Origin of the sequence: Chitinophaga sp. (assembly GCF_035761305.1) — a bacterium.
Lineage (GTDB): Bacteria > Bacteroidota > Bacteroidia > Chitinophagales > Chitinophagaceae > Chitinophaga.
The window spans coordinates 1-50,214 of the sequence record NZ_DASTRI010000029.1 but is presented as its reverse complement, the minus strand read 5'-3'; the positions used below and the strand labels follow the sequence as shown (position 1 = coordinate 50,214).

The following is a 50,214-nucleotide window of genomic DNA, read 5'->3' as shown; positions in this document are numbered from 1 at the left end:
GAGTTTTTCGTTATCTGCATAGCGTTGCAGGGTTCTTTCGGAAATGTGCAGCACGCGCGCTATTTCTGAAAGGGAAAACGACAGCTGCTGGCCCAGGTTCATGAGAGCCTTTTTAATAATGCCATCACGGGAAAGCTGGATGTACTCAAAATACCCGCGGCCGGCGCCATAAGGTATGGCCGCTTCCTGTACCACCATTAAAGTTTGCTCTGGTAATTGATACTCTGTGTGTTTATGCGGTTTCATACTACCACGTCATTTGTCACAAATTTACGGCTTTTTGTCGGTTAAAAAAATTTTTATCCTCAAAATACCCAATTTTCCGCATATAGCTGATTTCCAGCAAAATAACATCGTATTCGCAGGTAACCCTGCCCTCCAGGATATAAAAACCGCTTTTCTGCAGCGGGTATTGCCGGAAGCTTTCAGGAAAATGCACCGTGTCCAGGAATGCCTGTTCCCGGTCTAAAAAAGTACCAAAGCACATGGGCGCGCCCTGGGCGGTATTAATATGTTTGGCGCATACCAGGTAGCCGAGCGCACGTACCTGCCGGCCCACTTTCCCGGCCATTTCCCGTACCGTTACATAGGGGCTTTGGTCATGCTCCAGTATGCTGAACGGGGAACACAGCGGAAATCCCAGCAGGGTTATTTGGTCAAAAGCATCTTCATGGGCATGGTAGGCCAGCTGGGGCAGCTTGCAGTCAGGCGCGGGCTCGCGGAACAGCGGCAGCACATGGTCTGCATGCGGGTCTTTATTCCTGGTAAGCAGGCTGCTTTTCCACAGCAGCTCTTTTTTCGTATAACCGGTAAAGTTAAAAGCGCCTATGCGTATCAGTATATCCAGCTGTTCCGGCGGCGGCTGCATGCGTGCCGTAAAATCATCCAGGCTGGCATAGGGCCCGTATTGCTGCCGTTCTTCCAGCATGCGCTTTATCCATGCTTCTTCCAGCCCTTCTACATGAATAAACCCGGTATACACCTCTTTGCCCCGTATGCTGGTAGGGTAGCTGCTGTTATTAATGCAGGGCGGGTGAATGGTTACGCCGGTTTTCTGCAGCTCCCGGAAATACAGCTCGCGGTTATAAAAGCCCCCAAAATTATTGATCACAGCTACCATAAACTCCGCAGGGAAATAGGTTTTCAGGTACAGGCTCTGGTAGCTTTCCACGGCATAGGTGGCAGAATGGGCTTTGGAAAAAGAGAAGCTGGTAAAGCTGGCTATTTGCCGCCATAGCTCGCGGGTTACATCTTCCGGCCGGTTACGTTCCGCGCAATGGCGGAAAAACTGTTCCTTCAGCTGCAAAAAGGCGTCCTGTCCCCGGTACTTGCCCGCCATGCTGCGGCGGATAATATCGGCATCGGCCAGGTCCATGCCGGCGTAGGCATGTATCAGCTTTATCACATCCTCCTGGTACACCATAATGCCAAAGGTTTCGCTCAGCACCTCTTCAATAATAGGATGGAGATAGGTGACTTTATCCCTGTTCCTGAAATTCGCTACATACTGCCGCATCATGCCGGATTGGGCTACGCCCGGGCGTATAATGGAGCTGGCGGCTACCAGGGTCAGGTAATCATCACACTCCAGCTTTTTAAGCAGCTGCCGCATACCGGGCGACTCTATATAAAAGCAGCCGATTGTGTTCACGGTTCTCAGCTGCTTTTTTACATTTTCATCTGTTGTAAAGTCTTTTACAGCATGTATGTCTATGCTCACGCCTTTGTTGGCTTTGATAATATCCAGCGAGTCGCGTATGTGGCCCAGGCCCCGCTGGCTTAGTATATCAAATTTATACAGGCCAATGGCCTCTGCCTGCAGCATATCCATTTGTGCCGTGCAAAATCCTTTGGGAGGTAAATGGGTGGCGCAGTACTGGTGAATAGGCGCGTCGCTGATAAGGATGCCGCCTGCATGTATGCTCAGGTGATTGGGAAACGCCTTGCCTTCCTTGGTCATCAACCTGCAAAACGACAGTATCTGCTGTTGTATGCTGTCTTCATTCAGCTGAATATCAAACGGGTTGTCCAGTATGCGGTCTATTTCCTTTTCAGGCAGGCCGTACACTTTGCCCAGCTCGCGGATAATGGCATTTTCCTGGAAGGTAGCTACAGTGCCCAGCAATGCCGTATATTCATTACCGTGCGTTTCAAATACATGGCGGATCACATCATCACGGTCGCGCCAGGAAAAGTCAATGTCAAAGTCCGGCGGCGAGCTGCGGTAAGGGTTCAGGAAACGTTCAAAATACAGGTTCAGCGCAATAGGGTCTACATCGGTTATCCGCAGGCAGTAGGCAATAATGGAATTGGCGCCGCTGCCCCGTCCTACATAAAAATAACCTTTGCTTTGCGCATACCGGATAATGTCGTGGGTAATAAGAAAATAGGCATTGAAGTTTTGATGCGCTATAATATCCAGCTCTTTTTCAATGCGGAACTTTGCTTCGGCGTTATCAGGGCCGTAGCGGTCCAGCATACCCTGGTAGGCCAGCTCACGCAGCTTGTTGCGGTCGGCCGTTACGCTGCCATATAAATACTTTTTGTTGCGCGGCACTTTAAAATCAAAATGCAGCTCGCAGGCTTCCATTACATGCAGGGTGTTTTGTACAATGTGCGGGTACAACTCATAATGCGCCAGCAGGTCGGCCGGCGCCAGCCAGCATTCATCCTGCATAGCCACCGTGGCCGGTGGCAGCTGGCTGATGAGAATGTTCTGGTCCACTGCCCGCAGCACCCGGTGCAGCGCGTAATGCGCGGCGTCCTGGAAGGTAACAGAGTGCAGGATCACCAGTTTATTGCGATGCCGCAGGGTGTCTACCCTGAACAGCTTATTTACCTCCCGGGGGCGTATGCCCAGCAGCTCATGCGCGGCCAGCTGCTCCGGCGCACAGGCGCCCCACGCATAAATAACAAAGGTGCCGGGCAGCGCAGGCGCACGGTCGGGAAAAGGCGTTTCATTTTGCAGGTGTTCAGATAAAAAGCGGTTAATATGCAGCCAGCCCTGCATGTTGCGGGCCAGCAGAATGTATTTGAAGCTGTGCCCGTTCCGGCATTCCAGGCCTATAATGGGCTTAATATCCATGGCCTGGCATTCCTTTACAAAGGTCCATACATCGGCCGTCATATTAATGTTGGTAAGGGCCAGGGCGGTAATGCCCATATTGCGGGCCGTGCTTACCAGGTCTTTAGTGGTAATGGTGCCGTAACGCAGGCTGAAATAGGTTTTGCAGTTCAGGTACATGCGTCAGTATTTTGGGTAAGGCATTATATTCCGCGGGCGGGTATAGGCTTTTTGGCCGGGCGCCACCACGTTGGTGCCTTTCATTAAATATTGCCAGCCAAAGCGGTTCTTGATATGGTCAATGGCCTGGTACAGGGCAATCATTTCCTGCGTATCATCAAACAGGCTGATCTGGTAGTTGCCCTGCACCAGGTGGCTGAAACGGATGCCTACCAGGCGTACCAGCAGGCGCCGGTCGTACAGCCTGTGAAACAGCTCTTTCACTTTTTCCAGCAATATATGATCGCTGCAGGTGTAGGGAATAGTCATTTGCTTGGTAACGGTTTCAAAATCGGAGTAGCGGATCTTAACGGTTACGCAGCCGGTGAGCTTGTTCTGCTGCCGTAGCTCAAAAGCTATTTTTTCCGTCATGCGCACCAGCTCTGCATGCAAAAAGCGCATATCAATGGTATCGGCGCCAAAGGTGCTTTCTGTTGAAATAGATTTTTGTTCATGGTAAGGCACTACCGGCGACTCGTCAATGCCATTGGCCTTGTTCCACAGGGCAATGCCGTTTTTTCCCAACCAGGCTTCCAGCAGGGTTACCGGTATTTCGCTTAAGGTTTTTACATGCTCTACGCCGCGCCGGTGCAGCGCAGCAGCTGTTTCCTTGCCTACCATGGGCAGCTTTTCTACCGGCATGGGCGCCAGAAAGCTTTTTTCCTCACCAAAAAGCACCTGCCTTTTCCCGTTAGGCTTGGCTTCATTCGTGGCTACTTTAGATACCATTTTATTGGAGGCGAGCCCGAGCGATATAGGCAGGCAGGTTTCCCGCATAATTTTTTCCCGCAGCTCATGCGTCCATTGTACGGCGCCAAAGTATTTGTCCATCCCGGTAAGGTCCAGGTAAAATTCATCGATGGACGATTTTTCATATAACGGTGCGCTTTCGGCAATGATGTCGGTTACCGCCCGCGACATCTCGCTGTAACGTTCCATGTCGCCGCTGCGCACAATAGCATGGGGGCAAAGCTTTAAAGCTGTTTTCATAGGCATGGCGGAGTGTATGCCAAACTGCCTGGCTTCATAGCTGCAGGCAGCAACCACGGCCCGGTCGCTATGGCCGCCCACCAGCAGCGGTTTGCCTTTCAGGGAGCTGTCTTTCAGGCACTCTACCGATACAAAAAAGCAGTCCAGGTCAAAGTGCGCAATAGATCGTTGCTGTAAAGTGATCATATGCTTGTGCTTAATGGGAGCGAATGCTGAAGGCTTACCACTGAATGCCGGATGCACGCAATGCTCCTGCTGTTCATAAGTTTGAAATGTCCTGTCAGGTAAGTTCCGGCGCTGTGCCATGCACCGCATATAGCAATATGGCCTACGGCCGGCATTCAGCATTTAGTGTAAATGTACTAATAAATTTAGTAAAGCTAATTTTGTTAGCAATTTATTAACTAAACATATTTACCCCCTTAGCTGTATACTTATAAAACCAATTGCCATGCAAAAGCCGGATATTCCAAAAGAGCTGCTGATACTGCTGTTATTGCTGTTGCCCATGGCTTACCTGGGTATTGCCTGGAATACATTGCCTGCTGTTATTCCCACTAATTTTGATATAAACGGTGTGCCGCAGCGGATGGGCAATAAAGGCGACTTCCTGCTGCTCATGATCTTTTTGTTCCTGACCAACCTGATGCTATATTTTTTGTTCCGTTACCTGCCCGGTGAGGGAAGCCCTGAGGCTTTGCCGGAGCAAACCGGCCACGACCACCGGGCCTATTACCGCATCCGCTTTATGATTCATATTTACCTGGCCATATTTACCGGCATCATCATATTCATGGTAAGCCGGAGCCTGCCTTTTATTATGGAGCGGTGGACCTTTATTGGTGTAGGCTTACTGATAGCCTTGCTGGGCGCCTACCTGCGAAAGCTGCAGCCTAACTATTTTGTGGGAGTAAGAACCCCCTGGACCTTAAAAAGTCCCGAGATATGGAAGAAAACGCATGATATGGCTGGCCGCATGTGGCTGTGGACCGGGATCATTGTAATAGTGGCGGGCTTTTTTCTGCCGCTGGTAACCGGCGTGTTCGTGCTCATTTTTATTGGCGCTATACTGGCGGCCCTGCCCTATATTTATTCTTTTCGCCTGGATAATGAGGATAAGGGGTAACAGCACGAAAAAAAATGTGCAAATGAATATCCGCAAAGTTGTTGCGTTATTCATTTGCACACATGTATAGGCATTCAGTTTTATCAGAACCATCCTCTGCCCAGCTCAGTCCTGAAAGGCCACGGAATAAGGGCCAGTATCAGCAGCAGGGCAATACCGTAAAATATCAGCGCTAATTTATGTTGCCGGGCAGCTGTGCCGGCCTTCTTTACCTTGGAGCGTCCTATGTGCACCAGTATCAGCGCCAGCAGGGCCATGGTTGTATGCTCCACGGCAAAGAAGCGCAATACATTATCTTTCATGGCGGCCCCAAAATCAGCCCTGGCTGTTTGCATCAGCGGGCTGGTTACAAAGTACAGGATTAATCCTACCAGGAACTGCACATCCAGGCTGATAGAGAAAAACAGGCTGGCTTTGTTGTCGGCCGCAGTAAAAGGAGTTTTTCCGTTAACGCCTCTCAATGCGCGAACACAGGCCCAAATGCCGGTTAATAATACAACCCACCTGAGTAAGGAGTGAATAGTCAGCATCGTGTTATGCATAGCGCTTTCGTTTTTTTAAGTTGATTTTTTTGTCAGTGGCAAAAATAAGAGAGCCTTGAGAATATATCAGGAAATATATTTGGTAATTACAAAAATTAATTACTAAATTTGTTAGTAATCTACTAAATAATTTAGGGGTATGTCCATTGCATGTCAAAATCTGAAATTCCTGCGTAAGCAAAAGGGATGGACTCAACAGGAGTTTGCTGATAAATTGGGAATTAAACGTTCCCTGTTAGGAGCCTATGAAGAGGAACGGGCCGAGCCGCGTACCGAAGTGCTGGAGCTGGTGAGCGATATGTTCCGCGTATCTATTGATGACCTGCTGCGGCGGGACATTGGTTCGCAGAAAGAGAGCTTCCTGGAAAAGCGGCGACAGCAGAAGCTGGGCAATAACCGCCAGCACATAGAGTTTGTGCCGGTAAAGGCTGCCGCAGGCTACCTGGCTGGTTATAACGACGATGAGTTTATTGAAGAGCTGAATACCTTTACGCTGCCGATGCTGGGCGCCGGTAATTACCGCGCATTTGAAATAGCGGGCGATTCCATGTTGCCCACGCCGTCCGGCTCTGTAATTGTATGTCATAAGATAGACGGTTGGGATGACATCAAAAACAATGAAACCTATGTTGTAGTAACCAACCGCGAAGGCATTGTATACAAACGTGTGCTCAAGAGCAACCGCTCCAAAGGCAAAATTACCCTGGTATCTGATAATCCCCAGTTTGAGCCTTATTCTGTAGGTTTTGAAGATGTAATTGAGCTGTGGCAGTCTGATGCAGTGATCAGCAAAACCGGTCAGCAAAGCCGTTTAAGCGTAAACCATCTGGCAGATATGGTAAGCCATCTGCAGGACCAGGTAAGCATGCTGAAGAAGAAGATCAGGGATTAGCGTGATGGATTGGCAAACAAACAGCTTGTATAGCATGCGCGCGTTGAGTGCTGTAGCGCTGTTGCTGGCATTATTCAGGGGAAAGAAGGTGCCGTATCTGTTTGGGCGCGGGCGGCAAAGGGGATGATGATTGTTGTAGAAGACCAGGCAGGGATGGCTAGAGAAGGTAAATAGTGATAGCTATAGAAGCCGGATAATGGTTGCAGTTGCGGATGGAAAAGCTCTGGAAGCTGAATACTGATTGTAGCAGCTGGTGGTAAGCCATGGGAAGCGGAATAGCGAAGATTGCTGAAGGCCGGGGTAGTATGGCAGTGGAAGCAGGATGATCCGGTGACAGCAGGTGTACAGTAATGGTAAGATGCAGCAACCAGGAATAGCGATAGTTGTAATCGGAAATAGCGATAGTTATAGAATATGATAATAAAACGATGCTGATTAATAAATACCCGTTTGTTACCCCGCTTTTCTAAAACCAAGATCCATCATGCCGTCCGTTGTCTAGCGGAACGGCATTTTTTTAATAACAGGTATTTGGCAGGAACAGCGCGGATGCTTCAATTCCTCCTGTAAGGGCAAACAGCTCCGGCATTTATCTCAAAGAAATGCGGCCGCTAATCGTAAATCTCCGCAGCAGCTTTGAATGTGTTGCAATGCGCATTTACAATATCCCTGATGTTGGCGGAGTAGCCGCCGCCCATGGCCACTGCACAGGGAATACCATGCTTGTGTAAAAAAGAGAATACCATTTCGTCCCGCCGGCGGCAGCCTTCGGGTGTTACCTTTAGCCTGCCGAATTTATCAGTAGCCAGTATATCTACCCCCGACAGGTAAAATACCAGGTCGGGATGTACGCGGTTAATAAGCGTAGGCAATGCATTTTCCAGTAGTTGTAAATAAGTGCCGGTATCAGTACCATCCCGCAGGGGAATATCCCAGTCAGATGTTTCTTTATGAAAAGGATAATTGCCGGCGCCGTGCATGCTGAAGGTAAACACCGCTTCTTTCCCCGCGAATAGGGCAGCAGTGCCGTTACCCTGGTGCACATCCAGGTCAATGATCAGCACCTGTTTTACTTTTTGCTGCAGCAGCAGGTAGTTGGCCGCTATGGCAAAATCATTCAACAGGCAAAAGCCCTCTCCGCGGTCTGCAAAAGCATGATGGGTGCCGCCGGCCACATTCAACGCCACGCCTTGTTCCAATGCATGCAGCGCACAATCAATAGTGCCCTGGCAAATGGTGATCTCTCTTTGGGTAAGCGCCGGCGACTGTATAAAACCAATACGGCGCTGCTCCTTATCGCTCAGTGTTTGATCCCTGAGCCGGCGCCAGTAACCGGCATCGTGGGTAAGCAGTATGGTGGCTTCATCCAGCGGATCGGGTGAAAACAGGTGTGCCGGCGAGATCACGCCTTCCCGCAGCAGCTGCAATGGAATAAGCTCATATTTGTCCATAGGAAAGCGGTGGCCTTCCGGCAACGGGTGTACATATATGTGATCATAAGCGATGAGCATCGTGTGTAATGGTTATGGCGCCTGTAAGATGGCAGGCAGCGGCTAATCTACCGTTATTTTAAATATACTGTTGTTGGCAATGGCAAACACTACTTCATTTGTTTCAGGCGCCAGCGTGGCCAGGCCGGTAAAACGGCCGAAAGCAGGAAGTATGCCGCAGCTTTTACCAAAATAAAAACAGGGCAGGCGCAGGCGCTGCCGCCCGCCGCCGGCAAGGATTACGCCGGGATGCAGGTGGCCGGAGAAAACGTAAGGCCCGTTGGCTTCCGTGGTTTCACAAGGCTCATGTATAAAGTGGATATTGCGCAGGGTAAGCGTATCGTGCACGGTTATCTGTAGTGTAGTATACAGGTCGGCCGGCATAATATCATGATTACCTTTTACCAGCTCAAAGCGTATGTGGGGAAATTGCTGCCGCCATAGGCGGAAATATTGTACATCATTATTTTCACTGCTGTGAAACAGGTCGCCTACAACAATGATCTTTTCCGGATGATAGCGGGTGATCAGCTGCTGCAGCCGGAACAGGTCTTCCTGTATAAGACCCGCCGGTACGGCAATGCCGGCTTTACGGAAGTGGGCGGATTTACCCAGGTGCAGGTCGGAGAGAACCAGGGCTTTTTCTTCCTGCCAGTACAGTGCTTTGCCTGCTGATAAATGCCATGTTTGCTGCTGAAATTTAAATATCACTTCTTCCACCGGGCAAAGGTAGTTACAATTATTAATTACGAATTATCAATTACGAGTTGGGCGGTGCTGCCTATATGCGGGCTGCTGGGGAGAAAGAGGAAGCTTCAAATTAATGATGATTATTTTTTCGGTTTAATCTTTCAATGCGTAGTTGCATAAGTTGGTGTTGTACGTATGCGAGCTATAATTGCATTATTATTCCTGTTTATTTCCCCGCTTCCATTAATTCGTAATTAACTCAGCATTTTCCTGATCCGGTCTTCCAGCTTTTCGCTGGTCAGCTGCTCACGCAGGCTATCTACTTTAATGGGAAAGCAGAACGGCGTTAACCGCACCGGCTCAGTAATTACAATATCACTGTTATAAATTCGTTCCATGGCTTCGCGCAGGCGGGCTTCCTCCATCTGGTAAAAGAAAGCTTCATTAAAAGCCTGGCGCAACAGCAGGTTATGCGCATCATAATCTTTAAACACGTTGAACAGTAAAGAGGAGGAGGATTGCAAATGCCGGCTGGTTTTGTGTTTGCCGGGATAGCCCTGGAATACCAGGCCTGCTATTACTGCAATGTCGCGGAACTTGCGGCGGGCCATTTCCGTGGCGTTTACGCTGGCCGGCAAATCCACGCTAAGGTTTTCCGGGGAAAACAAGAAATGCACATTGCCTTCATCTACCGGCAGCGGCTGATCGCTCAGCAGCTCAAAGCCATAATCGTTCATGGCAATAGAAAACGTAATGGGCTGCAGCCGGCTGATGCGGTAAGCCAGCAAAGCAGCCATCACTTCATGTACCAAACGGCCTTCAAACGGGTATACGAAAAGGTGGTAGCCATCTTCTGTTTGTATCTTTTCTACCAGCAGCTGGGTGTCTGATGGAATGTGCGACAGCAGCTCCTGCAGGTCAAACAGCGGCTGCAGTATTTGCAGCTCCGGTTCTGTGGAGGCGCCGGAAAGCGCTTCGCTGAATGTGCGGCGCAATATTTTTCCCAGGTTGGCGGAGAGGGGCATGCGCCCGCCGCCCCAACTGGGCACAATAGCCCGCTTGGCTTTGGACTTGCGCACAAGCACTGTCATATCCTTGATCATTACAAATTCCAGTATGTAGCCGCCGGTGCTGAAGGTATCGCCCGGCTGCAGGCGGGCAACAAACCATTCTTCTATCATACCAATATAGCCGCCGCTCATGAACTTTACTTTCAGCATGGCATCGCTAACAATAACGCCTATGTGCAGGCGGTGGCGCATGGCTATCATACGGCTGCGGCAAATATACAGGCCGTCTTCCCGCTCCAGCTTGCGGAATTCGTCATAGCTCTGCAGCGCATCCCCGCCCGTGGTAAGGAAGGAAAGTATCCATTGCCAGTCGTCGTGCGTAAGATGGCTGTAGCAGAAGGTGCCGGTTACCTCTTCCCAAATTTCATCCGAGTAAAACCCGTCAGATACGCCCAGGGTCATCAGGTATTGCAGCAGCACATCATAGGCCAGCACTACGGGCAAGCGGCTTTCCACCAGCTCTTCGCCAATAGCAGCTTTCAGCGCGGCGGCTTCCACCAGCTCCAGGGAGTGCGTGGGCAAAAAGAATATTTTACTTACGGCGCCAGGCTGATGGCCGCTGCGGCCGGCCCTTTGCAGGAAACGGGCCACGCCTTTGGGGCTGCCTACCTGTATAACCGTGTCTACCGGCCGGAAATCTACTCCCAGGTCAAGGCTGGCGGTGCATACCACCGCTTTCAGCACGCCGCTGTGCAGCGACTCCTCTACCCAGGTGCGCAGCTCCATGTCAATAGAGCCATGGTGCAGGGCAATGGCGCCGGCCAGGTCGGGGCACTGGCGCAGTATTTCCTGGTACCATATTTCGGACTGGGAACGGGTGTTGGTAAATATAAGCGTGGTGCGGCTTTGCAATATAATAGGCAATGCTTTGGGCAGCATGCGCAGGCCCAGGTGTCCTGCCCAGGGATATTTTTCAATTTCATCGGGCAGCACGCTTTCCAGGGCAATCTCTTTTTTCAGGTGTGCGCGTATGATTACGGCATTTTCGTCCGGGATGCCCAGCAGCACTTCCAGCGCTTCGTCCAGGTTGCCGATAGTAGCGGAAATGCCCCATATTTTCAGGGGTGGTTTGCCGGCTTTACGTACAATGCCTTTGAGGCGGCTAAGCCCCAGCTCTACCATCACCCCGCGTTTGCTGCCCAGCAGCTCATGCCATTCGTCAACTACTACCGTGTGCAGGGTGGTGAACAAGCGGGCATAATCTTTCTGCGCCATCAGCACATGAATGCTTTCGGGCGTGATAATGAGTATTTCCGGCATCTGTTTTTTCTGCTGCTGCCGTGCGGCTGTGGAGGTATCGCCGTTACGGATGCCTACCTGCCAGGGTAAGTTCAGCTCCTGCAGCGCTTCTTCCATAGCCCGGCCAATATCTTTACCCAGTGCGCGCAAAGGGGTGATCCATAGCAGCTGCAGGCCGTTCTTTGTTTTTTGCTGGTATGTTTTGGGGTGACGGTTAATCCAGTCAATTACCACGCCCAGGAACAGGGCAAAGGTTTTTCCGTAACCGGTAGGGGCATTCACCAATCCTGATTTGCCTTGCTGATATGCTTCCCAGGCTTGCTCCTGGAAGGCGAAAGGTTGTAGCTCCTTTGCTGCCAGCCAGTCTTTGATCACTTTCCATCCTGCAGTCATGCGCATGAAATTAGCATAAATAGGCGAGAAAAATGGAGGCCGCACGCCATGCTCGCCCGGCCGGATGCTGATTGAATAATTTGTGATTACACGCCTTTGCTATAACCGTTTGAGCACCGGGGCCATACGAATACCACGGCGCTGCATACCCGGCATGCCGGTTGTTTATGTTATTTCCTGTAGTATTACGCCGGCTGCTGTTACCTGCAGGCGATGCATTACGCCGCATTTAAGCGCATAGTTGTTTTTCTGGTGCCCCACCGGGAAATTAAAGCAAACGGGATAGGAAAAGTCCTTTACTTTCTCCAGCACCATATCATAAATGCTGCTGCCAAATTCCTCACCCGGATCATCGGGCTTAATGCGGTTAAAGCCGCCGATAACCAGGCCGGCCAGGCTATCCAGCTTGTGGCTTCGCCGCAGGTTGCCCAACATACGGTCAAGGCTGTACAGGTATTCGCCGGCATCTTCCAGGAACAATATTTTACCAATGGTGTCTATTTCCGAGCTGGTGCCCGATATGCTTTGCAGCATGGAGAGGTTGCCGCCTACCAGCATGCCGGCAGCAGCGCCGGTGCGGTTACGGCTGTCTGCCGGCGCGGTGTATTGCATAGCCGTTCCTGTTAATGCCTGGCGTATAGAAAGGATGGTGTCCTGTACCGCTTTATCCGCAGCCTCCAGGTTGTCGGGAAAGCTGTTGCACATTTTGGCGTGCAGCGTGGCAATGCCGTAATGGCGGTTAATATGGCTGTGCAGCACCGTAATATCGCTGAAGCCAATGAGCCATTTGGGATGTGCGCAAAACTTTGAAAAGTTCAGCCCATCTACAATACGCGCGCAGCCGTAGCCGCCACGCCCGCACATAATGGCCTGTATATCCGTGGCATCCAGCATGGCCTGCAGGTCCTGCAGGCGTTCGGCATCGGTGCCGGCAAAAGTAAAATCGCGCTTGCCAACGGTATTGCCCGTGCGGATGTTAAAACCCCAGCTTTGTAAAGTACGTACAGCAGGCTGTATATCTGCCGCTGTAATGTAACCGGCCGGGCAGGTAATACCAATAGTGTCGCCTGGTTTTAAATACGGTGGTATCAGCGGGTAGGCAGGGGAGGGCGTAAACAATGCTGCCGCGCGTTTTAAATGGCCAAGTGCAGGAATGCCAATCCCGGTACTGATTATGGAGGATAGGAAATGCTTGCGGTTCATGAGGTTAATGTAGGCATTATTGGTCAAAAAAGCATTGGGCTGAACATTTTTAAGCGCAGCCCAATGCTGTATGTGAACCGCTGTTTGCTGTTTCAATAAAGCAGTGAAAATACGGAGCTGCAGCAACGTTGTTACGTGTTTACCGGCAGTATTTGCAGTTGAAGCTCAAGCAGAACCGCCTGCACCAGGGCTTTCCCCGTAAATCATGACTTTTCTTGTATAGCACCCCTTTTACTGCATGCTTCTTAATGACCAATGCTCGGTGTACCGGCCATCCCGTAAACGGATAATGTCTATAATGTGCATGGTAATCTGCTGGCCGGTGGCTGGTTTGCCCAGCAGCTCGCCTACCTGTTTGCCGATAATGGCTTTGCGGGTTACCACTGTATCGCCTTCTGCTACCTGGTCATAGATCTCTACCCGTATATCTGTTACAGCTACGTGCAGTATGTTCTTTATGAAGTTGAGCACACCTTCCCGGCCGCTGGGCTGGCCCACGCTGGCGGCAGTGTGGTTAATAAAATCCGGCGCTACAATTTCTTCAAAAGCTTGTACATCGCCTTTTTCAAGAAACGCTTTGTTGAAGCGGATCACTGCTGCTTTATTCTTTTCCAGTTGTGTTTGCATACTTGTATTTTTTAAAGCTATGTGCGACGGCTTTTCGGGGGCCGCCACAGAACCATTAAAGTGTGTGTATCTGCACCTTTGACTCCGTCATAACGGGGATGTACACACGTTTATGTTGAACGTCCAGGTGAAAATCGGCCGGACCGGCTATTACCGGCCAATCCAGTTTGGTGGCGGTTTTGCTGTTCAGGTCTATTTTTTCCAGGAAACCGGCGGGGTGGTCCAGCGCGCCCCAGTCAGATACCAGCAGGGTATGGCTGCCGGGCATTTCCAGGCCGTCAAAGGCGCCGTGTATGTCGCCTATTTTTTCATACACCGGTTTGCCCTGCTGCCAGGTGATCATGCCTATTTCCCCGCCCTGCACATTATCAAACAGGAAGTTGCAGGTGTACAGGCGTTTGGCTGCTTTGTCATAGTAAATACCGTTGGCGCCTTTAAGGCTGGCTACTTCAGTGAGGTTGCCGGTTTTTATATCTACTTCCAGTATTTTACCTGCATCGGTCAGGGAAACAAACAGGGTGTGATCATCTTTCACCGCCAGGTCGTTGGAGAAAGTAGTGTTGGCAGATGCAAGGCTGATCTCTGCTGCTTTTTTCCCGGTGGCCAGCTCAATGCCTACAATGCGGTCAAGGTCTGCCACATACAGTATGCCTTTTATAATGGCAGTGCCTTTGGGTGCATTCAGCTTTTCTGCAGTAATGCTGCGCGTGATCATTTTGCCGTTCAGTGTAAGCTTGCTGATAAAGCCGTCACCGTCTTTGGATGCAGGGTCCATGGCTTTGCCGATATTGGTGGCGTACAGGAAATGACCGTCTGAGTTCAGGCTTTCAGGGTGCGCCAGGCCGGTTTCTTCCTGGGCAAAAGCATGGAATGCCAGTACTGTGCAAGCCAGTAATGCGATTGCTGTTTTCATAAAATTTAAATTGTTTTTGAATGCAGGCGGCTGTTACCTTCCGCCATATATGCGCGCTGTTGTGTGTGATGGAAGGTGCGCCTGTTATTTGTAAATGTTCACTGCAAAGGTACCGGCAAAGTGGGGCCGGCTGGTAACGTTAAAAGCTCAAACAATTGCTTTTTTAGCTCGGTCGCTGTTAGGGGTAATGCCGTATTCCTGCTTAAAGATGCGGATAAAGTGGGGCACGTTCTCAAACCCGCATTCCATGGCTATTTCAGACACCTGCTTATCTGTATGCTGCAGCAGCACGCGTGCATGTGCCAGGCGCTGCTCATTGATCCATTTTTTGGGAGAGGAATTGTATAGCTGCTGGAAATCGCGTTTAAAGGAGGCCAGGCTGCGGCCGGAGAGTTTGGCCAGCTCCTCCAGCGAAAGCGGCTGAAATAAATGTGTTCTTACAATATAATCAATATCCAGCGGCTGCCCGAAAACAATGCTTTGCAGAAACGCCAGCACCTGCTGCCGGTGCGGGCCGGCCAGCAGCAGCAGTAGCAGCTCCTGCAGCTTTAGCTGTAAAATGGTGTCCAGCCCGTTTATGGTTTTACCAAAGTAGTCCAGGAACTGCATCTTAAAGCTATCCAGCAGCTCGTTGGAAGGTATTACCAGGTGAGAGGGTACGGGCGCTGCCTGCACAGTGGTGAGGTGATAAGTATGTAAGAATTTTTTCAGGAAATCATCGGTAAAGAACAGCAGCAGGGCCTCATACATCACGCCTTCCGGTATAAATTCCGACATGGTATAAATGCCGCGCTTCATCAGCATCAGATGCCCGGGATTGGCGGTATGGGTGTAATCTTCAAAATGCAGCAGCTTATGTCCCTGTATTACAAACAACAGCGTATGCTCGGTAATAAAGTTGGTTCTTTTATGTGCGGTGGCAGCCTGTTTAAACCTGGCAAAAGGCATGGTAGCCGATTGCAGAACGTGATCGTTTTTTTCTGTTGCTAAAGTGGGGAACCTGGAAAGCATGGTACAAAGTAACGTATTCTTACACAATTTTGTGGGTAGCCTTTATAACCGACATCACAAACACGCTTTCCATGTGTCCGATGTTATCCAGCTCGCCCAGCTTGTTCACATTAAATTCGTAATAGGCATTCATATCTTTCACCTGCACCTTCAGCATAAAATCAAACTGCCCGGAAATGTTCAGGCATTCCGTTACTTCAGGAAAACCCGTTACCTCTTTAATGAATTTGCCCCCGGCTTTTTTGCCGTGCTCTTTAAGGGATATATAGCATAGCACTGTAAGCCCTTTATCTATCTTACCCGGGTCCACAATAGCGGCATACTGGCGTATAACGCCGGCCTGCTCCATTTTGCGGATGCGTTCGTAAACAGGGGTGGTGCTAAGGTTCATGCGTGATGCAATGTCGCGGATGGTCATTTTTGCATCTTCCTGCAGCAGCTTCAGTATGCCCAGGTCCTTCTCGTCTAATACTATATCCGGTAGCTCCATTAGAATAATGTACGGTTTTAAGAATAGTAACCTGTACAATATACTAAATTATCTGTAATTGGCAGGGAAGCCAACGCCTTGCCCTTCAGCCCCGGTACTGCTGCAGGAGCTGCTGCAGATCGGCCAGGGTATTGATCTCGTCCGAGGTTTTATCTTTCCGCCAGCGGTGAATACGCGGAAAACGCAGCGCCACGCCGGATTTATGACGGTTGCTGGCGGCAATGCCTTCAAAGGCTATTTCAAAAACCAGTTCAGGCTGCACGGTTCTTACAGGCCCGAACTTTTCCAGCGAGTGCCTTTTTACCCAATGGTCCACTTCATTCATTTCCTTGTCTGTAAGGCCTGAATAGGCTTTGGTAAAGGGTACCAGCTTATCGCCGTCTTTTACGGCAAAAGTGTAATCAGAGTAAATGTCTGCACGCCGGCCATGACCTTTTTGTGCATACACCATTACGGCATCTATGGTAAAGGGATCTATTTTCCACTTCCACCAGTCGCCCCGCTTGCGGCCCACCTGGTAGGGCGAGCTGCGTTTTTTCAGCATCAGCCCTTCGCTGCCCATATCACGTGCCTGCCGGCGAAACGCAATCAGCCGCTCCCAGGTGTCAAAGGTAACAACGGGCGATAAACGCAAGGCAGGGTGGTTCACCTGCTCCACCACCTGCTCCAGCAGAATGCGGCGCTCCTGCAGGGGTTTTTCCCGTATGTCGTGTCCCTGCCACTCCAGCAGATCATAGGAAAGAAACACCACCGGGGCTTCCTGCAATTGCTTGCGGGTTACATTTTTGCGGCCAATGCGGGTTTGCAGGGTTTGAAAGGGCAGGGGAAAATCATTGGCATAGGTAAGTATCTCCCCGTCTATTACCGTGCCTTCCGGCAGGGCATTCAGCAGCGGTATGTATTCCGGGAATTTTTCGGTGATAAGGTCCTCCCCGCGCGACCATACAAACAGCTGCCCTTTGCGCTTGATCACCTGCCCCCGTATGCCGTCCCATTTCCATTCGGCTATCCATTCTTCCGGCCGGCCCAGGGCTGCAGGGTCGCCTTCCAGCGGGTAAGCCAGGTAAAACGGGTAGGGCTTGGAGGCGTCTGCGCTGGCATGTGTGTCTTGCAGCAGGGCTTCCAGGCTGGTTTGGCGCGGATCCCAGTTGCCGCTGATCATATGTGAAAGTGTGGCGGGCGGTATCTGGTAGGTTTGGGCCAGGGCGTTCACCATCATTTGCTGCGATACGCCTATACGAAAACCGCCGGTAATGAGCTTATTGAACACAAAGCGTTCGTCAGTACCCAGCTCCTGCCACGCCTGCAGGATAAATTGCTGCTTTTCTGCTTCCAGCGCTTTTTCCAGCCCGGCCAGCTGCTCCAGCCAGTAGTGCAGGGGATGGGTAGTGCGCTGCTGCCCGCTATCGGGCAACAATAACGCAATGGTTTCCGCCAGGTCGCCTACGGTATGATAGCACTCTTCAAACAGCCATTCCGGAATGTCAGCTTTTTGCAGGCACCATTGTTTCAGCTGGGTGCTGTTCACTGTGCGTTTGGGCCGCCTGCCGCTGAAAAGGGCCAGCACCCAGGGTTTGTCACGCGCATCGGCATGGGTAAAATAATAACGCAGCGCCTCCAGCTTCTCATTGGTTTTGGTGCTGTTGCTCACTATTTTTACCAGTTGGGTGAATTGCTGCATATGATTTTATAGCGCGCTGTTATTAATAATAATAATGATCCGCTTTCTTATACCATCTATTCCCGGAAAGCTTTAACAACAGCTTCCGGGAGAGCGGCCTTCAAAGGCAATTGTTGAACATTACTGCCGGCGGCAAATTGCCGGGCGCCGCTGTTACCTGATGTTAGCCTGCCTGTAAGGCGATACCAGGCTGCAAACAGTTTATTCCGCTGCATTTTCGTTTGCAGGCGGCTCGTTGCGGGTTGTTCCATTATCTGCCGCCGCTGCTGCCTGTGCGGCGGTATCGCCTTCCGGCGGGGCTTCTTCATCCTCACTCCCGAATTCGGTTTTTACAGCTGCTGCGGCAATGCCGTTTTCCTGTAAATACCGGGCAAAGGCGCTGCTGAAGCCATGGGTGGTAAATACTTTTTCTGCGCCCGTGGCTTTTACAGCCTGTAACAATCCCTGCCAGTCTGCATGGTCCGACAGGGCAAAGCCTGCATCTGCATTACGGCGGCGCATGGAGCCGCGCACCTGCATCCAGCCGCTGCAAATGCCCAGCGCGTATGGGTTAAACCGCCGCATCCACGGGCTGCCGGCAGCAGAAGGCGGCGCTATGATCACGCTGTTCTTCAGCGCGGCTTTAGGCGTGTCCGGCGTAATGCGCTGTACCGGCGGCAGGGGATAACCCTGCGCCAGCAATACCTGGTGCGGCACGTCAATGGCGCCGTGAGCCAGCAGCGGTACATCCAGCTCCCGCAGGTGGTATAAAAGCCGTTGCGCCTTGCCCAGGCTGTAAGCCAGCAACACGCTGCTTTTGCCGGCCTGCAGGTTTTCATATATCCATTTGCGTATGTTGGCAAATATAATGGCCTGCGGCTGCCAGTTGTAAATGGGCAGGCCAAATGTGCTTTCTGTAATAAACACCTGGCAGGGCAGGGGCTCGAACTGGCCGGAAAGACCGTCGTTCTCCAGTTTATAATCGCCGCTTACCACCCACACCTCATTGCCCTGCCGCACCTGCACCTGCGCGCTGCCTATAATATGGCCTGCAGGATGCAGTGACACGTGTACGCCGTTATAATAAATGGTTTCGCCATAGGCTACGCCCTGTACACTAATGTCTGCACCCAAACGCAGCCGCAGCAGCGGCACGCTTTCCAGGTGGCACAGGTAATGCCGGCTGCCCCAGCGCGCATGGTCGGAGTGGGCATGGGTAATCACAGCACGGGGTACGGGCTGCCACGGATCTATGTAAAAATCACCGGCAGGGCAATAAATACCTTTGTCTGTGAACTGGAGAACGGGGAGCATGCTATCGGGCTTTAAGCTTTTGGCTTAAGACAGGGCTCAAAAAAAATGCCGGAAGCTGACCTGGTCACTTCCGGCAACTGGCTAACGGCTAAAAGCCAATAGCTAAAAGCTGGTTAAAGGCTTGCATTCATTTTAATATCTGCGCTATCGCCTTTTTGTATAATGTAAATGTTTTTATTCTCAAAGTAGTCCGGCTGCTCTTCTCCTGCCTGCAGGTACACAGGCTCATAGTCAAAGTGCGTGAATACTTTTTTGCTGGTATCATTCACGGCAGCATTAAAGTAAACGCCTTTATCATTTAACAGCTTTACAAAGTAATAGGTAAGCTCAAAGCCTTTAAATGCCATATCAGACGGGCGCGCTTTGTACACCCGTTTAAAGTAGTCGGTGATATAGCGGCTGTATGCGTCTGTTTTGTCATTGAAATAAGGGGTGGAGTAATATACCTGCAGGCCTTGCAGCTCCGGTTCTTTGAACTTCATTACATCCCACGTGGGCATACCAAAAATATGCAGCGGGTAGTTGGGCGCCTGCACGCTCAGCTTTTGCAGGATAGCTTTGGCGCCCTGCTCGTCCAGCGCTGTAACAATGCAAATGTTCGGCCGGTCAACCAGCAGGTATTGCGACAGCTGTGCATCGGTGGTGGCATCACTCCATACCACATCGCGGATGCGGGATTTTTTGCTGCTTTGCATTTTGTCATAAGCAGCCGTAATATCGCTGGCAATGCGGTTCTCGATGGATGTATTGCGGTGCAGCAGCAGGATGTTCTTGGTGGCAAATGCTTCCTGTACATAGTTCTGCAGGGCTTCGCAGTGTGTTTTCAGCGTGCTGTTGGTGATCAGCAGGAAAGGGTTGTCGCTGATACCGCCGTCATTGGGATAGGTACCTGATACCAGGTTTATCTGCTTGCTCCTGGCAAAGTCGCTCAGCTCCCGCAGCTCGGGGTTGCTGATGGAGCCAATGATCAGGTCTGCCGCATCCATGGTGTGGTTGCTGATCAGCGTAGATACATTGCGGGATTTGCTGTCGTACACAATTACGTTCAGGTTATACCCCTGCAGCCGCAGGGTGTCCAGCGCCAGCTGCGCGCCTTCATAGAAATCAAGGCCGGGCAGCACATAGCGCGGCATGGTACGGCTGGATGGGTCCCAGGTAGCGGAAAAAGCGGAGTCCAGGTATAATGGTGCAAAAAAAGCGATATTATAGGAAGATCGTTTTACTTCGCGGGCAAAGGCCGGTACATTGAATGGCGCTTTCCCTTCCTTTATCACCTTTTCTTCTTCCTTTTGCTTTTCCTCTTTGGTGGTAGCTGGTTTGGAAGGAGTCATGGGTACTTCCGGCGTGCCGCTGGTTGTACTTTTCTTAAACAAAGAACAGGCCGACAGTAAAATGGCTAATGCGGTACCTGCTAACAGTTGTTTGGTAATGGTAGATAGGCTCATAGCGTTCGTTGAATTGCAAAAATCATTCCTGCCGTGGCGGAATGGTTACAACTTTTTATTCCCACTCAATCGTAGCGGGTGGTTTTGAACTAATATCGTATACAACGCGGTTGATACCTTTTACCCTGTTAATAATATCGTTCGACATTTTTGCCAGGAATTCGTAAGGCAGGTGCGCCCAGTCGGCGGTCATACCGTCGGTAGAGGTAACGGCGCGCAGGGCTACGGTAAATTCATAGGTGCGTTCGTCGCCCATTACGCCTACGCTTTGTACAGGCAGCAAAATGGTGCCGGCCTGCCAAACCTTGTCATATAGCCCTGCTTCGCGCAGGCCTTCTATATATATGGCGTCTGCTTCCTGCAGCATGGCTACTTTTTCCGGGGTTATTTCCCCCAGTATGCGAATGGCCAGGCCAGGCCCGGGGAATGGGTGGCGGCCCAGGAACAGCTCACTGATGCCTATTTCGCGGCCTACCCGGCGTACCTCATCCTTAAACAGGAAACGCAGTGGCTCTACCAGCGACATATGCATTTTTTCCGGCAGCCCGCCTACGTTGTGGTGCGATTTAATGGTAACAGAAGGGCCGTTTACAGATACGGACTCAATCACATCCGGGTAAATGGTGCCCTGGCCCAGGAAAGAAATATCGGTCAGTTGCGTAGCTTCCTGCTGAAACACGTCGATAAACAGGCGGCCAATGATCTTGCGTTTCTTTTCCGGGTCTGTTACGCCTTTCAGCTCGCCGTAGAACAGGTTACGGGCATTTACGCCCTTTACATTCAGCCCCATGTGTTTATAAGACTCCAGCACGGTTTCAAATTCATCTTTGCGCAGCAGGCCGTTATCTACAAATACGCAGAAAAGATTTTGCCCGATGGCTTTGTGTATCAGCTCTGCGGCCACGGTGCTGTCTACCCCGCCGCTAAGGGCCATTACCACTCTTTTGTTGCCTACCTGCTCTTGTATGCGGGCCACGGTTTCCTGTACAAAAGCGGCCGGGGTCCAGTCCTGGCTGCATTTGCAAATGTGCACCACAAAATTGCGCAGCAGCAGCTTGCCTTCCAGGGAGTGGGTCACCTCCGGGTGAAACTGCAGGCCCAGCATTGGGCAACGGTCGCCGGCAGTGCTTTTAAAAGCGGCCACCGGTATGTTTTCTGTACGCGCAATAATTTCAAATCCTTCGGGCATACGCACAATGGTATCGGAATGGCTCATCCATACCTGGCTTTTGCCGGATATATCGAATAATAAGGTTTCTTCTTTATTATCATGTTCCATGAAAGCGCGGCCATATTCCCGGATGGCGCTTTTGGCCACTTCCCCACCAAATACCTTGGCCATCATTTGTGCGCCGTAGCAAACCCCCAGCACAGGTACTTTGGCGGCCATGGCGGCTATATCTACTATGGGAGCGCCCGCATCGTTCACGGAAAAGGGGCTGCCGGATAAAATAATACCTTTAATGGAAGGATCCCACTGGATGGGCTGTAAGCAAGGTTTGATCTCACAGTAAACATTCAGCTCCCGGATGCTGCGTGCAATCAGCTGCGTGTACTGGGAACCAAAATCGAGAATAAGAATCTTTTCTGTCATGGTGGTGCAAAGATAACGGCCAAATCCTAATGAACAATTGATAACTTCCTATATGTTTTTCGGGCTGGTTTACTATCTTCATGCAAACATTTACCTATATGAAATCTAAACTGTATTTGCTGTTACTGTTTACCGCCCCCTTTTTTACAGCCAGTTGTGATGTTACAGGCCAGAACCGCGTAAAAGGCAGCGGCAATGTTTCCAAAGAGGAACGCGCCATTGGCGGGTTCAAAACCTTGTCTGTAAGAGGTAGCATGAATGTATACCTCACCCAGGGCCCTGTAAAATCCGCTGTAATTGAGGCCGACGACAATATTATTCCACTGGTGGAGCTGGAAAATAACGGCGGTGAGCTGATAGTGCGCACCCGCAGGAATACCTCTATCAATACCAACCATGAAATAAAAGTGTACCTGACCACACCGGATATTAACGACGTGAGCATGGCTGGCAGCGGCGATGTATACCTGGAGAATAAGATCAATAACCGCAACGAGCTGTCCGTAAGCGTTTCCGGCAGCGGCGATGTTAAAGGCCCGGTGAATGCCCCGCATGTAAAAGCCCGTATTTCCGGCAGCGGCGATATGATCCTGTCCGGCGAAACCAAAGACCTGGAAGTAGGCATTGCCGGCAGCGGCAATTTTAAAGGGGAAGACCTGCTTTCTGAAAATGTGGATGTTAATATCGCGGGCAGCGGTAATGCCAATGTACATGCCAGCATGCAGCTGGATGCTAAAATAGCGGGTTCCGGCAACGTGTACTACAAAGGCAGCCCGCAAATATCCTCTAAGGTAGTGGGTTCCGGCTCCGTAGTAAAACGTTAGCATTAACGGAAGCGGGTATACGAAAATGATCCTTTCTTTTTTATTCAGATAGATTTAACATTTCTTTTATCAGATTTTAACCACCTTCGCGGTTATTATAAGCAAACTTTTTCAAGTCCTTTAGCCTGGGTACTGTTGTAAACGCTTGCGTGTTACTCCAGTACCTGGCTGAGGCACAAGCAGGTTTGGCCCCTCCTTTCTTTTGCTTGCAGCCCCATTCATATTACCCCATCTGATAGTATACCAGTGTAACATATATTAAAAATTATCTCCTACTGTGATACTTTATTTGTATGTTTACAGTTTGTAGTTGAACTCCTTATTCCAGCTATGGCCAAACAAAAAATACTGATTGTATACTACACCCAAACCGGGCAGCTTAAACGTATTATTGACCGGGTTACCGGTCCGTTGCAGGCGCAGGCAGATATTGTGTATGAAGAAATAGTGCCGGTGCAGCCGTTCGTTTTTCCCTGGGATAAGCAAACGTTCTACGACACCATGCCGGAAACGGTGCTGGGCCGGCCCCGCGGCATACAGCCGCTGAAGGTGGACCCGGATGCGCATTTCGACCTGGTAATACTGGCCTACCAGCCCTGGTTCCTTTCTCCCTCACAGCCCACAGAGGCCTTCCTGCAAAGTGAAGGCGCCGCCCGTTTGCTGAAGGGTAAAAAGGTGCTTACGCTCATAGGCGCACGCAACATGTGGCTGAATGCACAGGAAAGGGTAAAAACACACCTGCACCGCATAGGCGCGCAGCTGGTAGGGAATATTGCCCTGGTAGATACTTCATCCAACCTTATTTCAGTAATAACAGTGCTGCGCTGGCAGTTCAAAGGCAAAAAAGAAGCAACCCGGTTTTTACCACCGGCCGGGGTACAGGAAAAAGAAATACAGGCGGCCGACCGTTTTGCCGCCCCTGTTGCACAAGCATTGGCGCAGGGCGCCTGGGAACAGCTGCACCCGCAGCTGCTGCAGCAGGCGGCCGTAACCCTGAAACCCAACCTGGTGGTGCTGGAGGACAGGGGCATCCGCGCTTTCCGCTACTGGTCAAAGTTCATCAGCGCCAAAGGGGGACCGGGCGCGCCGGAACGGCAGGGGCGCGTAAGCATGTACCGCGGGCTGCTGCTATTGGGCATTTTTGTGCTAACACCCATCACAAAAATCTCCTCAATGATTACTTTACTGGTAAAACGCAACCAGCTGCTGGAAGCGGTGGAATATTACAAGGGCATTGGCCTGCGTACGGGAAAATAGATTTTACGAAGATTGTCATGTAGTTTTGTGTTGAACAATTATATTTACACGCTCAACACGGCATGGTTATGGGATAATCCATGTGTTGCCCCGCATGGCGGGCTGGTATTTTAAAAGAGCTTTTTTTCAGATGAAGGACGTATTTATTACTAGGCTATCCAAATTTTTACCCAACGAGCCTGTTGGAAATGATGAAATGGAAAGTATACTGGGTATGGTTGATGGAAAGCCATCGCGTGCCAGGTCTATGATCTTGGGAAATAATAAGATTAAAACACGTTATTATTCCTTAGATAAAAACGGCAACAGTACACATACGAATGCAGAAATGACGGCAGCTGCCGTACAGGCGCTGTTTGACGATAAATTCCCGATTAGCCGTATGCAGCTGCTGGCCTGTGGTACTACATCTCCTGACCAGCTGCTGCCTAACCATGCCGCCATGGTGCACGGGCTGCTCAAATGCCAGCCCGTAGAGCTGATTGCCGCCACCGGCGCGTGCGCCGCAGGCATGCAGGCCTTTAAATACGCTTACATGTCGGTAAAATGCGGTAATACCAGCAACGGGGTAAGCACCGGGTCTGAAAAATTTTCAGCCTGGATGCTGGCCAAAAAATTTGAGCCGGAAACCGAGAACCTGAAACAGCTGAGTGAAAACCCGATCATTGCTTTTGAAAAGGATTTTCTGCGCTGGATGCTGTCAGACGGCGCCAGCGCCGCCCTGTTCCAGGACAAGCCCAATGAGAACGGCCTTTCCCTGCGGGTAGACTGGGTAGAGATTGCCTCTTATGCCCATGAGCTGGAAACCTGTATGTATGCCGGCGCTATCAAAAACAACGACGGCAGCACCAAAGGATGGATAGATATGACGCCGGAGGAATGGGCGCAGCACAGCGTATTTTCCTTTAAACAGGACACCCGCCTGCTGGGCAAGAACATTGTACCTTCCGGTGCAAAAATGTGGAAAGAGCTGGTAGAACGCTACAATATTGATATAGAGAACGGAGTAGATTATTTTCTGCCACACCTTTCATCTGAATATTTCCGCTTCAGGATAGATGAAGAGATCACCCGTTTGGGCGTGCCCATTCCGCAGGAAAAGTGGTTCACCAACCTTACCCGCGTGGGTAACGTAGGCACTGCCTCTCCTTACTTTATGCTGGAAGAGCTGATGAACACCGGCATGCTGAAAAAGGGCCAGCAAATTGTGATGATGGTGCCGGAGAGCGCGCGTTTCTCCTACGCATATGCGCACCTGACAGTGGTATAAGGCAAAAGCCTGCTCCTTTTAAACTGTTCTTTCATGAAACAGCACGAAGTTCCGCAGGATGGCGATAACCTGCATGAAGGCACTTTTAAACAATTGTTTTATGCCGTAAACGATGCGGGTGAATACACCCCGGTGTCCAGCGTAGGTTGGGAACCGGAAAATGTAGCCATGGCCCAGGCCTGGGAAGAGGTGTACGCCAGGGTAGAAAATGCCCGTGCCCGCGCGCTGGCCGGTGAAATAAGTCCTATTGCCTATTATATGGAGAAAAACCTGATGGACCTGCCGCTGCTGGCCAGCTATGTAGGCAAATTCCAGTGGCAGGTAAAACGCCATCTGAAGCCCCGGGTATTTAAAAAGCTTGGCGCCACTATGCTGCAGCGGTATGCTGCCGCCTTTAAGATCACGGTGCAGGAATTACAACATATAAAATAGTTATTGCCCATAGTACACGGTCTGCAAGCCACGGCGGTTTGACGTTGGTTTGCGGACCGTGCACAATACAGACATCATGAGCCAAATTCAATTTAACCACGTGCAAACGGCACATTGTGAGAGTGGGGTCATATCTAACCTGTTCCGGCATTACGGCCTATCCATCAGTGAACCGATGGCTTTTGGCATCGGCGCCGGCATTTTCTTTGGCCATCTGCCTTTTGTAAAGGTGAACGGCGTACCCGGCACCACCTACCGCATATGGCCGGGCGCCATTTTTCAGCGGGTATGCAGCCGCCTGGGAGTAAAAATGCAGTCGCAGAAATTTTCCAGCCCCGAAAAGGCGCAGCAGGAGCTGGACCGTGTGATAAGCCGGGGTATTCCCGTGGGCGTGCTGTCAAGCGTATACTACCTGCCTTATTTTCCGCCGGCTTACCGCTTTCATTTTAACGCGCATAACCTGGTGATCTATGGCAAAAACGGCAATAACTACCAGGTAAGCGATCCTATTATGGACACTGTAACGGAAATAGATCCCAAAAGCCTGGCCGAAGCGCGTTTTGCAAAGGGCTTTCCCGAGCCCAGGGGTAAAATGTACTACCCCGTGCAGGTACCGTCTGATGTTAGCTTTCATAAGCCGGTGCGCCAGGGTATTGAGCAGGCGTGCCATTATATGTTAAAGATACCGGTGCCCATGTTCGGCGTAAAAGGTATGCGTTTCCTGGCCAAACGGTTAAAGTATTACCCCGAAAGGGTGGGCGACCGCAAAGCCACGCTGTACCTGGGCAATATTATACGTATGCAGGAAGAAATAGGCACCGGCGGGGCCGGCTTCCGTTTTATGTATGCCGCCTTTTTACAGGAAGCGGCTGAGCTGCTGCACCAGCCGGAGCTGGCCAGGCTATCCAAAGAGCTTACCGGCATTGGCGACCTTTGGCGCAACTTTGCCTTTAATGCCGGCCGTGTTTGTAAAAGCCGTGCGGCGGATAATGTGTCTTATGCAGAGTTGAGCGAAATGCTGCTGCAATGCGCCGCTGCAGAAGAAGTATTCTTCCGGCAACTGGCTAAAGTAAAACTGTAAATTAGATGTGCAGGTATGCAAATGTGCAGCTATGCAGATGAAAAATCCGCTTAGATCAACATCTGCACATTTGCATATCTGCACATCCGCACATCTCAACATATGGTTAGTGTTCAAAATTTACATAAAACCTACCGCGGCGCGCTGGAGCCTTCGTTAAGCGGGCTTTCGTTCAGCTTTCCGCAGGGCAGGATAGCAGGTTTGCTGGGGCCTAACGGCGCCGGCAAAACTACTACCATCTCTATCCTTTGCGGGTTGGTAAAGGCAGACAGCGGTGATGTGCGGCTGTTTGACCTGCACCAGGATGCTCATCACCGGGAGGCCATTAAAAAGCTTATTGGCATTGTGCCGCAGCAGATAGCTTTATTTCCGCAGCTGAGCGCCTGGGAAAACTTGGTTTATTTTGGCAACCTGTATGGTTTAAAAGGCAAGCCGCTGTACGCCAGCATTGCAACCTACCTGCAGCGCTTCGGGCTGGAAAGCGCAGGTAAAAAGGAAGTATATAAATTCTCCGGCGGTATGAAACGCCGTACCAATATTATTGCCGCCCTCCTGCACAACCCGAAGCTGCTGATACTGGACGAGCCTACGGCCGGTGTGGATGTACAGTCGCGCAACATGATACTGCAGTTTTTGAAGGAGTACAACCGGCAGCAGGGCGTAAGCATTTTATACACCTCGCACCTGTTGGAGGAAGCGCAAAGCCTGTGCGATGAAGTAGCAATTATTGACCAGGGCCGGCTGGTGCTGCAGGGGCAGCCTTCACAGCTGGTACAGCAGCACCCGGAATGCCGCAACCTGGAAGAAGTTTTTCTGCACCACACCGGGCTGGCGGTAAGAGATTAAATACACTATGCTGAGATTACTGGCTACCATACGGAAAGAATGGCTGTTGCTGATAAGGGACCGGGCAGGACTGGCGCTGCTGTTTTTAATGCCGCTGGTGCTGATTACCGTGATGGCGCTCATCGAAGACGCCCCGTTCCGCGATTACCAGGAGCTGAAGTTCGACATACTAACAGTAGATAACGACCACGGGCGCCTGGCCCGCTACATTAAAGCCGGCCTGGAACACAGCGGGCAGTTTACGCTTGTTGACTCCCTGGATGGTAAGCCTGTTACCGCTGAAGATGCAAAACGCCTGGTGAACAACGGCGATTATAAAATATGTATTGTTATACCCCACGGCGCTACAGCCGCTATTGTTAGTAATGCTAACCATATTGTAAATGACCTTTCCAAACGCATGGGCCTGCCGGCCGTGCAGCCGGTAAAAAAGCATAATGACTCGCTGAACGTAATCATTTATTTTGATCCTGCGGCAAAAAAAGCGTTTAAAAGCGCCATTCACCAGGCCCTGGACAACTTTTTAACGCAAGTGGAAACAAACCTGCTGCTGGAACGTATTAAGCTGAAGCTGCGCAGCAGGGAGGCGGATGCCGCCGATACCTTTGCCATACAATTAAAAGCCATAGGCCTGCAGGAGCAGGTGACCGGGCCCGCCAGGCAGGTAAATACAGTGTATAACTCCGTGCAGCATAATGTGCCGGCATGGAGCATATTTGCCATGTTCTTTATTGTAATACCTATTGCCGGTAACATGATACGGGAGCGGGAAGATGGCAGCCTGCTGCGCATACGGCTCATACCCGGCTCTTACCTGGCCCTGCTGGCAGGCAAAATGCTGTTTTTTGTAAGCATATGCGTGGTGCAGTTTTACCTTATGACGCTGGTGGGCATTTACTTAATGCCTTTGCTGCATTTGCCACGCCTGGTGCTTGGCCACAGCTATTTACCCGCATTTGTAATAGTGCTTTGTATTTCGCTGGCGGCAACGGCATATGGCATATTGGTTGGTACGTTATTTAAAACGCCTAACCAGGCATTGAACTTTGGCGCTATTTCCATTGTGATCCTGTCGGCCATTGGCGGCATATGGGTGCCGTTGGAAGTAATGCCGCCCGCCATGCAGTTCATTGGCCGTTTAACGCCGCTGAACTGGGGCCTGGAAGCTATTAATGACCTGTACCTGCGCAACGGCGGTTTTCCGCAGGTGATAGGCAATGCAGGCAAACTGCTGGCGTTGTGTTTGATAATGTTATACATCGCCGCCCGGGTAGAAAAAGGAAGGATCAGCTGAAAACCGGCACAGGCATGTATTTATTTTCTAATCAATTGTAAAACTGTATTTTTACCGTTGTCCCGGTGCAAAATTGGTCTGATATTGGGATATACCTACAACAACTACTATGGAAGATTTAAAACAGAAATTAAAGGTACAGATCATAGAAGCATTGAACCTGCAGGATATTAAACCTGAGGATATTGACGATAATGCGCCTTTATTCGGAGAAGGGTTGGGGCTGGACAGTATTGACTCTCTTGAGCTGATGGTGCTGCTGGAAAGGCATTACCAGATAAAGGTGGAAGATCCGCGCGAAGGCCGGAAAATATTACAGTCTGTGCAGTCCATGGCTGAATTTATCCAATCCAAACAACCGGCTTAACGCGGGTATACGGTAGCATGGCGGAACGTGTGTTTATAACAGGTATGGGAATGATCACCGCCATTGGTGATACGGTAGCAGCCAATTTCAGCAGCCTGCAGCAACAGCAAAGCGGCCTGGGATTTACCAGCTATATTGATACCATTTACAAAGACATATTGCCGGTAGCAGCGGTAAAGCACAGCACAGCGGCGCTGAGCGAAATGGCCGGTATCATCGCCGGCCCGGCATACACCCGCACTACGCTCTTAGGTTTGCTGGCTATGCAGGAGGCCTTGCAGCAGGCCGGTATCAGGGACCTGCAGCAGGAGCCGGCAGGGTTTATCAATGCATCTACCGTAGGCGGTATGTGCGATACCGAAAAAGTTTATTTTGATATTATAGACCGCGAAAAAAAAGGCGACTTTCTTCAATATGTAGATACGCTGGATTGCGCGGATTGCACACAGCGTATAGCCGACAAAGTAGGGTTTTCAGCATATATTACCACCATCAGCACGGCCTGTTCTTCCTCCGCCAATGCATTAATGTACGGCGCCCGCCTGGTTAAGCAGGGGCTGTTACGCCGCGTGGTTTGCGGCGGTACCGAAGCGCTTACCCGCTTTACCCTGAACGGCTTTAACTCCCTCAAGAATGTGGATAAGCGGCCCTGCCGCCCGTTTGACCAGCAGCGCAACGGACTGAACCTGGGAGAAGGCGCCGCCTACCTGGTGCTGGAAAGCGAAAGCCTGGCAAGGGAAAACAACAGCCGTATACTGGCCGAGCTAACGGGATATTGCAACACCAACGAAGCATTTCATCCCACCGCGCCTTCACCGGAAGGCGATGGGGCCTACACTGCCATGAAAACAGCTTTGGCCATGAGCGGCAGAAGCACCGGCGAAGTGCAGTATGTGAATGTGCACGGCACCGCCACCCTGAATAACGACATCTCTGAAGGCAAGGCCCTGGAACGCCTGTTTGGCGCGCAGGTGCCGCCTTTCAGCTCTACCAAGCCTTTTACAGGCCATACCCTGGCGGCAGCCGGCGCTATTGAAGCTATTTATGCAGTGCTGGCCATACAGCACCAGGTAATATTTCCCAATCTTAATTTTACGGAGCAAATGGAGGAGCTGTCCATTACGCCGGAAACCCGGCTGCTGGAGGCGCCGGTAGAAACCGTAATTTCAAACTCATTTGGCTTTGGCGGCAACAATGCCTCCCTGGTGATCAGCAAATATGAACGGTAGTTGTTACATACAAGCAATGGCGGCTATTTCGCCACAGCATACGTTTGACGGAGATATTTTTTCCCGGCCGCTGCAAACCACGGACGCCAACCTGTTTGCCATTACAGCACCGGATTATAAAGCCTTTATTCCCGCCAACAGCCTGCGGCGTATCAGCCGCCTGTTAAAAATGGGATTAACCGCCGCCATGCAATGTATGCAGCACAGCGGGCTGGGGGCCCCCGGCGCTATTATTACCGGCACGGGCAAAGGCAGCCTGCAGGACACGGAGCGCTTTATAAAAGATATACGCCAGTATGAGGAGCGTGCGCTGAACCCCACCCCCTTCATACAGTCAACCTACAACGCGGTAAACGGCATGATAGCCGTACAGCAGCAGATCACCAGCTATAACAATACCTTTGTGCACCGCGGTTTTTCTTTTGAGAGCGCTTTGCTCGACAGCATGCTGCAGTTGCAGGAAGGCGCTTCCCATACGCTTACCGGCGCTTTTGATGAAATATCCGACGAGCACTATTACATCAAATCCCATCTTGGATATTGGAAAAAGGAAATGGTGAACAGCGCGGAGCTGTACAACCATCTTTCCCCGGGTACCATTTGCGGCGAAGGAGCCGTATTCTTTACCCTTACAGCAGCGCCTTCGGCGCAAAGCTATGCCCGGGTGGCAGGCCTGCGCATGTTATACAAGCCTACACTGGAGGCGCTTACAGCCGGGCTTTCCGCATTCATGGAGGAAAAGGAGCTGTCTGCAAAAGATATAGACCTGGTTATTACCGGCCGTAACGGCGACAGTAATTTCGAGCATTTCTACCAGCAGGTAAGTCTTGCTTTTCCCGGCACCTGCCAGCTGCCTTTTAAGCATTTGTGCGGCGAGTATGAAACCGCCGGCGCTTTTGCGCTGTGGTTAGGTGCGCAGCTAATAAAAGCGCAGCAGGCGCCGCAACAATGGTTTCCCATGGTACAGCGCCTGCCGGCCACTATGCAGCGCATCTTAATCTACAATCATTTCTTTGGCGAGCAGCACGCCTTTATATTGCTGGAGCGGGCATAAGGTGTAACCCCTGCTAACCGTGCGCAGGTAGCAGCGGTCGTGCTTACAGCACGCGGTATACCGGGTACCGCATATACCCTGGTTCAGCATATTGCGAATGCTCGTACACAAAATCCAGCTGCGCATGCGCGTTATGCGCAAAGGCAGTATCAGTGCTTCTCCGTTTTTCCAGCTCCGCCTTTAGCTCGGGGTGCCGGCGTAAATATTCCGCTGCGGTATCTTCAAATGCATAGGCCGAATAGCCTTCTTTCGGCGTCAGGATAGCATCAAAAAAGTTCCAGGCAAAAAAAGAGTCGCCGCCCATGGGCTCCAGCGTTTCTACCAGGTAGCGGTTGGCGTTCTGGTTCATGGGTATGTAATAATCGCCTTTACGGAAAGTCATTTTTTCCTGGGTGGCAGCCACTTTCACCTGGCTGTGCAGGTAATGTTTTTCAAAGGGCCGCGTAGCTGTTTTATAGCTAGTAATGTGGTACACTTCAACGGTAAGGGTAGTATCGGCGGGCAGGCGGCGCATGATTACGCTGGTATGCTTTAACCGGTCAATAACAGGCCACCAGCCCTGCGGGATAATATAGGCAGCGGGTTTTTGCACAAAGTTGCCCGGCTCCGCAAAGTTGTAAAAAGGTATCTGCCGCTCGTAAGGCTGGCTGCGGTCGTAATACAGGCGGGGCAGCCCTGAAATTTCACTGGGCTTATGCCCGGCTTTGTAACCTTTAAAGGTGATGGTGCTGTGGCGGCTCATGTCTGTTGTCCACTCCAGCGGAAAGCGGGTTTGTGTTTTTACGGCTGCTTTGGTTTGGTCGCGCAGCGCTTTAATAGTGGCGCTATGCTCACTCACAAACTGTATAAAACATTCCATGAGCGCATAGGTAGCCTTTACCCGTTGCGGGTAGGGCTTTAACATATGCGTTTCCGGTACAAAGCCAAAGGTATGGAACAGGGTAGTGTAGCCGCTGGAGTAGCGGGGACCGTCGGTATACTCCGTCCAGCCGCTGTCGGGCGTTTCCCCGAAATGGTTTACATAAGGCACCAGGTCGTAGCCGCGCGCTTTCATTAATTTATACAGGCCGGGCTCAAACTCCTTGTTCAGGTAATCGCCCATTACGCCGCCCAATTCATTATGCTGGGTGCATAGCAGTGTCATTACATGCTGGTAGTCTGCGCCATTGCTTACATGGTTGTCAACAAATACATCGGGATCAGTAAGCTGGTAAATCTGCTGGAAAGAGCGGGCATTTTTAGAATCTGTTTTAATGAAATCGCGGTTCAGGTCCAGGTTCTGGCCATTGCCGCGCGAGCCAAATGCATCGGGCCCGTTCTGGTCTACCCGGTAATTGGGGCTGCGGTTCAGGGCGCCGCCTATATTATATACAGGTATTACGGCCAGCACCACATTATCCGGCAGGTGTTTTTTGCCCTGGGCAAGGTCGCGCAGCAGCATCATGCTGGCATCTATACCATCCGGTTCGCCGGGGTGTATGCCGTTGTTAATAAGGATAATGCGCTTGTTTTGCCGGTGCAGCTGTTTAAAATCAAAAACGCCCTGGTTGGAGAAAACAGCCAGGTGCAGGGGGTAGCCGGCATCTGTAGGCCCCATTGCCAGCAGCTTTATTTGCGGAAAGCGCTGGTCCAGCCGGCGGTAATAATCAATACATTCATTGTAGGTAGCGGTTTCGCGGCCCTGGGTGCGCTCAAAACGGGTGGCCAGGTCCTGGGCAACGGAAGGCAAATACAGCAGCCAGCTGCAGGCGGCAACAATCAGGAGTTTTCTCATCGGTCGGATTTAGATTTCAGGGAAGTTAAAATAATCATTTATTTCATAGTGTTGGAGAGGAAAAGGAGTGCAGTATCTGCCATGAATGAAGCCCGGTACGGTGAGAGATGCTGCTGTGCCGTAATGTACGGGAAGGGCAATATGTACCTGTGATGTTGAAAGCATGCAGGGCCTGTTATCGCTCAATATGGTTGCTGATAAAAGTACAGGCACATAAAAGCGCCGACAGGTAAAGCGGGCTGGCGGCCTGCAAACAATAGCAAAAACAAAAAGCCCTTCCTGCTTTAACAGGAAGAGCTGTGTATATGAAATAAGTTGATAGCCTGTGATTAAGCCAGGGTGTTCACCTTTTTAGCCAGTTTGCTTTTCAGGTTAGAAGCCTTGTTCTTGTGGATAACGTTACGTTTAGCCAGCTTGTCAATCATTGCGACAACAGATGACAGGTCTTTCTCAGCTGCTGCCTTATCGGTCAGCGCTTTCAAATCACGGATGGCATTACGGGTAGTTTTACCGTAGTAACGGTTACGCTCATTACGCTTTCTGCTCTGACGTACGTCTTTTTTCGTTGCTTTATGGTTTGCCATTTTTCAATTTTCAGTTTCAGGAGGGCAAAGGTACGGATATTCTTTTTGCAAAACAAAAAATTAATGTACCGGTTATTCCGGGCACAAATCTACGAATACATGTGTTTGTAACCATCTCCCCAGCCGGTTTATGTACTACTTTATCCGCATATTTATTCATTATTTTACTACCGGTTTAACAAAAAACAAGCGATATTTGCAATCCAATATTATCAATGGGTATCAAATTCCGACAGAACAAGTAATTTGAACCGAAGACCAAGCAAAACTCGTTGTAAATGAAGGACTTCTCATTTGTCACTAACTCTCACCCTGCTTACATTGAATCATTATACCAGGATTACCGCAAAGATCCTCAATCCGTTGATCCTGAATGGGCGAAATTTTTTGAGGGATTTGACTTTGCAGTATCCACGCAAAATGGTAAAGCAGCAGGTGCACCAGTGGCGGCAGGAAGTAGTGCGTTGCCGGTGTCCGGCGACCAGCTCACCAAAGAGCTGAATGTATACAGGCTGATACAGGCCTACCGTAAAAAAGGCCACCTGATCTCTAAAACCAATCCCATCCGGGAAAGAAAGAACCGCCAGGCTAACCTGGATATTTCTTTTTACGGGCTCACCGATGCCGATCTGAAAACCGAGTTTTTTGCCGGCCAGGTAATAGGGCTGGGCAAAACCTCCCTGGAAAATATTGTAAACCGGCTGAAAAAAGTATATGCCGGCCCTGTAGGACTGGAATTTACCTATATCAACGATGCTAAAAAAATAGAATGGCTGCAGCAGGAAATGGAAAACACCCTGCACCAGCCCTTTTCCCTGGAAAAGAAAAAGCACATCCTGCTTAAGCTGAACCAGGGCGTTATTTTTGAAAACTTCCTCCATAAAAAATACATAGGCCAGAAGCGCTTTTCACTGGAAGGTGGCGAAAACACCATTACCGCGCTGGATGCCATGATCAACACGGCGTCCGAGCTGGGCGTACAGGAAGCTGTAATAGGCATGGCGCACCGCGGCCGCCTGAATGTGCTGGCCAATACCCTGGGCAAAACCTATGAGCAGATATTCACCGAGTTTGAAGGACTGGCCACCCCGGATATTACCATGGGCAGCGGCGACGTGAAATACCACCTGGGTTTCCGCTCTATGGTAGATACGCCCTCCGGTAAACAAATAAATCTGCAGCTGCTGCCTAACCCGTCACACCTGGAAGTGGTAGACCCGTTGGTAACCGGCTTTGCACGCAGCAAGGCCGATGTTATTTATGGCAGCGACTATGACAAAATATTACCGATACTGATACATGGCGACGCCGCCGTAGCAGGCCAGGGCGTAGTGTACGAGCTGGTGCAGATGAGCAAGCTGAAAGGCTATTACACTGGCGGTACCATGCATTTTGTGATCAATAACCAGATAGGTTTTACCACTGATTTTGACGATGCCCGCTCTTCCGATTACTGCACCAGCGTAGCTGCTATTGTGCAGGCGCCGGTATTTCATGTGAACGGAGATGATGCAGAAGCCGTGGTAAAAGTTTCTGAAATAGCCGTTCGTTACCGGCAGGAGTTTAACTCCGATATTTTCATTGACCTGCTTTGCTACCGCCGGCACGGCCATAACGAAGGCGATGAGCCCAAGTTTACCCAGCCCAGCCTGTATGCCCTCATCGACAAACATCCCGACCCGCGCCAGGTGTACACACAGTACCTGCTGCAGAACGGTGAATCTGATGCGCAGAACATGGCCAAGGATATGGAAAAGAAATTCTGGGCAGAGCTGCAGGAGCGGCTGGATGAGGTAAAGCAGCACCCGCTGCCTTACAGCTACCAGAAGCCCGAGCAATGGTGGGCGGCCTTACGCAAAGCCACCCCGCAGGATTTTGAGCAGTCGCCCGTAACAGCCATTAAGGAAGAAGACTTTACCCGCCTGTTCAATAACCTGATGCAATGGCCCAAGGATTTTGTGCCCCTGCGCAAGGTGGAAAAGCTGCTGAAAGACAAGATTAAGCTATATCAAACAGAAGGCAAGGTAGACTGGGCTACCGGCGAGCTGCTGGCCTACGCCAGCCTGCTGGTAGAAGGGAAGGACGTACGCATGAGCGGGGAAGATGTGCAGCGCGGCACCTTCTCCCACCGCCACGCCATTTTGTTTGATGAAAATACCAATGCCACCTATAACCGCCTGGCCCACCTGCAGGAAAAGCAGGGCCAGTTCCGCATTTACAACTCGCTGCTGAGTGAGTTTGCGGTAATGGGTTTTGAATATGGCTATGCCCTGGCCAACCCCAATACCCTGGTATTGTGGGAAGCCCAGTACGGCGATTTCGTGAACGGCGCTCAAACGGTAATAGACCAGTACCTGACCAGCGCAGAGCAAAAGTGGACCACCATGAACGGCCTGGTGCTGCTGCTGCCACACGGGTATGAAGGCGGTGGCCCCGACCACTCCAATGCCCGCCCCGAGCGCTTTTTACAGTCCTGCGCAGAATATAATATTGTCGTTACCAATATTACCACTGCGGCCAACTTTTTCCATGGGCTGCGCCGCCAGCTTACCTGGCCCTTCCGCAAACCCCTGGTGAACTTTTCGCCCAAAGCCAACCTGCGTCACCAGGGAGCTTATTCAACAATGGCCGAATTTACCAGCGGCGGCTTTAAAGAGGTGCTGGATGATCCGTTTGTTGAAGACGCAGCACAGGTAAAGAAAGTACTGTTCTGCTCCGGCAAGATCTATTTTGACCTGAGCGAAAAGCAGGTGAAAGATGGCCGTAAGGATGTAGCCATTATACGCCTGGAACAGTTGTACCCCCTGCCGGTAGCGCAGCTGGAGGCTATTAACCAGAAGTACAAAGGCGCCACCTGGTTCTGGGTGCAGGAAGAGCCCCTGAATATGGGCGCGGCCGCTTACCTGCAAATGAACCTGAAGCAGCTGAATTACGGCGTTATTAGCCGTAACCCCAGCGCCGCCACTGCTACCGGTTATGCGAAAGTGCATACCCGCGAGCAGCAGGAGATCATTGACACGGCGTTTAATATTTAAATCGTGGATCGTAAACAGAATAATTTTGCAAACAGAAAACTGAAATAATGGTTGTCGAAATCAAAGTTCCTACGGTAGGAGAATCTATAAGCGAGGTAACAATTGCAAAGTGGTTGAAAAAAGACGGGGATTATGTGCAGCAGGATGAAGTATTGTGCGAGATGGAATCGGAAAAGGCCACCTTTGAGCTGAATGCAGAGAAAGCAGGTGTGCTGAAAATAGCCGCCCCGGAAGGCGCTACGCTGAATATTGGCGCTGTGGCCTGTACTATTGATACAGATGCCGCCCCCCCTGCCGGTGCAGTAGCGCCGGTAGCGCCCAATGCCGCTGAAGCCGCCGCTGCCGCCAAAGAAGGGGCGCCTGCCCCGGAAGCGCCCGCAGGCCCTCCGCCGGCCAACAAAGGAACTATTGATATGAAAGTGCCCACCGTGGGAGAGTCTATAAGCGAAGTTACGCTGGTAAAATGGCTGAAGAAAGATGGTGAGTACGTAGAGCGGGATGAGATGTTGTGCGAAATGGAATCTGAAAAAGCCACCTTTGAGCTGAATGCAGAAGAAGGCGGTATATTAAAAACAATAGCTAAAGAAGGCGATGTGCTGAAGATAGGCGATGTTGCCTGCCAGATAGATACCAACGCGCCCCGCCCGGCCGGCAAGGCAGCTCCTGCTGCAGCACCGGCGGCAAAGGCAGAAGCGCCCAAAGCCGCACCACAGGCGCAGCAGGCGCCGGCCACTATACCAGGCAACGTTAAAGCATCGCCGGTGGCAGCCGCCGTTATTGCAGATAAACACGTGGACCCTGCTTCCATTAAAGGCAGCGGCGTTCATGGCAAAATATTGAAGGATGATGTGTATGCCGCCCTGCAAAACCCGGGCGTGGCAATAGGCAAGGAGCTGTTTAGCCGTACAGATCGCAGGGAGAAAATGAGCAACCTGCGTAAAACCGTATCGCGCCGCCTGGTAGAAGCCAAAAACACGACCGCCATGCTCACCACTTTTAACGAAGTGGACATGAGCCGCATCATGGAAATACGTGCGCAGTATAAAGAGGTGTTCAAGAAAACGCATGAAGTAAACCTTGGCTTCATGAGCTTCTTTACCAAAGCCTGCTGCTTTGCCCTGCAGGAGTTCCCGTCTGTAAATGCCTACATTGACGGTGAGGAACTGGTGTACCATGACTACTGCGATATATCTATTGCCGTATCTGCCCCTAAAGGGCTGGTTGTGCCGGTAATACGCAATGCAGAAAGCCTGGGCATGGCAGAAATAGAGAAAAAAGTGGTAGAGCTGGCCACCAAAGCCCGTGATAACAAGCTCACCATGGAAGAGATGACCGGCGGTACCTTTACCATTACCAACGGCGGTGTGTTTGGCTCCTTAATGAGCACCCCTATCATTAACATCCCGCAATCCGCCATCCTGGGTATGCACAAAATACAGGAGCGCCCCATGGCAGTGAACGGCCAGGTAGTAATACGTCCCATGATGTATGTGGCCCTGAGCTATGACCACCGCATTATTGACGGCCGCGAGTCTGTAAGCTTCCTGGTGAGGGTAAAAGAAATGCTGGAAAACCCTGAACAGCTGCTGTTCGGCAGAGATCCGGTAAAGGCGTTGCTGAAGCTGTAAGCACTCAGATAAATTAAAAAGCAAAAAGCAAAAATTAAAAGTCAAAACTTAATTTTTGCTTTTTGCTTTTTTACTTTTCTTTGTTCTATGACCCGCTGGGAAAATTATTTGCTATCTGCTGAACGAATTGTGACTACATATGATGGCAGTCTGCCATTGCACCATTTCCTGAAACAGTTTTTTAAACAGCATCCGCAAATGGGCAGCCGCGACCGGCGGTGGGTATCACAGCTGGCCTATGCTTTTTACCGCCTGGGGCATTTGTGGAAAAATGAAATGCCGGCGCGCGACCGTCTTTTGCTGGGTCTTTTTTTATGTGAAACACAGGCAAATGAAATACTGGCCCTGCTAAAGCCCGAGTGGAATGAAAAGGCGGCGTTGCCTTTGCCGGAAAAGCTGGCTGCCATATCCCTTAACGGCCAGGCGCCTGCCCCCGCTGATATTTTCCCTTTTACGGATGAGCTGTCTGAAGGCATTGATGCTGCTGCTTTTGCCCGTTCTTTTTTTGTGCAGCCCCGTTTATTCATCCGCGTGCGAAAGCACAAGCAGGAAGCTATAACCGCCCTGCTGCAGCAGGCCGGCATAAACGGCGAATGGCTGGCCAATGATATGCTGGCGCTGCCCAACGGCACCAATATAGAAACCGTTATTCAACAGAAGGACTGGTACGAGATACAGGACGCTTCCTCCCAGCAAACCGGTATGCTGCTGCAGCCTGAACCAGGGCAACGCTGGTGGGATGCCTGCGCCGCCAGCGGTGGTAAATCGCTGCTGCTGATGGATAAAGAGCCCAGGGTAGCGCTTACCGTGAGCGATGTGCGCGTATCTATCCTGCAAAACCTGCATGAGCGTTTTGCAACTGCGGGCATCAAAAATTATGAAACCAAGGCGCTGGACCTTACCCAGCCCGTGCCTGCATCCAGCCTTGCCCCCGGCTCTTTTGACGGTATTATACTGGATGCGCCCTGCACCGGCTCCGGTACCTGGGGCCGCAGCCCGGAGCACCTGTATTTTTTTGACCCGGAAAAGATCACTGCTTTCAGCAGCGTACAAAAACGTATAGCCGATAATGTTATACCGCTCTTAAAACGCGGCGGTACGCTGGTGTATATTACCTGCTCGGCCTTTAAGCAGGAAAATGAAATGGTAGTGGAGCATATTTGCGGGCATAACGGCCTCCAACGCCGGGAGGGCGGCATTATTGCCGGTTATAACAACGGTGCAGATACCATGTTTGCGGTGAGGATGGTGAAATAGATGTGCAGTTACAGCTTTATCATTTTAACTACTTCTTTTTTTGTTCCCTGTACCCATCTTAAATAATAAATGCCTTTAGGTAATGCCTCCAGCCCTGTTTGCGTGGTAAAGTAGCCATAGCTGCTTACAGCCGGCAGCTGCCATAACCGGGTAATCCGGCCACCGGCGTCGATCAGCTGCAGGTACACGGGCTGTTGTGTGCCGGCAGACTGATAGTATACCTGCAGTTGGTTGGTAAAAGGATTGGGAAACACTTTCAGCAGGCGGTTGGCCAGCTGTTGGCGGATAAAGGCAGTATCTCCCGCCTCACTTCTCAGCAATGTATCATACGCGGCATGAAAGTTCGGAATGCCATAGCCCATGCGGTTATCCGGCGCTGCGTACTGGCTGGCCGATGCTTTTACCGCCTGTACAATTTCCATATTGGTGCGTTGCGGAAAGGCCTGCCATAAGCAGGCAACCAGTCCGGCTATTACCGGGCAGGCATAAGAGGTGCCGTTGCCGCCGGTTACCGTACCATCGGTATTTATTAAAGCCGTGTTTACGCCCATGCCGGCTACATCCGGTTTAATGCGCCCGTCTGCCGTAGGGCCATAGCTGCTGAAATTGGCCACCTGCCCCTGGCTTGATACTGCGCCCACGGTTAGCACGCTGTCTGCATCAGCAGGGGCCAGCAGGTATTTCCAGGCAGTGGTTCCTTCATTGCCCGCAGCAGTTACTACAATCATGCCTTTGCGTACCGCCAGTGCCGCAGCCTGCGTAATGGCCAGGCTATGCCCGTTCAGCTGCGCATAGGTGTGGTTATATGCCGGGTCATCAAAAGTGTTATAGCCAAGGGAAGAAGATATTACATCTACCCCCAGGCTATCTGCCAGCTCTACGCCGGCAGCCCAGTTACTTTCTTCTACCGGCTGCTCGGCGCCTGCTTCTTCTGTGCGCAGCAGCACATAGGCGGCTTCGGGGGCAGTGCCCATCAGCTCACCGGGCAGGTTGGCCGCCAGTACTGACAGGCAGTGGGTGCCATGATCGTCAAAATCATACACTGCTGCTGTGCTGTTGGTTAAATTGCGTGTGTAGGCAATTTTGTTATTGCTGCGCAGCCAGGCAAAGGCCCGGTTATTGTTTACAGAAGGGAAACCGCCGTCCAGCACCGCTATCAGCATGCCAATACCTTTCAGGTTTTTATTATGCAGGTATTCTCCGGCGTGCAAATGTACTTGCGTATAAGCGTTACCGTAATCAACATCTGCAGTGCCAGCGCTGCGGGCAGGGGAGGTGGTAAGGTGGTCGCGTTGCCGTTGCCCGCCTGGTGCTGCCAGCCTGCCCGCACCTTTTACCAGCGTTTTTACAAACGGCAGCTGTTGTATTTTTTGCAGGGCGGCTGCATCGCTGGTTTGTATAACGGCCTGGTTGAACCAGCGTAAGGTGTACAGTACCTGTACATTACCGGCCAGCCGCAGGCTGTCGGTATAAGCAGGGTTTACCGGAAGGTCGGTGCTGTCAATAGCCAGGTGCTGGCGGGTACGCCGCGCTATGGCGCGGGCAGAGAGGTAGGCTGCAGGGGCATCCAGCCGGTAGGGCGTGTTGTTTTTATCGGTAAAGGAAATAACGTAGCGGGGCGCCTGGGCCTTAACGGATAAACCGGGCAGCAGCAGGCATAGGATGTAAAAAAGGGATATGGGTAATGCAAATGTTTTCACAATAGGCCGGGTATTGATGTGAAATTAGCGCTTCCGGCTCAAATATCCATGCAGGCAGCTGCATAGAAAAGGCCGGGCATTATTGCCCGGCCCATGTTCGCTGGTGTATGCTTTTTTATTGGATGATGACCTTTTGGGTATAGGTTTTTTTACCGTTGGTGATAGTGATGATATATAACCCGCCGGGCACATTGCCTGTAGGGATAGTGAGCGTGCCCGCATTGGTTTTTTGATAAGATACAACGCGTTTGTTCACATCTATCAGCTGCACCTGTACAGGATGGCTGGCATCATATTCTTTCACCTTTACCATAAAGGCGCTGCCCTTTACTACCGGGTTTGGGTATACGAGCGCGCCGCCGGTTTTGCCAGCGGCTGTTGCATCAGGCATTGCGGTAGTTGCTGCAATAGCGGTTCTGGCAGCAGCGCCTGCCACGCCATAGTTAAAGGCTTCCCAGCCGCCAATGGTAGTACGGTTGCAGGTCATGGCCAGGGCGCCGTTCTCGGAGGAAACATACAGCCCGTTATTGCCGCGCAGGGAAATAGTGCCGTCTGCATTCACAATCCAGTCAAACTTTTCCCAGTCCTGTGCAGCTGTGCGGTTGCAGGTTATGGATTGTTCGCCGTTTTCGGAAGAAACAAACTTGCCCTGGTTGCTCAGTGTAATTTTGCCGTTGCCGCCATCGCCTACCAGGAACTGGTTCCAGCCGGCTACTACGGTAGCATTGCACCACATGGGACCAACGCCGTTCTTGGAGCTTACATACTGGCCGTTAAAGCCCTGCAGCCATATGGTTTGCCCGATAGGCGCACCGGTGGCGGGCGGGGGATTAGTATCGCCGCTTCTTTGCAGCACCACATCATGAATGGCGGAAAGCAGGGAGTTAGCGCCGGTTGCATCCTGGGAAAGCTCCCATATCATAATACCGCCGCCATTGTCAAATGCCAGGTTGGTTTTGCTTTTAATGGTGGGTATGCCGTTGTAGTAATTGCCGTTGAACACATCGGAATTGGGGCTGGCGCCCTGCGACAGCAGGGTGGCATAGGAGTCCCAGCTGGGCCTTGCATAAAAGGGTACGCCCAGTATGGCTTTTTCTTTAGCCAGGCCGCGGTTGCGCCAGTAGTTCAGCGAGCTTACGGCATAGCTGTAGGGAGAATGGTTGCTGTTGTTGGCATCATAGGCCATGATGGTCAGGAAGTCCACCACGTTAAATACGCCGCTTAAAATGCTGCTGCCGCCTTCTGCTACCACTGCGGCAGTTAAGAGCTTGCCGCGGTTGTGCATTTCATTGGAGAGCTGCGTCATCAGCGCCAGGTAGTTGTTGGCAGAGGCGCCGGCATCGGGGTATTCCCAGTCAATATCCACGCCGTCTAAACCATACTGGTTTACAAAGCTGATGATGTTGTTCACAAAGGTGGTGCGGGTGCCGCTGCTGGCAGCCAGGCCTTCAAAGCCGCTGTCGTTGCCATCGTTCCAGCCGCCTACTGAGATCATTACCTTTACCCCGTTTGCATGCGCCTTGCTTACCAGGTTTTGCAGCTTGGAGGGGTTTTCAATGGCCTGCAGGCTGCCGTTGGAGTTGGGCAGCAAAAAGGCATAATTGATGTGTGTGAGCTTGCTGTACTGCACCGTGTTTACATCGCCAGACCAGGAGGGCATATAGCCTACTACCTTAAAAGTGCCGGCGGCAGCTGCTACATCGGAATTACCCGGTGCGGCGCTGCTCACTTCTCCCCAGGAAAAAGCTTCCCACCCGGCAATGCTGGTGCGGTTGCAGGTCATGGCCTGCGTGCCGTTCTCAGAAGAAATATACAGGCCATTGCTGGCGCGCAGGGAAATGGTACCGTCTGCATTTACGATCCAGTCGAATTTTTCCCAATCCTGTGCAGTGGCCCTGTTGCAGGTAATGGGCGCTTCGCCGTTTTCAGATGAAACAAATTTGCCCTGGTTGCTCAGCGTAATTTTACCATTGCCGCCGTCGCCTATCAGGAACTGCTCCCAGCCCTGTACCGCATCGCGGTTGCAGTTCATGGGCGCTTCGCCGTTTTCGGAGCTTACATATTTACCGTTAAAGCCTTTGAGCCAGATGGTTTTACCTACCGGCCCCTGTGAGGGAGGCGGCTGTATGCCCGGGGCCACGGCTGCCAGTGTATTGTTGTTCTTTACACAGTTGGCAAATTGAATATTGTTAAGCACCGCGGCCATGTTGGCGGCGCCGTCCATCAGGTAGGGCGAGTTGATGTGCAGTAATGCGGCATTTTCCTGCGTGTCGAAACGTTTGTAGGTCCAGTGGCACCAGCCAATGCCTTTTGAGTTCAGCGCGCGGATGTTCTCACTTAACCAGTTATTATCGTTTTCACCGGTTTCACCTACCCAAACAGGTACCTGGTTGGTGTTGCGGAAGTTTACCAGGTTGGCAATGAGATTAACCTGGTTCACATCGCCATTGGTTTCCGTGGTGGAGTTGGTGATCCAGTAACGGTGGGCGCTGTACACCAGGTTGCTGCGGTTGGAGAATGTAAAGGGCTCCATGTAGTTGTAGTTGTTGCCCCATCCGTTGCCTTCTATCATCAGCAGGTGATCATCGCCCTGCGCGCGGATGGCATTGATCAGGCGCTCAAACAGGTCATGTATGGTACGGTTGTCCGGTACATTGTTCGGCTCATTGATCAGGTCATAGAAAGCAATACCGTTGTTGTTGATGTAGTGGCTGGAAAGGCGCTGCCACAGGCGAACGGTAATGTCTTTGTAGATCTGCCTGTTCCACAGGTCGTTGCCTACCAGGGCGTCGGAAATGTTGGCGTCTGTACCTTGTGCGCCGGGAGCGGCGTGCAGGTCCAGCACTACGTACATGTTGTTGGCGGCTGTCCATTTCAGCAGGCTGTCTGTGAGGCGGAAGCCTTCGAGGTTAGGACCGTTAAACAGCTGGTTGTTGTTGTACCAGGTTGTAAGGGAGCTTACATAATTCGTGTAATTCCCCGGGTTATGCGCTACGCTGTTACGTACGGCGCGCTGGCTGGCAGTAAGGAACAGCTCATAGTGCAGGGGCAAACGTACGCAGTTAAAGCCTTTGGAGGCCAGGAAGTCGATGTCTGCCTTTGTAATGAAGTTATCGCGCCAGCGCTGGTAAAAAGCTTCTACCTGGGCGTCGGTCTGGCCCTGGTCGTACAGCCTTTTTTTAATAGACCATTGCGTGCCGGCGCCCGTGAATGATGGTTTGATCATGTAGCCTTCCTGCAGCATCCAGCTGCCCAGGCCCACGCCTTTCAGGATCACCTCCTGGTTACCGGCATTTACAATGCGGGTACCACTGGCGTGTAGCCGCGATAGTTGCGCAAACGTTTGCACACTCAGGCAGCAAAATGCCGCCAGCAAAACAGGCAAAAAATAAAGGTAAAGGTTTGTTGCACGGCGTGGAAGTCCGTGCCGTTGAGTGGTAGAACGGGTTTTCATAGTACGGTTCTTGGTTTTAGTTTAAAAGGTTCAATAAAGGTTGCGCTATCCCGGCAAGCGGGGGCACGGTATGAGTCGCACAAGTGCAGTGCTGGTACTATTGTACCTGGCTGAATAAAGGGAAAAAGCTAAAAAGGGCAATAAAAAAGCGCACGGACTGTATAAAGATATGAGGCGGGGGTAATGAGTAATTAAGAATGAATAATGAATAATTATACCTGGTGCGGTGGGGGATTGTTATGAAATGCCTTTTTTATAGTAGTGTAGGCGCCCATAGTGGCTGAAACCAGGGCTGCGGAGAATTTGCAGGCGGATTTTTATGCCGGTTGCAGGCAGCCGCGCTTTACAACCTTTGTATAATGCCGCCGCCAATTACATCGTCGCCTTCATAGAACACCGCCGACTGCCCGGGGGCAATGCCTTTTACCTGTTCGTAAAAGCGAACGCCGATCTGCCCGTTATCTGCATGATACAGGTTGCTTAAAGCGCCTTTATCCTTGTAACGGATCTTGGTGGTAGCTTCCAGTCCTTCGGGAATATGATCATACTTCACCAGGTTAATACCGGCTACACGCATTTCGTTCCTTTGCAGGTCATCTTCTTCGCCCAGCACCACGGTATTGGTTTCGGGGATAATGCCGGTTACATATACTGGCCGGCCCAGGGCAATATCCAGCCCTTTCCGCTGGCCAATGGTATAAAACGGGTAGCCTTTGTGCTTACCTACAATGGTGCCGTCTTTCAATACAAAATTGCCGCCGTTTACCTGTTCTTCCAGTCCATCTACCCGGCGTTTCAGGAAGCCGCGGTAGTCGTTGTCCGGCACAAAGCATATTTCATAGCTTTCTGCTTTTTTGGCCAGCTCGGGGTAGCCGAAGTCAAACGCCATCTGGCGGATCTCTGTTTTACGGTATTTGCCCAGGGGCAGCAGGGTACGCGCCAGCACATCCTGCTGCAGGCCCCACAGCACATAGCTCTGGTCCTTCAGGTCGTCAATGCCTTTGCTGATCACGTAGCGGCCGTTATGCTCGCGTACCTGGCCGTAATGGCCGGTAGCAATAAAGGCGCAGTCCATGGCATCGGCTCTTTTCAGCAGCGCCCGCCATTTGATATGGGTATTGCAAAGCACGCAGGGGTTAGGGGTGCGGCCTGCCAGGTATTCCTCTACAAAATTATTGATCACAAAATCCCCGAACTCGTCGCGTATATCCAGCACAAAATGCGGGAAACCATGATGCACGGCTGCTGCGCGGGCATCATTAAAAGAGTCCAGGTTGCAACAGCCGGTTTCCTTTTTACTGGCGCCGGAAGATGCATAATCCCAGGTCTTCATGGTAATGCCTATCACTTCATATCCCTGCTCGTGCAGCATCAGGGCGGTAACCGTACTATCTATACCACCGCTCATCGCCACCAGCACTTTGCCGTTTCTGCTCATAGTATTTTGTATAAGGCTGCAAAGTTAAGAAAATCCTGCCATTGCGGCCGGGGAGCGTATTGATAGTACTGATAGGCAGATAGAGCCGAATGATAGGCGCCGGGAACAGCTTCGATGCAACATTCAACCTCAATATGGCTCGAAAGGGTCACTGCTACAGGCGCGCCGAAACAGCTGCAGTGCGCCATTCAACCGCTATAAGGCCCGAAAGCGTTCACCGCTGACAAGCGTCTGAAAACAGCCGCAGCACCCAATAATCTTTGTTTTTTCTATAAAATCTTAAAATGGAAGCCTATATTTAAGGGATAAAGTATTAAATATCATAAATTAGTTCCATGTTACCTGTATTAAATAACGATTATGTGCTGTCCCGGCCCGACTTGCAAATTTCCCGCGAGTATTTAAGCTACCCCGAAAAAGTACTGCAGTTCGGTACGGGCGTGCTGTTAAGGGGATTGGTAGATTACCTGGTAGATAAAGCCAATAAGCAGGGGATTTTCAAAGGCCGGGTAGTAGTGGTAAAATCAACCGACGGCCCTGTTACAGAATTTTCCGAACAGGATAATTTATACACTACGCACATCAAAGGAGTGGCGCAGGGCGAATTAATTAACCGCACCCTGGTGAACGCTTCTATTAGCCGTGTTTTGCAATCGAATGCAGATTGGGCGGAAGTATTGAAAACAGCCCAGCAGCCTGATTTACAGGTAATTGTTTCCAATACTACAGAAGTAGGCATCCAGTACGTGGCCGAAAAAATTGTCACAGGCGTGCCGGCCTCTTTTCCGGGAAAATTACTGGCGGTGCTGTGGGAGCGCTACCAGCACTTTAAAGGCAGCGCAACCAGTGGTTTTGTAATAGTGCCTACAGAGCTGGTGGTAGATAACGGCCGTTTGCTGCAGGCAATAGTGCTGCAGCTGGCCGCCTTTAACCAACTGCCCGAAGCCTTCACGGAGTGGGTGAAAACAGCCAATTATTTTTGCAGCTCGCTGGTAGACCGTATTGTGCCCGGCAAGCCCCGCGACCTGGAAACACTGCAGCAGCAGGCCGGTTACCGGGATGGTTTGTGGATTGATGCAGAGCCTTTCCTGTTGTGGGCTATTGAAGGGGGAGAACAGGTACGGCAGGTGCTTTCCTTTCAGCAGGCAGATGCACGTATGCTGATTGCGCCCAGCATTACGCCTTACCGTGAGCAGAAATTGCGTATCTTAAACGGCAGCCATACCATTTCCGTACCCCTGGCTTTCCTGGGCGGATTAAACACCGTGTATGAATGTATGGAGCACACCTATATGCGCAGCTTTTTCCGTACAGTAGTAATGGACGAGATACTGCCCACTATACAGGATATTTGTCCCCAGGCCAATACCTTTGCACAGGATGTGCTGGACCGGTTTGCCAATCCTAACATTGCACATAAGCTTATCAGCATTACTTTCCAGGAAAGCTCTAAAATGAACGCGCGGAATGTGCGCACGCTGTTCCGTTACTATGAGCGTAAACATGCCCTGCCACAGGCCATGTGCCTGGGGTTTGCAGCCATGCTGCTGTTCCTGCGCCCAGTGAAGGAAGAAAACGGCAGGTATTTTGGCGCGCGCGGCACAGAAGAATATCTTATTACAGATGATAATGCCGCTGTTTTTGCCGGTTACTGGAAAGCGGTAGCTACCGCAGAGCCGGTGGCTGTTACCAGCCTGGTGCAACAAATAGCGGCCGATACCCGCCTGTGGGAAGCTGATCTTACACAGCTGCCGGGATTTACGGAAACTATTGGCACGCACCTGCTGGGCATGATGCAGGAAGGCACGCTGGCGTATGCAGCAAAGCAGAAAGAACTACGGATTGTTTAATTACGAATTAAGGTGCTTATAAATATCACTGTTCATGGCAGTAATATAAATGGTGTTGTTGCCTAGATGAAGGCGGCACCAGTAAAGAATTACGAATTATTTAATTACGAATTACGAATTGGGAAGTGTTCTATAATATCACGGTTCATTACAATAATTACAGTTTGAAAGGGGCAGGCAGCTATATTGATTGCTGCACCGCCTTTAATTCGTAATTCGTAATTGACCCATTCGTAATTAATTCTACGCGTATGAAGGATTTCTTAACAGCAGATTTTTTATTGCAAACAGCTACGGCGCAACGTTTATACCATGAGTATGCCGCGGGCATGCCGGTTATTGATTATCATAACCATTTGCCGCCGGATGAAATTGCCGCCAACCGGCAGTTTGAGCACCTGAGCGCCATGTGGCTGCAGGGCGATCATTATAAATGGCGGGCCATGCGCGCCAACGGCGTTGCAGAAAAATACATTACCGGCAACGCAGACCATTTTACCAAGTTCAAACACTGGGCTGCCACGGTGCCTTATACCATGCGCAACCCTTTATACCATTGGACGCATATGGAGCTGCTAAACCCTTTTGGCGTTACACAGCAGCTGAATGCGGGTAATGCAGCGGAAATTTACGATCACTGTAACGCGCAGCTGCCGAAATGGACCACGCAGGCGCTGCTGCAGCATTTTAAAGTAGCAGCTTTGTGCACTACAGATGATCCGGCCGACAGCCTGGAGCATCATAAAGCCATACAGCAGAAAAAGCTGGCAGTGAAAGTGCTGCCTACTTTCCGGCCCGATAAGGCGCTGGCGGTAGAAGATCCTGTGGCTTTTAACGCTTATATGGATAAGCTGGGCGCTGCTGCAGGCAAAGAGATTAACAGCTACCAGGCCTTGCTGGATGCACTGCGCAGCCGGCACGATTATTTTCATGCCATGGGCGGCCGCCTGTCGGACCACGGTATCAGCACCTTTTATGCAGCTCCTGTTACAGCAGCAGGACTGGAAAGCATATTTTCAAAATTACGTATAGGCAATACCGTTAGCCAGCTGGAAGCGGCGCAGTTTAAAGCAGCCACGCTGCATTTCATTTGCGAGTGGAACTACGAAAAAGGCTGGGTACAGCAGTTTCATGTAGGCGCCATCCGTAATAACAACAGCCGGCTGCTAAAGCTGGTAGGCGCCGATGCGGGTGTAGACTCCATTGGCGACTGGCAGGTAGCGGAAAGTATGTCGGCCTTCCTGGATGGCCTGGATAAAAAAGACAAGCTGGCCAAAACAATTGTTTACAACCTGAACCCTGCTTACAATGAGGTATTTGCCACTATGGTAGGTAACTTCCAGGATGGCACGGTGGCCGGTAAAATGCAGTTCGGATCCGGCTGGTGGTTCCTTGATCAGAAAGACGGCATGGAAAAACAAATGAACGTGTTAAGCAATATGGGCCTGCTGAGCAGGTTTGTAGGCATGCTTACAGATTCAAGAAGTTTTCTTTCCTATTCGCGTCATGAATATTTTAGGCGTATTTTGTGCAATCTTATAGGAAATGATGTAGAGAACGGAGAGTTGCCCGCCGATATTCCCTGGCTGGGCAAAATGGTACAGGATATTTGTTACTATAACGCAAAAGCATACTTTGATTTTTAGATGAAACCGGTTAAAGTTATTTCGTACGGGGAGTTGTTATTCCGTTTTTCACCTGAATGGGAACAAAACAGTTCGGCATTATATATTGGTGGGGCAGAGGCGAATATGGCTGCCTCCCTGGCCCGCTGGGGCACGCCGGTGGCCTATATCAGCAAAGCGCCGGAGAATGGATTATCCCGGCAGGTAATGCAGCAGCTGGAAAAGGCCGGCATTAACACTGAT

General features: G+C 51.0%; 39 protein-coding genes. 18 read left to right on the top strand and 21 right to left on the bottom strand.

The genetic code is table 11. From position 1 onward, the window contains the following. From VFS25_RS03260 to dinB, 3 genes are all read right to left on the bottom strand, one after another. Window positions 1–246: antitoxin Xre-like helix-turn-helix domain-containing protein (locus VFS25_RS03260; RefSeq protein WP_326460681.1), on the bottom strand; the 246-nt coding region annotated here is incomplete at its 3' end. 16 nt (window positions 247–262) lie between these two features. Beyond that, on the bottom strand, window positions 263–3,244 hold the full coding sequence (locus VFS25_RS03255) for a DNA polymerase III subunit alpha (RefSeq protein ID WP_326460680.1): 2,982 nt from the start codon (window positions 3,242–3,244) through the stop codon (window positions 263–265). Between the two features lie 3 nt (window positions 3,245–3,247). Continuing rightward, window positions 3,248–4,459 (bottom strand): DNA polymerase IV, encoded by a 1,212-nt coding sequence (gene dinB, locus VFS25_RS03250; RefSeq protein ID WP_326460679.1) that lies wholly within the window; start codon window positions 4,457–4,459, stop codon window positions 3,248–3,250. A gap of 265 nt (window positions 4,460–4,724) precedes the next feature. Here dinB and VFS25_RS03245 point away from each other — a divergent pair, with 265 nt between their 5' ends. Next, window positions 4,725–5,399, top strand: a complete 675-nt coding sequence (locus VFS25_RS03245; protein WP_326460678.1) for an SdpI family protein — start codon at window positions 4,725–4,727, stop codon at window positions 5,397–5,399. 83 nt (window positions 5,400–5,482) lie between these two features. Here VFS25_RS03245 and VFS25_RS03240 read toward each other — a convergent pair whose 3' ends face one another. Then, window positions 5,483–5,941, bottom strand: a complete 459-nt coding sequence (locus VFS25_RS03240) for a hypothetical protein (RefSeq protein WP_326460677.1) — start codon at window positions 5,939–5,941, stop codon at window positions 5,483–5,485. A gap of 139 nt (window positions 5,942–6,080) precedes the next feature. On the opposite strand from VFS25_RS03240, the gene VFS25_RS03235 reads away from it, so the two are divergent. Continuing rightward, window positions 6,081–6,833, top strand: coding sequence for an XRE family transcriptional regulator (locus tag VFS25_RS03235; protein ID WP_326460676.1), 753 nt, complete (start codon window positions 6,081–6,083; stop codon window positions 6,831–6,833). Between the two features lie 611 nt (window positions 6,834–7,444). Here the strand turns inward: VFS25_RS03235 and VFS25_RS03230 are convergent. The 12 genes from VFS25_RS03230 to guaA all read right to left on the bottom strand — a co-directional run bounded on the left by VFS25_RS03230 (window position 7,445) and on the right by guaA (window position 21,972). Beyond that, on the bottom strand, window positions 7,445–8,344 hold the full coding sequence (locus VFS25_RS03230; RefSeq protein WP_326460675.1) for a histone deacetylase: 900 nt from the start codon (window positions 8,342–8,344) through the stop codon (window positions 7,445–7,447). Between the two features lie 42 nt (window positions 8,345–8,386). Continuing rightward, window positions 8,387–9,043: a ligase-associated DNA damage response endonuclease PdeM gene (pdeM, locus tag VFS25_RS03225; protein ID WP_326460674.1), complete on the bottom strand. Its 657-nt coding sequence runs from the start codon at window positions 9,041–9,043 to the stop codon at window positions 8,387–8,389. Window positions 9,044–9,267: 224 nt separating this feature from the next. Further along, window positions 9,268–11,715 carry a ligase-associated DNA damage response DEXH box helicase gene (locus VFS25_RS03220; RefSeq protein WP_326460673.1) on the bottom strand — a complete coding sequence of 816 codons (2,448 nt, stop codon included), beginning with the start codon at window positions 11,713–11,715 and terminating at the stop codon, window positions 9,268–9,270. A gap of 165 nt (window positions 11,716–11,880) precedes the next feature. Further along, window positions 11,881–12,918 (bottom strand): LD-carboxypeptidase, encoded by a 1,038-nt coding sequence (locus tag VFS25_RS03215; protein ID WP_326460672.1) that lies wholly within the window; start codon window positions 12,916–12,918, stop codon window positions 11,881–11,883. Window positions 12,919–13,149: 231 nt separating this feature from the next. Continuing rightward, entirely contained in the window at window positions 13,150–13,545 is a 396-nt protein-coding gene (locus VFS25_RS03210; RefSeq protein ID WP_326460671.1) for an ester cyclase, read from the bottom strand. Between the two features lie 55 nt (window positions 13,546–13,600). Then, complete coding sequence (locus tag VFS25_RS03205) at window positions 13,601–14,458, bottom strand: hypothetical protein (RefSeq protein ID WP_326460670.1); 858 nt, start codon at window positions 14,456–14,458, stop codon at window positions 13,601–13,603. Between the two features lie 147 nt (window positions 14,459–14,605). Continuing rightward, a complete protein-coding gene (locus VFS25_RS03200; RefSeq protein WP_326460669.1) occupies window positions 14,606–15,469 on the bottom strand; it encodes an AraC family transcriptional regulator in 864 nt (287 codons plus the stop codon). Window positions 15,470–15,488: 19 nt separating this feature from the next. Next, a complete protein-coding gene (locus tag VFS25_RS03195) occupies window positions 15,489–15,959 on the bottom strand; it encodes an Lrp/AsnC family transcriptional regulator (RefSeq protein ID WP_326460668.1) in 471 nt (156 codons plus the stop codon). An 85-nt stretch (window positions 15,960–16,044) separates the two neighbouring features. Continuing rightward, window positions 16,045–17,640, bottom strand: a complete 1,596-nt coding sequence (locus VFS25_RS03190) for an ATP-dependent DNA ligase (RefSeq protein ID WP_326460667.1) — start codon at window positions 17,638–17,640, stop codon at window positions 16,045–16,047. Window positions 17,641–17,841: 201 nt separating this feature from the next. After that, window positions 17,842–18,933, bottom strand: coding sequence for a ligase-associated DNA damage response exonuclease (locus VFS25_RS03185; protein ID WP_326460666.1), 1,092 nt, complete (start codon window positions 18,931–18,933; stop codon window positions 17,842–17,844). A gap of 113 nt (window positions 18,934–19,046) precedes the next feature. Beyond that, on the bottom strand, window positions 19,047–20,378 hold the full coding sequence (locus VFS25_RS03180; protein ID WP_326460665.1) for an ABC transporter substrate-binding protein: 1,332 nt from the start codon (window positions 20,376–20,378) through the stop codon (window positions 19,047–19,049). Between the two features lie 55 nt (window positions 20,379–20,433). Beyond that, window positions 20,434–21,972: a glutamine-hydrolyzing GMP synthase gene (guaA, locus tag VFS25_RS03175; RefSeq protein WP_326460664.1), complete on the bottom strand. Its 1,539-nt coding sequence runs from the start codon at window positions 21,970–21,972 to the stop codon at window positions 20,434–20,436. A 98-nt stretch (window positions 21,973–22,070) separates the two neighbouring features. Here guaA and VFS25_RS03170 point away from each other — a divergent pair, with 98 nt between their 5' ends. The 10 genes from VFS25_RS03170 (at window position 22,071) to VFS25_RS03125 (ending at window position 31,626) form a co-directional block, all read left to right on the top strand. Further along, window positions 22,071–22,796, top strand: coding sequence for a head GIN domain-containing protein (locus VFS25_RS03170; protein WP_326460663.1), 726 nt, complete (start codon window positions 22,071–22,073; stop codon window positions 22,794–22,796). Between the two features lie 330 nt (window positions 22,797–23,126). Then, window positions 23,127–24,053 (top strand): hypothetical protein, encoded by a 927-nt coding sequence (locus VFS25_RS03165; protein WP_326460662.1) that lies wholly within the window; start codon window positions 23,127–23,129, stop codon window positions 24,051–24,053. A 130-nt stretch (window positions 24,054–24,183) separates the two neighbouring features. Next, the gene (locus VFS25_RS03160) at window positions 24,184–25,323 is read left to right on the top strand and encodes a beta-ketoacyl-ACP synthase III (protein WP_326460661.1); all 1,140 of its coding nucleotides are present in this window, start codon (window positions 24,184–24,186) and stop codon (window positions 25,321–25,323) included. Between the two features lie 33 nt (window positions 25,324–25,356). Then, a complete protein-coding gene (locus VFS25_RS03155; protein WP_326460660.1) occupies window positions 25,357–25,755 on the top strand; it encodes a hypothetical protein in 399 nt (132 codons plus the stop codon). A 76-nt stretch (window positions 25,756–25,831) separates the two neighbouring features. Next, window positions 25,832–26,836 carry a BtrH N-terminal domain-containing protein gene (locus VFS25_RS03150; RefSeq protein WP_326460659.1) on the top strand — a complete coding sequence of 335 codons (1,005 nt, stop codon included), beginning with the start codon at window positions 25,832–25,834 and terminating at the stop codon, window positions 26,834–26,836. Window positions 26,837–26,938: 102 nt separating this feature from the next. Continuing rightward, entirely contained in the window at window positions 26,939–27,682 is a 744-nt protein-coding gene (locus VFS25_RS03145; RefSeq protein WP_326460658.1) for an ABC transporter ATP-binding protein, read from the top strand. A gap of 7 nt (window positions 27,683–27,689) precedes the next feature. Then, window positions 27,690–28,976, top strand: coding sequence for an ABC transporter permease (locus tag VFS25_RS03140; RefSeq protein ID WP_326460657.1), 1,287 nt, complete (start codon window positions 27,690–27,692; stop codon window positions 28,974–28,976). A gap of 109 nt (window positions 28,977–29,085) precedes the next feature. Then, complete coding sequence (locus VFS25_RS03135; protein WP_326460656.1) at window positions 29,086–29,343, top strand: phosphopantetheine-binding protein; 258 nt, start codon at window positions 29,086–29,088, stop codon at window positions 29,341–29,343. Window positions 29,344–29,360: 17 nt separating this feature from the next. Then, window positions 29,361–30,572 (top strand): beta-ketoacyl-[acyl-carrier-protein] synthase family protein, encoded by a 1,212-nt coding sequence (locus VFS25_RS03130; RefSeq protein ID WP_326460655.1) that lies wholly within the window; start codon window positions 29,361–29,363, stop codon window positions 30,570–30,572. A 16-nt stretch (window positions 30,573–30,588) separates the two neighbouring features. Continuing rightward, complete coding sequence (locus VFS25_RS03125; protein ID WP_326460654.1) at window positions 30,589–31,626, top strand: beta-ketoacyl synthase chain length factor; 1,038 nt, start codon at window positions 30,589–30,591, stop codon at window positions 31,624–31,626. A 43-nt stretch (window positions 31,627–31,669) separates the two neighbouring features. On the opposite strand, the gene VFS25_RS03120 is transcribed toward VFS25_RS03125, so the two are convergent. Together VFS25_RS03120 and rpsT are read right to left on the bottom strand one after the other, a co-directional pair. After that, complete coding sequence (locus VFS25_RS03120) at window positions 31,670–33,400, bottom strand: M14 family metallopeptidase (RefSeq protein WP_326460653.1); 1,731 nt, start codon at window positions 33,398–33,400, stop codon at window positions 31,670–31,672. Between the two features lie 329 nt (window positions 33,401–33,729). Then, entirely contained in the window at window positions 33,730–33,984 is a 255-nt protein-coding gene (gene rpsT / locus VFS25_RS03115; protein ID WP_326460652.1) for a 30S ribosomal protein S20, read from the bottom strand. Window positions 33,985–34,262: 278 nt separating this feature from the next. Between rpsT and VFS25_RS03110 the strand changes: the two genes are divergently transcribed. From VFS25_RS03110 to VFS25_RS03100, 3 genes are all read left to right on the top strand, one after another. Beyond that, entirely contained in the window at window positions 34,263–37,019 is a 2,757-nt protein-coding gene (locus VFS25_RS03110; protein ID WP_326460651.1) for a 2-oxoglutarate dehydrogenase E1 component, read from the top strand. Window positions 37,020–37,066: 47 nt separating this feature from the next. Continuing rightward, window positions 37,067–38,647, top strand: a complete 1,581-nt coding sequence (gene odhB, locus VFS25_RS03105) for a 2-oxoglutarate dehydrogenase complex dihydrolipoyllysine-residue succinyltransferase (protein ID WP_326460650.1) — start codon at window positions 37,067–37,069, stop codon at window positions 38,645–38,647. A 129-nt stretch (window positions 38,648–38,776) separates the two neighbouring features. Next, window positions 38,777–39,904, top strand: coding sequence for an RsmB/NOP family class I SAM-dependent RNA methyltransferase (locus tag VFS25_RS03100; protein ID WP_326460649.1), 1,128 nt, complete (start codon window positions 38,777–38,779; stop codon window positions 39,902–39,904). Between the two features lie 8 nt (window positions 39,905–39,912). On the opposite strand, the gene VFS25_RS03095 is transcribed toward VFS25_RS03100, so the two are convergent. The 3 genes from VFS25_RS03095 to mnmA all read right to left on the bottom strand — a co-directional run bounded on the left by VFS25_RS03095 (window position 39,913) and on the right by mnmA (window position 46,496). Next, on the bottom strand, window positions 39,913–41,604 hold the full coding sequence (locus VFS25_RS03095; RefSeq protein ID WP_326460648.1) for a S8 family serine peptidase: 1,692 nt from the start codon (window positions 41,602–41,604) through the stop codon (window positions 39,913–39,915). A 115-nt stretch (window positions 41,605–41,719) separates the two neighbouring features. After that, window positions 41,720–45,058: a glycosyl hydrolase family 18 protein gene (locus tag VFS25_RS03090; RefSeq protein ID WP_326460647.1), complete on the bottom strand. Its 3,339-nt coding sequence runs from the start codon at window positions 45,056–45,058 to the stop codon at window positions 41,720–41,722. 343 nt (window positions 45,059–45,401) lie between these two features. Continuing rightward, complete coding sequence (mnmA, locus tag VFS25_RS03085) at window positions 45,402–46,496, bottom strand: tRNA 2-thiouridine(34) synthase MnmA (RefSeq protein WP_326460646.1); 1,095 nt, start codon at window positions 46,494–46,496, stop codon at window positions 45,402–45,404. A 335-nt stretch (window positions 46,497–46,831) separates the two neighbouring features. Here mnmA and VFS25_RS03080 point away from each other — a divergent pair, with 335 nt between their 5' ends. The 3 genes from VFS25_RS03080 to VFS25_RS03070 all read left to right on the top strand — a co-directional run. Beyond that, entirely contained in the window at window positions 46,832–48,346 is a 1,515-nt protein-coding gene (locus VFS25_RS03080; protein ID WP_326460645.1) for a tagaturonate reductase, read from the top strand. Window positions 48,347–48,597: 251 nt separating this feature from the next. Then, window positions 48,598–49,992 carry a glucuronate isomerase gene (uxaC, locus tag VFS25_RS03075; RefSeq protein ID WP_326460644.1) on the top strand — a complete coding sequence of 465 codons (1,395 nt, stop codon included), beginning with the start codon at window positions 48,598–48,600 and terminating at the stop codon, window positions 49,990–49,992. After that, on the top strand, window positions 49,993–50,214 hold a 222-nt coding region (locus tag VFS25_RS03070), incomplete at its 3' end, for a PfkB family carbohydrate kinase (RefSeq protein WP_326460643.1).

Excerpts from the sequence above, each read along its gene's own strand:
- VFS25_RS03200 (WP_326460669.1), bottom strand. The coding sequence starts at position 15,469 with ATGCTTTCCAGGTTCCCCACTTTAGCAACAGAAAAAAACGATCACGTT.
- VFS25_RS03215 (WP_326460672.1), bottom strand. The coding sequence starts at position 12,918 with ATGAACCGCAAGCATTTCCTATCCTCCATAATCAGTACCGGGATTGGC.
- mnmA (WP_326460646.1), bottom strand. The coding sequence starts at position 46,496 with ATGAGCAGAAACGGCAAAGTGCTGGTGGCGATGAGCGGTGGTATAGAT.
- VFS25_RS03185 (WP_326460666.1), bottom strand. The coding sequence starts at position 18,933 with ATGCTCCCCGTTCTCCAGTTCACAGACAAAGGTATTTATTGCCCTGCC.
- VFS25_RS03165 (WP_326460662.1), top strand. The coding sequence starts at position 23,127 with ATGGCCAAACAAAAAATACTGATTGTATACTACACCCAAACCGGGCAG.
- dinB (WP_326460679.1), bottom strand. The coding sequence starts at position 4,459 with ATGATCACTTTACAGCAACGATCTATTGCGCACTTTGACCTGGACTGC.
- VFS25_RS03245 (WP_326460678.1), top strand. The coding sequence starts at position 4,725 with ATGCAAAAGCCGGATATTCCAAAAGAGCTGCTGATACTGCTGTTATTG.
- VFS25_RS03160 (WP_326460661.1), top strand. The coding sequence starts at position 24,184 with ATGAAGGACGTATTTATTACTAGGCTATCCAAATTTTTACCCAACGAG.
- VFS25_RS03190 (WP_326460667.1), bottom strand. The coding sequence starts at position 17,640 with ATGCAGCAATTCACCCAACTGGTAAAAATAGTGAGCAACAGCACCAAA.
- VFS25_RS03150 (WP_326460659.1), top strand. The coding sequence starts at position 25,832 with ATGAGCCAAATTCAATTTAACCACGTGCAAACGGCACATTGTGAGAGT.
- odhB (WP_326460650.1), top strand. The coding sequence starts at position 37,067 with ATGGTTGTCGAAATCAAAGTTCCTACGGTAGGAGAATCTATAAGCGAG.
- uxaC (WP_326460644.1), top strand. The coding sequence starts at position 48,598 with ATGAAGGATTTCTTAACAGCAGATTTTTTATTGCAAACAGCTACGGCG.
- VFS25_RS03090 (WP_326460647.1), bottom strand. The coding sequence starts at position 45,058 with ATGAAAACCCGTTCTACCACTCAACGGCACGGACTTCCACGCCGTGCA.
- VFS25_RS03110 (WP_326460651.1), top strand. The coding sequence starts at position 34,263 with ATGAAGGACTTCTCATTTGTCACTAACTCTCACCCTGCTTACATTGAA.
- VFS25_RS03195 (WP_326460668.1), bottom strand. The coding sequence starts at position 15,959 with ATGGAGCTACCGGATATAGTATTAGACGAGAAGGACCTGGGCATACTG.
- VFS25_RS03240 (WP_326460677.1), bottom strand. The coding sequence starts at position 5,941 with ATGCATAACACGATGCTGACTATTCACTCCTTACTCAGGTGGGTTGTA.
- guaA (WP_326460664.1), bottom strand. The coding sequence starts at position 21,972 with ATGACAGAAAAGATTCTTATTCTCGATTTTGGTTCCCAGTACACGCAG.
- VFS25_RS03120 (WP_326460653.1), bottom strand. The coding sequence starts at position 33,400 with ATGAGAAAACTCCTGATTGTTGCCGCCTGCAGCTGGCTGCTGTATTTG.
- VFS25_RS03205 (WP_326460670.1), bottom strand. The coding sequence starts at position 14,458 with ATGAAAACAGCAATCGCATTACTGGCTTGCACAGTACTGGCATTCCAT.
- VFS25_RS03210 (WP_326460671.1), bottom strand. The coding sequence starts at position 13,545 with ATGCAAACACAACTGGAAAAGAATAAAGCAGCAGTGATCCGCTTCAAC.
- VFS25_RS03125 (WP_326460654.1), top strand. The coding sequence starts at position 30,589 with ATGGCGGCTATTTCGCCACAGCATACGTTTGACGGAGATATTTTTTCC.
- VFS25_RS03135 (WP_326460656.1), top strand. The coding sequence starts at position 29,086 with ATGGAAGATTTAAAACAGAAATTAAAGGTACAGATCATAGAAGCATTG.
- rpsT (WP_326460652.1), bottom strand. The coding sequence starts at position 33,984 with ATGGCAAACCATAAAGCAACGAAAAAAGACGTACGTCAGAGCAGAAAG.
- VFS25_RS03255 (WP_326460680.1), bottom strand. The coding sequence starts at position 3,244 with ATGTACCTGAACTGCAAAACCTATTTCAGCCTGCGTTACGGCACCATT.
- VFS25_RS03145 (WP_326460658.1), top strand. The coding sequence starts at position 26,939 with ATGGTTAGTGTTCAAAATTTACATAAAACCTACCGCGGCGCGCTGGAG.
- VFS25_RS03170 (WP_326460663.1), top strand. The coding sequence starts at position 22,071 with ATGAAATCTAAACTGTATTTGCTGTTACTGTTTACCGCCCCCTTTTTT.
- VFS25_RS03130 (WP_326460655.1), top strand. The coding sequence starts at position 29,361 with ATGGCGGAACGTGTGTTTATAACAGGTATGGGAATGATCACCGCCATT.
- VFS25_RS03155 (WP_326460660.1), top strand. The coding sequence starts at position 25,357 with ATGAAACAGCACGAAGTTCCGCAGGATGGCGATAACCTGCATGAAGGC.
- VFS25_RS03235 (WP_326460676.1), top strand. The coding sequence starts at position 6,081 with ATGTCCATTGCATGTCAAAATCTGAAATTCCTGCGTAAGCAAAAGGGA.
- VFS25_RS03220 (WP_326460673.1), bottom strand. The coding sequence starts at position 11,715 with ATGACTGCAGGATGGAAAGTGATCAAAGACTGGCTGGCAGCAAAGGAG.
- VFS25_RS03080 (WP_326460645.1), top strand. The coding sequence starts at position 46,832 with ATGTTACCTGTATTAAATAACGATTATGTGCTGTCCCGGCCCGACTTG.
- VFS25_RS03140 (WP_326460657.1), top strand. The coding sequence starts at position 27,690 with ATGCTGAGATTACTGGCTACCATACGGAAAGAATGGCTGTTGCTGATA.
- VFS25_RS03180 (WP_326460665.1), bottom strand. The coding sequence starts at position 20,378 with ATGAGCCTATCTACCATTACCAAACAACTGTTAGCAGGTACCGCATTA.
- VFS25_RS03230 (WP_326460675.1), bottom strand. The coding sequence starts at position 8,344 with ATGCTCATCGCTTATGATCACATATATGTACACCCGTTGCCGGAAGGC.